The organism is Rhizorhabdus antheiae (assembly GCF_049889055.1).
GTDB lineage: Bacteria > Pseudomonadota > Alphaproteobacteria > Sphingomonadales > Sphingomonadaceae > Rhizorhabdus.
Map to the genome: position 1 here is coordinate 170,889 of NZ_JBLTWO010000001.1, position 55,997 is coordinate 226,885.

A 55,997-nucleotide genomic window follows, 5' to 3' on the forward strand; every position below is an offset into this window, starting at 1 on the left:
CGCCTCGACGCTGGCGATGGAGATGTCGGACGGGCCCTGGCGGCTGATCGTCAATTGCGGTGGCGGGCGCGGCGCCAATAATGCGCTGCATCCCGAACTGGCTCAGGCGCTGCGCAGCACGGCGGCCCATTCGACGCTGGTGCTGGCCGACAGCAACTCCACCGCGGTCCATGCCGATGGCACACTCGGCAAGGGCGTGACGGAGGTCGAGGTCGAGCGCCGCGAGGATATGCAGGGCAGCCGGATCGACATGCGCCATGATGGCTATGTCCGGCGCTTCGGTTTCGCGCATCGCCGGGTGATCCAGATCGCGCAGGGCGGTCGCCAGGTGAAGGGAGAGGATCATCTTCTCCCCGCAGGCCGGCGCGCCAAGGACGACGACACGAGCTACGCCATCCGCTTCCATCTGGCGCCCGAGGTCGACGTATCGGCGACCGCCGATGGCAGCGGCGCGCTGCTGCGGATCGCGGAGGGCGCGCTGTGGCGCTTCCGCGCGAGCGGCGGTGAGGTCGCGATCGAGGACAGCATCTGGATCGATTCGCGCGGCCGGCCGCAGGCGATCCGCCAGCTGGTCATCGCCGGATCGGTTCCCGCCGACGGAATCGAGATAGGCTGGAGCCTGATGCGATCGGAATGACCGGGCGTACCGCGCACGACAGCACGGCCGTACGAACGAAAATGTAGATGGAGAGCGAAGCCATGAACCAGTCCGTCATCCTGACCGTCGTCGGCAGCGATCGCCCCGGCCTCACCAAGGCGCTTGCCGACGCCGTTTATCAGGTCGGCGGCAACTGGCTGGAGAGCCATTTGTCACGGCTGGGCGGCCAATATGTCGGATCGGTGCTGGTCGAGCTTCCAGCCGACCGCCTCGGCGATCTGGAGGCGTCGGCGAACGCGATCGACGCGAACGGTCTGTCGGTCTCGATTTCGCCCTCGCTCGCCGCAGACGACCGCTCGGGCGACCTACTCGCGATCGAGATCGTCGGCCAGGACCGGCCCGGCATCGTCCGCGAAGTGACGACCGTGCTCGCCGGACTCCACGTGAACATCGAAGGTTTTTCGAGCGAGATCGAAGGCAGCGCCTGGTCGGGTTCGCCGCTGTTCCGGGGCCGCGCCAACCTGCTGCTCCCGCCCGATGTCTCGGTCGACCGCCTGCGCGAGGCGCTTGAGGATATTTCGGGCGAGATCATGGTCGACTTCCCCGACGGCTCTGCCGCCGGCTGATCCGACCGCTCAGGCGGTCGCCTTCTCGGCGGCGATCGAGCGCAGCGCCTTCTCGAACGCCTCTGCCGGTTGCCCACCGGAGATCAGGTAGCGGCCGTCGATGATGACCGCCGGGACCGACTGGATTCCCTGACGCTGCCACAGCTGCTCCGCCTCGCGGACGTCATCCGCATGGGCGCCGGAATCGAGCAGCGCTGCCGCCTGCGCGACATCCAGCCCCGCGCGACCGGTGGCATCGAGCAGCGCGGCACGATCGCTCGGATTGCCGCCCTCGGTAAAATAGATCGCGAACAGCGCATGTTTCAGCGCCCGCTGCCGGTCGAGATCCTGCAGGCCCGCCCAATGAAGCAGGCGGTGCGCGTCGAACGTGTTATAGATGCGGCGGCCCGGCTCCATGTTCATCGTGAAGCCCAGATCCGCAGCGCGCATGCGGATCATATCGCGGAGCTCGGTCGATTTCTCCGGGCTGCTGCCATATTTGCGCTGGATATGCTCGCCGGTATCCTCGCCCTCTGGGGCCATGCCCGGACTGAGCTCGAACGGCTGAAAACGGATCTCGGCCGACACCTCGCCATCCAGCGCTTCGAGCGCCTGTTCCAGCCCGCGCAATCCGATGACGCACCAGGGGCAGGAAACGTCCGAGACGAAATCGATGCTCAGCGTCGTGGCCATAGAGGACTCCTTCTTGCCGAGACTTAGGCCCATTCGAGCGCCAGCGCCAATTGCTCGGCCGTCACCACCATTTCCTCCTCGCCCTCGCCAAGATTGGACAGCGTCACGCCGAGCAGTCGTACCCCCTGCTCTACCGGCTCCAGCGGCGCGAGCAGCTGCAGGGCGGTGTCGTAGAGGCTCTCGACGTCCGACACCGGTGCGGGCAGCGTCCGGGCGCGGGTCAGCGTGCGGAAATCGGCGTAGCGCAGTTTGATCGACACGGTCCGGCCGGCTTTGCCGGTGCGCGCGGCGTGTCGCGCCACGGTCTCGCTCGATTCACGCAGCGCCGCCGCAAGATCGTCATGGGTGAACAGATCGTGGAAGAAGGTGTTTTCCGACCCGATCGACTTGCGCACCCGGTCGGGGCGAACCGGGCGATGGTCGATAGCGCGGGCCGCGAGATAGAAATAGTCGCCCGACTTGCCGAACTGCTGCGCCAGAAATTCACGGCTGCACCGGCGTAGGTCCGCACCGGTATGGATGCCGAGCTTTTCCATACGGGCGGCGGTAACGGGCCCAACGCCGTGGAAACGGCCGACCGACAAAGGCGCGATGAAGGAGAGCCCCTGATCGGGCCTGACGACGCACAGGCCATCGGGCTTGTTATGATCGGACGCGAGCTTGGCGATGAACTTGTTGTATGAGACCCCGGCGGACGCCGTCAGGCCCGTCTCCGCCTTGATCCGGGCCCGGATCAGCCGAGCCACCTCGGTCGCGGTGGCAGCGCCCTGATGGTTGCTCGTCACATCCAGATAGGCTTCGTCGAGCGACAGCGGCTCGATCAGGTCGGTGAACCCGGCAAAGATTTCGTGGATCTGGCGCGAGACTTCGCGATAGACCTCGAACCGGGGCCGGACGAACAGCAGGTCGGGACAAAGGCGCCGCGCCAGACCCGACGCCATCGCAGACCGCACGCCGTAGCGCCGCGCCTCGTAGCTGGCGGCCGCCACCACGCCGCGCTCGCGCGTGCCGCCGACGGCGACCGGCTTGCCCCGCAGCGATGGGTCGTCGCGCTGTTCGACCGAGGCGTAAAAGGCATCCATGTCGATATGGATGATCTTTCGGCCACCCTCGGCGGGAGCATCCGGTTCGAAACTGGCTGGCTGAGACCCCTCCATGGAACAAAGCAAATACAGAAAGGCCGCACGTCACGCCAGAGCGGACAGCCGGGGTTCAGCCAGCCCCTGTCAGGAACTCTCCCCGTCTCCGGACGTTTTAAACCGGCGAAATATATGGAGATGAACAATGGCTACCAGGACGACCAGCACGCGCGCGCGTTCGACCGGCACCCGGTCGGCAGCGAAGAATGAAGGCACCAGGACGGCGACGACCGCCCGTAAGCGCGCCGCAGCCAAGACGGCCCAGCCGATGCAGGGCGAGACCCTGACCCGTGAAGCACAGAAGGTCGTGCGCTCGGTTCGCACCCGCGCCAGCCGCGCCGCGAAGAAGGTGCCGACCGACCGGACGAGCCTGTCGATCGCCGCTGGCGTGATCGCCGGACTGGTTGCAGCGGGCGTCGCCCTGTTCATGAACCGCGACCGCGTTCGCGAAGTGATCAACGACGGCACCGACAAGCTGCGCAAGGCAACAGACGATCTGTCGCGCAAGGCACATGACCGCATCGACGAAGCCCGCGACAATATCGGCAAGCTGCGTCAACGCGCCGAAGCGTCGACCGGCAACGGCGCCGACACCACGGCGGCGATGCACTGATCGAGGATCGTCTGTCCTATCGCGGGACAGGACGGACGACTGATGCGGGCGGCACGGCTTCACGGCCTTGCCGCCCGCATTGCATGTGCGACCGGTGAGGTTCGATCCGACCGAAGACCGATGGCGCTATGACGTGCGCCTCTTCCTGCTCGCTTATGTCTTCGGGCTGATCGCGTTCGGCGCGCTCATCCCCTGAAACGCGCTTAGTCGCACGCCTTGTGCAGACGCCAGGCGAGGAAGGAAGCGCCGACGCTCCCGACCGCAACCATCAGCAACGTCTCGGCGACCGAAACGCCGACATGGACCAGCCCCGCCAGCAGCAGCGTGGCCGTGACCATCGCGCCCGAATTGACGATATTGTTGGCGGCTACGGTTCGTGCGGTCTGTGCTTTGGCGACCGTGGTCGTCAGGAAGGCGTAGAGCGGCACCACGAAGATGCCGCCGGCGACCGCCACCCCCAGCAGATCGATCAGGACGCGCTCCGCATTGGGCATCGCCATGAAGTCCGCCAGCCCGCGCAGCGCGCCCTGCGGGTCGGGCCAATGGTGTGACGTCCACCAGAGATCGCAGACGAACGCGCCCATCACGAGGGCCGCCACCGGTGAGCAACGCGCCGACACCGCGCCCTTCAAGATGCGGTTGATCGCGATCGAGCCGATCGCGACGCCCACCGAGAAGATGCCCAGAAACATCGTAGCGACGTCCTGCTTCGCGCCGAGGACATTCTTGACCAGAGGGGGGAATTGCGCGGCCAGGATCGTGCCCTGCGCCCAGAAGAAGCTGATAGCGAGGATCGCCAGGAACAGCCGGCGGACGTGCATCGTATCGGACACCAGCCGGATCGACGAGCGGACGACATGGAAATCGACGCGGGCATCGCTGGTCATCGGCGGCGCGGCGGGCACCTGCCGACCCGCGAACCAGCCGAGAGCTGCGACCACTAGCACACCGACGGCCGCATGTTCGGACGCTATGATGCCGCCGGTGATCGTACCCGCAAGGATGGCGATATAGGTACCCGCTTCGACCAGCCCCGTGCCGGGAAGCACCTGATCATCCTCCAGATGCTGGGGCAGGATCGCATATTTGATCGGACCGAAGAAGGTCGAGTGCGCCCCCATGGAGAGCAGCGCGACCAGCATCATCGGCACGTTCTGAAGAATGAGGCCGCCGGCGCCGACCACCATGATCGCGATCTCGGCGGTCTTGACGATCCGGATGATGCGGGCCTTGTCGTGGCTGTCGGCGAGTTGTCCCGCCATGGCGGAGAACAGGAAGAAGGGCAGGATGAACAGCCCGCCTGCAACGGCGGAGAAGGCGGCTTCGCGCGCCGGATCGTTATAGATCTTGTAGATGACCAGCATGATCATCGCGGTGCGGAAGAGGTTGTCGTTGAACGCGCCGAGAAACTGCGTGACGAACAACGGCAGGAACCGCCGTTTGGCCAGAAGCCGGAAGGTCGGGGTCATGCGGGGATACTGCGCCTTATATTTCGTTTACGGGCATCTCTCGGTCGCCCTCCCTTAGCCGAGCGGAGCAGGAAGGGCCAAGCCGATAACGTCCACCCATGTACGATATATGACGCCCCTTCCTTCCCAGAGAGTTACGCGTTCCATCAGCTTGTAGCGGGGGGCTTATGTCGGCGGCGCTTCCGCGCTAGAGCAATGGGCGCATGCTGACCCTGCCGAACATATTGACGCTCTCGCGCATCCTGGCGGTGCCGATTCTGGTCTTCCTCCTCTGGCCGGACCCCAGCCGCGTCGAATATGGCGTGGCCTTCGGCCTCTATTCGCTGATGGCCATCACCGATTATTTCGACGGCTATCTGGCGCGGGCGCAGGGCACCGTCTCCAAGCTGGGCGTGTTCCTCGACCCGATCGCCGACAAGATCATGGTCGCGGCGGTGATCCTGATGCTGGTGCTCAACCGTGACGTATCGGGCTATGCGACGATCGCAGCGCTGGTCATCCTGCTGCGCGAGATCGCGGTGTCGGGTCTGCGCGAGTTTCTCGCGGGCGTGCAGGTCTCGGTCCCGGTCAGCCAGCTCGCCAAGTGGAAGACCACCTTCCAGCTGATCTCGCTCGGCGCGATCATCCTCGGCAACGCCCTGCCCGCCTGGGCCTGGATCGAGACGACCGGCCTGTTCTGCCTGTGGGCCGCCGCCGTCCTCACCCTGCTGACCGGCTGGGACTATCTGCGCGTCGGCATCAGGCATATGGATTGAGGCGCGACCGGATGGCGATCGACCTCCTTTATTTCGCGAGGGTCCGCGAAGCGATCGGGTGCAGCGCCGAAAGCGTCTCGCCGCCGCCAGAGGTGATCAGCATTGCGGACCTCGTCGCCTGGCTCGCATCGCGCGGCGACGGCTATGCCCAGGCCTTCGCCGAGCCAGCCCGCATCCGCGCCGCCATCGGCGACCGCTTCGCCGAACCGGACCAGCCCATAGCCGGCGCCCGCGAAATCGCGCTCTTTCCACCGGTGACGGGCGGATGAGCGGCAGCCTGCATATCGACGTCCGGGCCGAGGATTTCGACGCAGGCGCCGAACTCGCCCGGCTCGAAGCGCTCGGCGGCGGCGGGGTCGCCAGCTTCACCGGCGTCGTGCGCGGCGGCGATGGGCTGGTCGCGCTCGAACTCGAACATCATCCGGCCATGACGCGGGCGATGATGACGCGCATCGCCGGGGAAGCCTGCGCGCGCTGGCCGCTGCTGGGCGTGACCGCGATCCACCGCCATGGCCGGCTGGCGCCGGGCGAGCGCATCGTCCTGGTCGCCGCCGCCTCGCCGCACCGGGCGGCAGCGCTGGAGGCCACCGCCTTCCTGATCGACTGGCTGAAGACGCGCGCGCCCTTCTGGAAGAAGGAGCATTTCGACGATGGCTCGGCCCGCTGGGTCGAGGCGCGCAAGGAGGATGACGATGCCGCCGCCCGCTGGGAGCGCCGCTGATGGCCGCTGAGGAGCTGCCCGACCTGCTGCTGGCCATCGCCAATGGCGACCGCGCGGCCTTTGCGCGCTTCTACCAGCGCACTTCGGCAAAACTTTTCGGGGTCATCCTGCGTATCTTGCCCGAACGGTCGATAGCGGAAGACGCGATGCAGGATGCCTATGCGAAGATCTGGCGCAACGCCGCAGGGTTCGATGCCCAGCGCGGCAGCCCGATCACCTGGGCGGCGACGATCGCGCGCAACGTCGCGATCGACCTGCGCCGCCGCGAGCGCCCGGCGGGTCGCCAGCGCGACGAGGATTTCGACTTCGATACGCTGACCGACAATGCCGTCTCGGCGGAACAGCTGGCGGCACTCCGGGTCTGTCTCGAACGGCTGGACAGCGAGCAGCGATCGCTGATCCTCGCCGCCTATCTCAATGGAGAGAGCCGCGAGGAACTCGCCGAACGGCTCGGCCATCCGACCGGAACCATCAAGAGCTGGCTGCATCGCGGCCTCGCCCGGCTGAGAGGATGCCTCGATGGCTGAGGATATCGATCCGATCGCTGGCGAATATGTGCTCGGCACGCTCGACGCCGACGAACGGCGCGCCTTCCAGCGCCGTCTGCTGACCGATCCGGCCGCCGTTGCCGCAGTGGCGGCCTGGCAGGACCGGCTTGCCCCGCTATTGCTGACGGTCGAAGCGGTCGATCCGCCTGCGAGCGTCTGGGCGCGCGTTGCGGCCGGACAACCGGCGAACGACAATGGCGCGGTGCGCCGCTGGCAGATGGCGACCGCCGCCGCGCTTCTCGTCGCGATGGGCAGCATCGGCATGGCGCTGCGTCCGCCTGCCCCGCCGCCTGCCCCTGCGACGCAGGTCGCCGAACGGGGCGGAGCAACGATCCAGTCGGTCGCGGCGCTCAGCGAGAAGGGCGGCACCCCGGCCCTGCTCGTGACCTATGATCAGGTATCGGGCCGGCTTCAGGTCACCCCGGTCAATGTCGCCGACAAGCCCGGTCACAGCTTGGAATTGTGGGTGATCGCGGGCAAGGCGGCGCCGAAGTCGCTCGGGCTGATGCCGGAGGATGGCAGCCCGGCGCTCGAACAGCTCCGCCTCGACACCGCGCAGGACATGACCATCGCGGTTTCGGTCGAACCCAAGGGTGGATCGCCGACCGGCCTGCCGACCGGCCCCGTGGTCTATTCCGGCCAGATGGTTCGCCTGCCGACCCGCAGCTGAGCCGCATGGCGGCGGCGGCGTCTTGGCAAGACGGTGATTAGCCGCCATGGCTCGTGCCATGTCCGGGCTTTCCAGAACCGCCAAGCTGACGCCGCGCAAGGCCGCGCGGCATGAACGCATCCTCGACGTCGCCTGCCGGCTGACCGGCCTCCACGGCCATGACGGCGTTTCGATGCGGACGATCGCCGCCGAAAGCGGCACGACCGAAAAGACGCTCTACAATGTCTATGGCAGCAAGAACCGCCTGATCGCGACCGCCGCGCGCGAGCGCAGCGCCAAGCTGTTCGAAGCGGCGGTCGAGGCCGCACCCGAGGGCGGCTGGCCGATGCTGCGCACCTTCGCGCGGATGGCGGCCGAACTGACCCTGGCCGACCCGCCGATGGCCCGGGCGCTGGCGACGGTGCTGCTCGAACATTCGGACCTGGTCGGCCTGGAGACGGTCTATGAAGGGCGGATCGCACTGGCGCTGGAGCAGATGGCCGAGGCGGGCGATCTCGACCCGGCCTATCCGCATGCGCTGCTGATCCGCCTGATCCGGCTCGGGGTCACGGCCGCGGTCCTGTTCTGGTCGAAAGACGAACTCAGCGACGTGGAACTGGAGCCCTATATTTCCACCCGCATCGTCGAGACGCTGCTGCCTTATGTGCCTGCCGGCCGCCAGGCACCGCTGCGCGACTTGCTCGACACCGCCCGCGAAAAGCTGGACGCGGCTCGGCGCAGCGTCGCACCAATGGACCTGTAATTTTTTACAGTCTGCTGTAAAATATATTGACGCTTCTCACGCTGCGTGTTTCCTTCGCTCGTCCGCGAAAGCACATGCTGGCGCCGCGAGAGGATAGTCTGATTTCGACGTCGATCGACGGGATCGACGCGCCTCACCAAGCGTCACGGACAGAAAAACATAGGGTCTTGGGAGAGACGACATGCCTGTGAACACCCGCTTCGGCACGATCATGCGCACCATGCTGCTCGGCAGCGCCATATTGCTACCCCTCGTCGCGACGCCCGCCGCCGCTCAACAGACGCAAGCCCCCGAGGCAAGCGATCAGGGCGGCCTGACCGAGATCGTCGTCACCGCACGGCGCCGCGAGGAAAGCCTGCAGGACGTCCCCGTCTCGGTCACCGCGCTGTCCGCTGCACAGATCCAGAAATATGACATGACGAGCCTGGAGAAAATCTCCACGCAGACGCCGCAGTTCACCATCGGCCGATCGTCGAACGGCTCCGGTGCCCAGCTCACGCTGCGCGGCATCGGCTCTTCCTCGACCTCGATCGGCATCGAGCAGTCGGTCGCTGTCGTGCTCGACGGCGTCTATTATGGCCAGGGCCGCGTGATCAACGAAGGCTTCCTGGACCTCGCCGGGGTCGAAATGCTGAAAGGGCCGCAGGCGCTGTTCTTCGGCAAGAACGCGACCGCCGGCGTGATCGCGATCCGCTCGGCCGATCCGACGTCCAAGCCCGAGTTTATGGGCCGGCTGGGCTATGAATTCCGCGGCAAGAATCTGGTCGGCGAAGCGATGGCCTCGGGCCCGCTGACCGACACGCTCGGCATCCGCGTCGCGCTGCGCGCGTCGAACATGTTCGGCGGCTATTTCAAGAATCGCGGCACCGACAAGACCTACAACACCTTCGACATCGCGACCGGCGTCACCACGCCGCACCTGGCCCGTGCTTCGACCCGCGACAATCCGGGCGAGCAGGAACTGCTCGGCCGCGTGACGCTGAAATGGGAGCCGGTCGACCGGCTGACGATGACATTGAAGGCCAATCTCTCGTCGAACGACACCGACAACAACAGCTGGAACTATGTGCCCTTCGCCTGTGCGGCCGGCACCTACGCGCTCAACCCGAACGTGAAGTGCGAGCGCAAGTTCAACGTCTACCAGAACAACATCCCCGTCGACATCGCCGGCAACCAGCCGTTCAGCCGCAAGGATGGCGCGCTCTACAACCGCTATCGGAGCTGGGCGGTTACCGGCACCGCGGAATATGCGCTGGACGGGCTGACGCTGACCTGGATCAACAATTACAACGAGAACAACAACCGCTGGTCGTGCGACTGCACCTTCGTCTCGTCGAACCTTGCGGCCGCGCCCTCGTCCGAAAAGTCGAAATATCACGCCTTCTCGTCCGAATTCCGCGCGCAGACCAGCTTCGACGGGCCGGTCAATCTGCTGGCCGGCGCCTATTATCAGTCGACCAAGCGCGACCACACCCAGACCGGCGCCTTCGCCAATATCGAAGACAGCTCGCAGCCGGCCAACCTGCGCTACCTCGCCTATCTGAAGCGTTCGGAAACCGAGGGCGAGACGCTGTCCGCTTATGGCCAGCTGTCGTGGAAGATCGTGCCGACACTCGAATTCGCGACCGGCGTCCGCTACACGCACGAGACCAAGGACAGTTTCCTGGTCCAGCCCTATGTGAACGCCGCGATCCAGGGCATCTTCCTGCAGAACAGCCCGATCTTCGGCGACCAGACCTTCAACAACTGGTCCCCCGAAGCGACGCTGACCTGGCAGCCGACCCGCGACATCACCGTCTATGGCGCCTACAAGACCGCCTATAAATCGGGCGGTTTCTCGAACAGCGGCTTCGTCAGCGGCACCACCATCCCCAGCGACGTCGCCTTCAATCCGGAGCGCGCGTGCGGCTTCGAGGGCGGGATCAAGACGACGCTGTTCGATCGCCAGCTGCGCCTGAACCTGGGCCTCTACAGCTATAAATATCTCGACCTGCAGGTCGACTATTTCAACTCGGCGACCTTCGCCTTCATCACCACCAACGCCGGTTCGGCGCGGACCAAAGGCGTCGAGCTCGAATTCCAATATGCGCCGCGTGCCCTTGCCGGTTTCGACCTGCACGGCTCGCTCAACTACAACCGCGCGCGCTACGGCAGCTATATCGCGCCCTGCTATGGCGGTCAGTCGATCGCGGCCGGATGCGACACCAGCTTCCAGGGCGCACTCGGCCAGGACCTGTCGGGCAAGCCGACCGCGGTCGCGCCGAAATGGACCGGATCGCTCGGCGCCAGCTATGACACGCCGCTGTCGGGCAACGCCGTCCTCGGCCTGTCGGTCGATACGCGCTATTCGAGCTCCTACCTCGCCTCCAGCTTCGCCCATCCGCTGTCGCGCCAGCCGCGCTACCTGACGATGGACGGCACGATTCGCGTCAAGTTCGACGACAGCCGCTACGAAATCGCACTGATCGGCAAGAATCTGACCAACCGCTTCATCGTCGGCGGCGTGGTCGATGCGCCGAACACCGGCGTGGGAACCGGCACCAACACCGCCACCCCGGCCGACCAGATCGGCTTCGTCTCGCTTCCCCGCACGGTGCAATTGCAGTTGACCGCGCGCTTCTAGGGCTCCTCCCTGGTACCGGCCGCCACCCACAGCGGCGGCCGGTACCTTTTTCTTTGAAAGGACAAGCCATGGACGCACTGGAAATGCTGGTCGCCAAGGATGCGATCCGGGATCTGCAATCACGCTACATGCGCGGGCAGGATCGGCTCGATGCCCAGATGCAGCGCGACTGTTTCTGGCCGGACGCGACGACCGACTATGGCATCTTCAAGGGATCTGGCCACGATTTCGTCGCCTTCGCGCAGGACCTGCTGACGGCGCACAAGGCGAACCAGCATCTGATCGGCCAGTCGCTGATCGAGATCGAGGGCGATATCGGCTTCGGCGAGGTCTATTATTTCGCCTTCCACCGGGTCGAGATCGACGGGCAGGATCGCGACATGATCATCGCCGGCCGCTATGTCGACCGCTATGAGCGGCGCGACGGCGTGTGGAAGTTCGCGCATCGCACCGAACTGGTCGACTGGGGCCGCATGGACCCGGCGGCCGACGGCTTCCTCGCCGACCTCACCGGCATCATCATGGGCGCACGCGGGGCCGAGGATCGCTCGTCCCAGCGCGAGTGGCTCCGCACCGCCTGACTTCATCTCATCGAGGATCTTCATAGTATGACGTTGCAAGGCAAGACGGCCCTGATCACCGGCGCCGCTTCCGAAATGGGCCTGGGCTTCGCCACCGCGCGGATGATGGCGCGTGCCGGCGCCCGGGTCATGATCACCGACATCGCCGCCGATGCGGTCGCCGCGCGCGCGGAGGAATTGCGCGCCGAGGGCCATGATGTCGCGGCGCTGCCGCAGGACGTCACCGACGCCGCCGGTTGGGACAAGGTGGTCGCGACAACAGTCGAGCGCTTCGGCGGGCTCGACATCCTCGTCAACAATGCCGGCATCGCCGTGCTAAAGTGGATGGACGCGCTGGAGCCCGCCGACTGGCAGCGCCAGATCGACGTGAACCTCAGCAGCGTCTATCTCGGCTGCCGCGCCGCGCTGAAGCAGATGCGCGTGCAGGGGCGCGGCGGATCGATCGTCAATCTGTCCTCGGTCGCCGGTCTCGTCGGCATTCCCGGCGCGGCCGCCTATGCCGCGTCCAAGGGCGGCGTCCGCATCATGACCAAGGCGATCGCGATGGAGTGCGCCAAGGAGAATATCCGCGTCAATTCGGTGCAGCCCGGCGTGATCTGGACCGACATGCAGCAGGTCGCGATCAAGGACAATCCGGAGCAATATGACGCGATCAACGCCGCCATCCCGATGGGCCGCATGGGCGAACCCGACGACATCGCCGCGATGATCGCCTTCCTCGCCTCCGACGCGTCTAAATATGTCACCGGCGGCGAATTCACCGTCGACGGCGGCCTGACCGCGCAGTGATGTCCGCAACCCACTGAAGGAGTGTCGCCATGGGACAGCCCGATCTCCATCCCCTGACCATCGACGGTCGCGATCCTGCCAATCTGCGCGGCGATCCGATTACCGGGGACCGCTACACCAGCCGCGACTTCATGGACCGCGAATGGGAGCATCTGTGGACACGGATCTGGCACGTCGCCGGGCGCACGGCGGAACTGGAGGAGCCGGGCGACTATGTCGTGCACGACTTCCGGCACGAGAGCGTCATCTGCATCCGGCAGGACGACGGCTCGATCCGCGCCTTCTACAATGCGTGCGGGCATCGCGGCATGCGGCTGACCGACGCCAGCTCGAGCACCGAGGCCTTTCACTGCCCCTATCATGGCTGGAAATGGGGCAAGGACGGGCTGCTCGAACATGCCCAGGACGCGCATGACTTTCCACAGGGCAATCCCTGCGGGAAGCTGCGCCTGCGTGAGCTGCGCTGCGACACATGGGGCGGCTTCGTCTGGTACACGATGGACGACAAGGCACCCGCGCTGCTCGACTATCTCGCGCCCATCCCCGAGTTGTACAAGAACTACCCGATGGAGACGGCGGTCCGCGTCTTCTGGATGAAGATCAATCTCAACACCAACTGGAAGTTCGCGACCGACAATTTCTCGGAGAGCTACCACACCCGCACCGCCCACCCGCAGGTGCCGCCGTGGATCGACCAGGACGTCGACACCGCCCGGCACGAAATGTACCCCAATGGCCATGGCCGGACGGTGCAGCCGATGCGCCCCTCGCTCAGCGACCGCCTGCCCGAAGGCGTGCCGCACCCGTTCGACCATATATTGCGGCAGTGGGACATCGATCCGGACGCCTATCCCGATTACGAGACCAAGGCGATGCAGGGCTGGCTCGACCTGAAGGCGGCGAAGAAGCGGCTATGGCGCGAGCGCGGCTATGTTCACTATGAACATATGAACGACGAAGAGATCACCGACAGCCCGCACACGGTGATCTTCCCCAATGTCACGATCAGCTTCCTGCCCGACAACCTGATCTTCTTCCGGACCGAACCCCATCCCGAGGACCCCGGCAAATGCACCTTCGACCTGTGGTGCATGGCCTTCCCCGTGGAGGGGCAGACCGAGGTGGAATCGATCATGGCCGGCCCCCAGCCGCTGCGCGAAGCGGAGATGCAGGTCCGCGACTTCGACAATGGCCGCGGCGTGCCCGAGATCGAAGGGCAGATCGTCTATCAGGACATGATGCTGGCCGAAGGCATGCAACGCGGCATGCACTCACGCGGCTATCGCGACGCCTATCTGACCGGACAGGAAACCCGGGTGCGTTTCTTCCACGAGGTGCTCAACGATTATCTCGAAGGGCGGCGGTAACGGAGAGGAGAGCAGTACAGGATTCACTTCGTTGGAGCGCACTACTCTCACACCAATCGACATCTAGCGACCGCTTGCAGCTCGAAAAATGTCCACTTAGTGCGTCATCCAAGGACTCTTCGGGGAAATTCAATGCAGCAGTCAGCAAAAACATCCTTCGCAGCCTTTTTCATAGCTTTCTCGCTACTGGCTCACTCGCAAGGTCATGCTACAGAATCCGCCGCTCCACCCAGTACGATAACCATACCAACCGAATCAAACATAGTTGTTTTTAGGAGTTACGCGGAACCAACCGCTTGGACCCCCACTGTAAAGATCGATGGTATTAAGATTGCTGATCTGCCTAACCGACATTTTACTGCCACTCGCATAGCGCCAGGCCCCCATAAAATCACGATAGCATGGCCCTTTCTTTCAGGCCAAAGCAAAGTCGAGATGGATTTTGTATTAGAAGAGAGCCAGAGATATTATTTCGAGGTAAGTGGAAAAATTCGGCCGGGCACGTTTCGAACGTATTCGTATAGCTCGGGAATTTCCCAAGTAGAATCGAAATATGCAGAACAGTTAATTATGAAATGCTGTCGCGAAAAATTATCTCGCGCGATTACTACGGCACCAGCCGGCATGTAAACTTCAATTATTACACTATCCCTGCTAAAAAAGTGCGGTCAAATTCAAGTTCAGAACTTTGTGGAAGCCGCTGTTAGGCATTCGCCTCGCCGCTGCATTTCCGGAAGTCCTGAACGATAGCCCCGGCCCGTAGCGCTTCTTCCTCATGAGGAACGTCGCGATACGGTTCTGACAGGGCTGCCGCGTACCACGCCTCCATATGCGGCAATTCGAGCAGGCGCCGGGCATAGCCGTCGCATCTTTCGTCCAGCGTGATGCCATAGGTCTGGAAGCGGAAGGCGACCGGGGCGAAGAATGCATCCACGGCGGAGAAGTCGGCGCCGGCCAGCCAGGGCCCGCCGAAACGGGACAGGCCTTCGCTCCACAGGCTCGCAATGCGGGTAATGTCCCGGTCGAGCGCAGAGGGTTGCTCTTTCAACTGGACGCGGATGCCGCAGTTCATCGTGCAGACCTCGCGCAGGGCCGAAAAGCCGGAGTGCATCTCGGCTGCCGCGCTGCGCGCCCAGGCGCGTGCCTCGCGATCGGCAGGCCAGACGGCAGCGTTTTGCTCGGCCAGATATTCGGCGATGGCCAGCGAGTCCCATATGACCAGCGTGCCGTCCATCAGGCAGGGCACCTTCCCCGTCGGAGAAAAGGCGTCGAAGGCGCCATCTCCGAAGGGGACGAGGATCTCTTCGAACGCTATCCCCAGCTGGCGCATCAGGATCCAAGGGCGCAGCGACCAGGACGAGTAGTTCTTGTTCCCGATGAAGAGCTTGTACATCGCGGCCTCCCCCTCCCTCATTCCACCCCCCGCAGCGCATCGGCTAGCAGCCGGAACTCCTTCTCGCGCGGGCTGCCGCGGCGCCAGGCGAGGGCGATACGGCGGGCGGGGTGGTCGGCCGACAGCGGCTTGGCCTGGACATGGGTGTTCTCGAGGATACCCGCATCAAGCGCCATTTTCGGCAGCAAGGTGACACCCAGGATTTACGGTGACACTCCACTCAATTCCCCTTCGCCTTCGCCTTCGGCCCGCGCTTGCCCGGCTTCGGATCTCGCCCCAGCGTCGCCTCGATATGATCGAGAAACGCGGCGTAGCCAAGGGGACGGCCCGTGCTCTCCGACCGGCGCAAGAGGGTGGAGAGCGCCTCGTCCTCACCGTAATCCGTAATCCGTAATCCGTAATCCGTAATCCGTAATCCGTAATCCGTAATCCGTAATCCGTAATCCGTAATCAAAGTGGAGTGTCATCGCAATCAAATTGTAGTCGGACCCTATCAAATAAAACTGTACATCCTACTAAATATCGTTCTGCACTCCGATACCATATCACACAAAATTCTGACTCGCTGAACAACAATAGTCCGGTCAGATAAGATCATTGCGATCAGATTATCGCCGCGCTCCATGTCCACCGCCCGCTCAGATTGCCAAGCCTTGCCGCCGCCATCAATTCCATCGACAATGATCTTGGCCTCAACGCTTTCGGCGGACCAGCCCTGCCAGACCAGATAGGGTCGACCGAAATGCGACACCTGATCCAGTGAGATATCAAGAGGCCATTCGTTTCCGCTCAGGTCGATTATCGACGTCGCACCGACCATTGTCTGCACCGATGTCGCAAGGTCGTTCGCGTCGGACGGCGAGCAGGGCAAGCCGGTCAAGCGGCCTAGGTCGGTGGTTATGGATAGCTTTGCCGCTTCATTCGCAGCGATGGCATCGTTGAACGATGCAAATCCCTGGCGAACGGCCCTGAACCATTGATCGCTAAAAACCAATTCCGACTGGGCAGACCACGGGGCGTGAACCGAAAAATGGCGCGGGCGCTTGCGCGTTGCTTCCATCGCCGCGCGAATGATCGTCCCCATCGCCGCCAGGCTTTCATCAAGCATCGGGGTTTCAAATCGGTCGAAGTCAGCCAGTTTCTTTCCGGTACCGCCGTCCGACTGCCCCCGGGCGATTTTCGCTGCGAACTCCGCCCGCGACTTGGTAAAATAATGGTTCACGCGAACGTCCATGGGTAGCGGCGCTGGTTGTATCCAGCGCTCATGGGCTGGCCTTCCGAGGCAATCTACCGTCCGCCCGGTAAGCGTTTCACAATGATGGACACCGACCGTCGCCACGCTCTCCGGCCGGACGATGAATTTCGTCTGCCTGTGCGCTTCAACGCTGCGGTGAATGAAATTCTCGACGACAAGTCCTTCAGGCTTTTCCTCATGCCCGGAACTGCCGAAGTGAATCCATGCAAGGAGCAACTGATCGGCGTTATCCCCAATGGTGGACAGCACATCGATGATATTTTGACCGGCGGTCGATTGCACGAACTCATCGACGTCGATGACCATCATCCAGTCCGTGTCTCGACCGAATATATTCATCGCATGGCTGTAAGCTGAAAGCTGCCCGGGAAATTCCGGCCAGCTCAAGAACGTGACCCGGCCCTGTACGATATAGTCGTCAAGGACGTCCAATGGGCGATCGGAACTTCCATTGTCGTAAATATAAACATGCTCGACGCCCTGGAGCATATGATATTCTAGCCACTCGGCGAGATACGGCGCCTCATCTTTAATGATGGCTGCCATCGTGAGAAAGAAGCGCCTTTTATTCATCATCCAGTCTACACCAGAGCAAGGTTTTCAGCCGCTATGGACGGATGCGCCAACTGCGTCCACCCTCGGTGCGAACCGGCATCGAGTGGAGCTTCGTTGCAAGGGCAACCTGGCTCATTCCACCCCCCGCAGCGCGTCCGCCAGCAGGCGAAACTCCTTCTCGCGCGGGCTACCGCGGCGCCAGGCGAGGGCGATGCGGCGGGCGGGGTGGTCGGCCGACAGCGGCTTGGCCTGGACATGGGTGTTCTCGAGAATACCGGCATCGAGCGCCATCTTCGGCAGCAAGGTGACACCCAAGCCATTGTCGACCATCTGCACCAGCGTGTGGAGCGAGGTGCCCAGCATCGCCGCCTCGGCGCGCAGTTCGGGGCGGTTGCAGGCCGCCAGCGCATGGTCCTTGAGGCAATGACCGTCCTCCAGCAGCAGGAGGCGGCTCTCGTCGATGTCCGCAGCGGTCAGGTTGGGCGAGCGCCCGTCCATCTCACCCTCGGGATAGGCGACGAACAGGCGGTCGAGGAACAGGTCGACCGATTCCACGTCACCGCAATGATAGGGCAAAGCGAGCAGCACGCAGTCGAGATGCCCGCGGTGGAGCGAGTCACAGGCGGCGCTGGTCGTCTCCTCGCGTAAGTAGAGCTTGAGGTCGGGCCACGCCGCCCGCAATTTGGGCAGGATGCGCGGCAGCAGGAAGGGGGCGATGGTCGGGATGACGCCCATGCGCAGATCGCCCGACAGGGGCTTGCCGGCGGCGCGCGCCAGATCGCCCAGTTCCTCGGCCTCGCGCAGCACGCGCTGAGCCTTCTCGGCGATGCGCAGGCCCAGCGGAGTGAAGCGCACCACGCGGCGGGTGCGTTCGACAAGAGTGATGCCGATCAGCGATTCCAGCTCACGCAACCCCGCCGACAGCGTCGACTGGGTCACGAAACAGGCCTCGGCCGCGCGTCCGAAATGCCCGTGATCCTTGAGCGCGACGAGATATTGCAGCTGCTTCAGCGTCGGAAGATAGGTTGCCATTCATCGCCTCTCTCGATCAATTCGCGAGAAATAATCAATTTGCACGTTGACGTCCAGCCTGCCATTCAGCCGGCTCCAACCTACCCTGTGCATAGGAGAATCATTGTGGCTCTTACCGTTGGTGACAAGTTCCCCGCCTTCGTCCTTCCGGTCCAGCAGGGGGTTTCGGCTCTGCCCGGTGGCGAGACGATCGATACCGGCGACACGGGCGGCAAGTGGAAGGTCGTGTTCTTCTGGCCGAAGGACTTCACCTTCATCTGCCCGACCGAAATCATCGGCTACAATGAGCTGAAGAAGGATTTCGAGGATCGCGACGCCGTCCTGATCGGCGCGTCGACCGACACCGATTTCGTCCACTTCGCGTGGCGCAAGTCGGACGAGCGTCTGGCCGCCTGCGACTTCCCCTGGATCGCCGACAACCAGAAGAAGCTGTCGAACGCCCTGGGCATCGTCGATGCCGAGGCCGGCGTGACCTATCGTGCGACCTATATCGTCGACCCGCACAACGTCATCCAGCACGTCACCGTCAACGGCCTGAACCAGGGCCGCAACCCGGCGGAGGCGCTGCGCGTTCTCGACGCGCTGCAGACCGACGAGCTGTGCCCGTGCAACTGGAAGGCCGGCGAAGAGGTTCTGAAGCCGGCTGCCTGACCCCCTTTCCGGGCAGCCACTCCGGGTCGCGTCATCGCGACCCGGCGAAGGGGGCGCGGCGGGTCGGTTGCCGATCGCCGCGCCCCTTTTTCTTGTCCCCTCCCCCGAACCCACCCGAACAGTTGAGGAGCCTTCGATGTCACTCAAGGAATTCGCCGACGCACTGCCCGATTATGCCAAGGATATCCGGCTCAACGTCGGGTCGCTGCTCGGTGACCAGACGCTGACCGACCAGCGCAAATATGGCCTGCTGCTCGCCTGCGCGCATGGCACCGGCTACAAGCCGATCGTCGAGGCGGCCGAAGCCGAAGCCGCCGGCAAGCTGAGCCCAGAGGCTGCCAATGCCGCCCGCGCATCGGCTGCGGTCATGGCGATGAACAATGTCTATTACCGCTTCGTCCATCTGGCCTCGAACAAGGACTATGGGCAGATGCCGGCGAAACTGCGCATGAACGTCATCGGTGCACCCGGCATCGAGAAAGATGATTTCGAGCTGTTCAGCCTCGCCGTTTCCGCGATGAACGGCTGCGGCATGTGCATCGACAGCCATGAAAAGGTGCTGCGCCAGCATGGCGTCGGATCCGACGTGATCCAGACCGCCGCGCGCGTCGGCGCCGTGATCAAGGCCGCCGCGACGGTCCACGCCACCGCTGTCTGACAGTTGCGCGGGCGCCGGTCGTGATAGCCGGCCGGTGCCCGTTTCGTGTCGGTCGCAGGCTCTTATCCTGCCCGCTTTACTACGTACCGCTCAGGAACATCTTTGCACGCGGAACCTTCGCGCCTATATTGCGCTCTTCCCGGGAACGGGCCTGAAGGACCTGCGATGTTCGACTCTCTCATTTCCTATCTCGACTCGATCAAGGCCCGCGATCCCGCCCCGCGCTCGCGCTGGGAGATATTGCTCTATCCGGGCGTCTGGGCGCTCGGCCTGCACCGGGTCGCGCACTGGCTGTTCCAGGCAGAACTGTTCTTCCTCGCGCGGTTCGTGAACCATATCGCGCGCATGCTGACCGCGATCGACATCCACCCCGGCGCGCAGATCGGCCGCAACCTCTTCATCGACCATGGTTTCGTCGTGATCGGCGAGACGGCGGTGATCGGCGACGACGTCACCATGTATCAGGGCTCGACCCTGGGCGGAACCAACCCCACCAATGGCGAGGGCGGCAAGCGCCATCCGACGATCGGCGACGGCGCGATCATCAGCCTGGGCGCGGCCATTCTCGGCCCGATCATGATCGGGCCCCGCGCGCGCGTCGGCGCCAATGCCGTCGTCACCAAGGATGTCGCCGAGGGCCAGGTCGTGGTCGGCATCCCCGCACGCCCGATGCTGGTCGATGCCCGCGAATATCAGAAGGGCTTCGTACCTTATGGCACTGCGTGCAGCGAGCGCTTCGATCCGCAGACCCAGCAGCTCGAGATATTGCGCTGCGAGCTCGAAACGCTGCGCGGCCGCATCAGTCAGGTGATCGAGGAGCGCGACGCGGCGCGGGCGAAACTGGATGAGGATCGCGAACGGGCCTGATGGGCACCGTCGCCCCCTTCCCCGGCAAGCCGCTGCAGGTCGGCTTCGATCGGGTCGAATTGATGCGCATCCTCGATCTCTACGGCCGCATGGTCGCAGCCGGCCTGTGGAAGGATTATGCAATCGACCTCGGCAGGGAGGCCGCCTGCTTCGCCGCCTTCCGACGCGCGGCCGAGCGCCCCGAATATCGGATCGAGAAACGCCCTGCCCTGCGCAATCGCCAGGGCATGTGGGCGCTGATCGGCGAAGGCGGGGCCGTCCTCAAGCGCGGTCAGGAACTGGGGCCGGTGCTGGCCCCGGTCGAACGCCGCCTGATGAAGCTCGTCGACGACTGAGGCAATCAGGCAATCGCGCGCCGGTCGATCATCGGCAGGCGGTCGGCCAGCCCTTGCGGCAGCCTTTCCACCACCCAGGCCCGCGCTACCGTCCAGAAGGCCGACAGCAGCAGCAGCGCCGAACCGATCACCAGCGCGGTGATCCCGAAGCTGCCGCCATCGCCGCCGCCCTGATCGATCAGATGGCCGATCGCGTAGAGCACATAGGCCAGCGCCGAGACCATCAGCGCACGCCGGTCGATCGCCAGCGCCACGAAGCCGAGCAGGATGTAGAGCGCGATCACGACCGGCGCTCCCAATTCCGTGCGCGGGCCGAAGGCCGAAAAGATAGGATGGACCAGCATCGGTGCGGCGAGCAGGTGCAGCCAGAAGGCCACATCCGAGCGACGCGTCGTCCGCGTCCGGTCGCTCATGTCCCAGCGCATTGCGAGCGCGAAGACTGCGATGCCGGCCAGGAAGATCAGCGGGGAGAGATAATCGACCACCGGCGGGACCGCAGCCATTATGAGGCCTATCGACAAGGCCGCCAGAGTGGAGTGGCGGCACCGGCCGCGATCGTGATCGGCACCTGGAAGCGTCGCCAGTGGAACCACACGCCCCCTGCCGTTACCGCTGCAGCGGCCGATGTCAGCAGTGCCATGGCCCGGTCGTTACCGTCGGGCACTACGCCCAGCAAAGCGGAGAGCAGCATCATCGTCCCGACGCCGAGGCCGCCGGTGAAGGCGAGCAGCAGCAAGATGCTGGGCAGCGCCATGCGCCGCTGGCGGGTGAAATATTCGGCCAGGCCCCAGGCGCCGGCGGCCACCGCCAGACCCGCGAGCGGCGACGGCGCATCGGGCTGCGCGAGCAGGCGCACCGAATTGCCCAGCCAGCCGAGCGCCACGAGCATCAGGACGGCGGCGATCGACACGAAGATGTCGTTGAAGCCGGTCAGAAAGCGGAAGCTCTCCTGATCCACTGCCGGCGCCGCGCGCATCTCCGCGACATGGGTCCGGAAAGCTTCGGCGGCCTCTGGCGTCAGCGCCCCCGCAGCCACTGCGGCATCGATATCGCTCTCACTATACACGCGGCCATCTCCTGCGGCGAAGGGCCGCAGGATAGACCAGCCGTATTATCTATGCAATACAGCAGGGATCAGGAGAGGCCCTCGCTGTCGAGCGCATAGCCTGCCGACCGCACCGTACGGATCAGGTCGGGTGCGTCGGCGACGTTGATCGCCTTGCGCAACCGCCGGATGTGCACGTCCACCGTGCGCGGCTCGATGTCGCTGTCGCGGCCCCAGACCGAGTCCAGCAGCCGCTCGCGCGAAAAGACGCGGCCCGGATGCTCGAGGAAATGCTTGAGCAGCCGGAACTCGGTCGGCCCCAGGCTGATCGCCGCGCCGCCGCGCCGGACGCGGTGGCTGGCCGTGTCCATCTCGATATCGGCATAGGACAGCCGCTCGCCCGCCAGGGCAGGCCGCACGCGGCGAAGCACCGCGCCGACGCGGGCGACGAGTTCGCGCGGGCTGAACGGCTTGGTGACATAATCGTCGGCGCCGGTTTCCAGACCGCGCACGCGATCCTCTTCCTCGCCGCGCGCGGTCAGCATGATGATCGGCACATTGGCGGTGTCGCCCATCCGGCGCAGCTGGCGGCACACCTCGATGCCCGAGACACCCTCGATCATCCAGTCGAGCAGGACGAGATCCGGCGGATTCTCGCGGGCAAGGAGGATCGCCTCCTCGCCGTCTGCGGTGCGTTCGACTTCGAAATCCTCGCGCTCGAGATGCCAGCTTACCAGTTCGGCCAGCGCCGCATCGTCTTCAACCAGCAATACCCGAGCGCGTGTCATCAACCGTCTCCAAGAAGGGGATCTTCGCCCTTCGTCCGCTCCGCCATCTGCCGCCCGGTGGCGGCAAAATAGACCATCTCCGCGACGTTGGTCGCGTGGTCGCCGATCCGCTCGATATTCTTGGCGATGAACAGCAGATGCGTCGACGCCGTGATATTGTGCGGGTTTTCCATCATGTAGGTCAGCAGCGTGCGGAACAGGCTGTTGTAGAAATCGTCGACCGCGCGATCGCGCTCGGACACGGCGACCGCCGCCTCGGCGTCACGCAGCACGAAGGCGTCGAGCACGTTGCGGACCATCTCAGCCGCGACCCGACCCATCGCCGGCAACACCGACATGGCATCCATGCCGCGCGCATCCTGAAGGACCGCGACGCGCTTGGCGATATTCTTGGCATAGTCGCCCATGCGCTCGACGACGCCGGCGATCTTGAGCGCGGCCAGAACCTCGCGCAGATCGTCGGCCATCGGAGCGCGGAGAGCGATCAGGCGAACGACCCGGCGCTCAACCTCGGCTTCGAGTTCGTCGATGCGCTGGTCGCCCTCGACGATGCGCGCGGCGCTGTCGAGGTCGCGATTGACCAGCGCTTCGAGCGCGCCGGTGATCGCTGCTTCGGCACGACCGCCCATTTCCGAAATCAGCGCGCGCAGCTGGCCGAGATCCTCGTCGAACGCCTTGACCGTATGTCCGGTAACCATCGTTTCACATCCCTCCGGACCCGTTCGCCGGCGCCGCAATGGCGCGGCCTATGGGGGTATCGTGTTGCACTATGATGACAATGAACCGGGGACAATAGCGGGAAATATGACAGTCACGGTCGTTCCGACGCCGGGCTGCGAAGCAATGTCCAGCGCGGCCCGATGGCGCTCGACGATATGCTTGACGATCGCGAGGCCAAGGCCGGTTCCGCCGATCGAACGGCTGCGGCCGGAGTCGACCCGGTAGAAGCGTTCGGTCAGGCGCGGCAAATGCTCGGGCGCGATCCCCTCGCCTTCGTCGGCGACGCGCAAGCGCACCTTGCCCTGCACCATGTCGAGCGACACGCGGATCGCGCCGCCAGCTTTTCCATATTTCAGCGCATTGCCGATGAGATTGTGGAGCACCTGCCCGATCTGGACGCGGTCGGCACGCACCTCGGCGCAGGGCGCCGTCTCTATCTTGATCCGGTCGGGATCGTCGCGAAGGCCCGATCGGATGACGCCGACCACCTCGTCGATGACCGCGCCGAGACGCAACGGCGTCTGCGGGATCGAGAATCGGTCGGCCTCGATCCGCGACAGCGAGATGAGGTCGTCGACCAGCTGCTGCATCCGCTTGGCCTCGCCCATCATGATGCCCAGGAAGCGTTGGCGGATGGCCGGATCGTCGCCGGCACCGCCCTCCATCAGCGTTTCGACGAAGCCGAGAACGGTGGCGAGCGGGGTGCGCAGTTCGTGACTGGCATTGGCGACGAAGTCGACCCGCATGCGCTCGGCGATCCAGCTGTCGGTGCGGTCGCGCAGCGTGACCAGCTTGGCGCCCTCGCTGATCCGCCGCACGCTCATCGCCCAGCGCCGGTCGGCCTCGACGAGACCCGCAATCTCCACCGGCGCTTCGGTCTCGCGATCGGCGAGGATCAGCTCTGCGGCGGTCGGGTGGCGGATCGCCAGCCGGAAATCGCCCTGAACCCGCTCGCTGCCGAACAGGCGGCGGGCGGCCTCGTTCGCATGGGTAATCCGCTGACGCTCGACGATCAGAAGGGCATCGTCGACGGCGTCGATCACCTCCTGCGTCCGGTCGATGATCTGGACCGGCGGAGGTGGCAGCAAGGTCGGCGCTTCGGATGCGGGCGATGATGACACCCATGTGAGGAAGGCCGCGATCAGGCCCATGACAAGCGCGGACACCAACGGCGCCGACAACAACCATCCACCAGACGCGACGGTGACGAGCGCGAGCGCCACCCGCACGCCTCTCCGACCCGTCATATGCGCTTCCTGGCCAGCGTCCGGCAGGGCTTCATGCTTCATCCGATTCCGTCTACCTGCGGAATGTGAAATCTATCGGACATAAAAGCCAGAGGCCGACGTAACCGAAATTGACATAAACCTCCTCGCAAGCGCCCAATAATGCCGGTAAGACGAACCGACCTGCGTTGGGGGAATGTGATGCGTAGCGAAAACGAACAGCCAGAGGCCCCGTCAAACCCTGCCGCCGAGCAAGGCAGCGAGGAGAATGCGACCACCCGCCGCTCGATGCTCCGTCTCGGCGCGCTCGGCGCCGCCGCCGTCTTCACCATCCGTCCTGGTGCCGGGCTTGCACAGGCTGCGGTTTCGGGCATCACCTGTTCGATCCCGGTCCCGCAGACCAGTCAGTCGGGAAAGTGGATTCGTAGCAATGGCGACGTCGTCAACGCGAACACTTCCAACAGCTTCAGGCCGCCGTCGACGCCCCTGCGCGGCGAGGACGTCAAGAACTCGCTGGCCTATGGCACGCGCTACAGCGGCTACAACCAGAACGCGACCAACGCCTTCAACAATTATATCAAGAAGCTGACCATGGGTAAGCAAGGCTATACCTGTTACTCGTCGATCCAGAGCCGCCGCTGATCGCGAACAGGACCGCCGGGCCTTTGGCGCGCTACCGCCTCTATCGCACCGACTATCCGGACAGCTGCCGCATCGAACCGGTGGATGGCCTGACGCTGGTCTTCCACCGGCCGTCGGGCACCACCCATTTTCTCGATGCACCCGTGCCGGACATGCTGACGCTGCTTGCCGAGCAGTCCGCGACTGCGGAGGATCTGGCGGAACGGCTGTGCATCAGACTGGGGCTGGAGCTGGACGATGAAGCCCGGGAGGTCGTTTCCCGCCGCCTCATCGAGCTGACGGCAGCCGGCCTCGTGTGGACCGAACGATGTACAGCTTGATCGTCCGCGTGGGGCCGCTGGCCTTCCGGTTGGGCTCCCCATGGCCTGCTCCGATCGCTGCGGCAGCACGCCTCTATGCGGGCTATCCTTCGCCGGAAGAGCGCATCGCCACTGTCACCGCGCGGATCGATGCCCCCTCGCCGCTCCGCCGCTGGATCCGCCCGCAGGTCGTGGTCGAGGGCGACCACCGGCTGGACGGAACCGTGCCGATGGCGCTGCGCCACGGCCTGCTCGCGCTCGAAATGGCGATGAACATGCAGGTGGCTCTCGGCGAGCGACGCTATCTGCTGCTCCACGCGGCGGCCGTCGAACGCGGCGGCCGGGCGGTGATCCTTCCCGGCGAATCGGGCTCTGGCAAGTCGACGCTCGCCGCTCTGCTCGGCGAGACCGGCTGGCGCCTGCTGGCAGACGAATTCGTCATGATCGACCTCGCCAGCGGCCTGATACGCCCCTTCCCGCGCGCGATCAGCCTGAAGAATCAATCCATCACCGCGATGGAGGCGGTGGTCACCGACGCCAGCCGCTTCGGGCCGCATCTTTCGGGAACGCCCAAGGGCGAACTGCGCCACCTGCGCCCCGCCCCGGATGCCATCGCCCGCATGGACGAGCCCGCCGATCCGGCGCTGATCCTGTTTCCCACCTTCGGGCAGGCGGCGGCGGTCGAAGGGGTCAGCCGGTCCGAACTGTTCGCGCGGATGACCGAAGGGTCGACCAACTATAGCGACCTGGGCGAAGCGGGCTTCGTCCGGCTGTCGCACATTGCCCAGACCGTTCCGGCGGTCCGCTTCGCCTACCCAGACGGACCGACCGGCGTGGCGATCGTCGAGCAGTTCTGCGCCGAGGCAGGGCTGTGAAGTCGGCATTGCCCCTGGCAAGGATATTGGCCGACCCGGTCGCGGCGCTGTCGCTCGATGCCGCCGACTGGCCTGCGCTGCTGTCGATCGCCCGGCTGGAGCGGCTCGAAGGCAGCCTCGCCTACCGCCTCGCCGGCCTACCGCTGCCGGCACCGATCAGCCGCGAACTTGAAACGATCCGGTCGGCGGCCGCCGTTGCGCAGCAACAGGCGCTGTGGGAGGTCGAGATGGCCCGCCGTGCGCTGGCGCTGGTCGGCCTGTCCCCGATTCTGCTGAAGGGCAGCGCCTTCGCCTTTGCGGGCCTGCCTCCGGCGCCGGGCCGCCATGTCGGCGACCTCGACATCCTGCTGCCCAGGGACCGGCTCGACTGCGCCGAGCGGGCGTTGCTCGACGCCGGCTATGCCTGGGTCAAGGACGATCCCTATACCCAGGCCTATTATCGCAACTGGATGCACGAGCTGCCGCCGCTGGCGCATGGCGAGCGGGGATCGATGATCGACGTGCACCACAGCATCTTGCCGCTGACGGCGCGCCGGACGCCCGATGCGGCGGCGCTGGTCCGCGATAGTATGGAGATTGCAGACGGCCTGCGCATTCTGGCGCCGGCCGACATGATCGTCCACGCGGCCGCGCATCTGTTCGCCGATGGCGACCTCAGCGGTGGGCTGCGCAATCTGTGGGACATCGATCGCCTGCTGCGGCTGTTCGGCGCCGACCGGGACTTCTGGCCACTGCTGGGCGAGCGCGCCACCCTGCACCAGATGCGCGAGCCGGTGGCGCTGGCGCTGCGCCTCGCGAACCGGCTGTTCGCAACCCCGGTAGAGCCCCGACTGGCGGGGCATGACCGGATGCGGGACACAGCGTTCATGCGATGCCTTCTGGCACGGGATGGTTGGGGCCGCCCTACCCGGCCCTTCACGCGCCTCGGCTTCTATGTCAGGTCTCACTGGATGCGGATGCCACCGCTGCTGTTGGCGCGGCATTTATGGACAAAGGTTAGAATGAGGCGGGAAGCAATATAGAAAGCGGGCCGGGACTTCACTGATTTCAACAGTTTGACGATAGTTCCGGGGGAATGTGGATGGCGGGCGGCGGCAAGAGCGGAACCAGGGCACCAGATTTCGATGTTCTTGCCGGTGGCGGTGAACTGGGCGCGTTGATGCGTGCGTTCGACTGGACCACGAGCCCGCTGGGTCCGCCCGAGAATTGGCCGCAGAGTCTCAAGACCACGGTCCGTATCATGCTGACTTCGCGACAGCCCATCTGGGTCGGCTGGGGCCCCGAACTCACCTATCTCTATAACGACGCCTACCGCTCGATCATCGGCGCCCGCCATCCCTGGGCGCTCGGCAAGCCCACCGCCGATGTCTGGGACGAGATCCGTGCCGATATCGAGCCGATGCTGGCTCAGGCGATGCAGGGCGACGAAGGCATCTATGTCGAGGAACAACTCCTGATCATGGAGCGCAACGGCTATCCGGAGGAGACCTACTACACCTTCTCCTACAGCCCCATTCCGGACGATCAGGGGCGGCCCGGCGGGATCATCTGCGCGAACAGCGACGACACGGCAAAGGTCATCGGCAAGCGCCAGCTCGCGCTGCTGACCGACCTCGCGAACAGAGCGATGGCGGCGGAAAATGGACGCGAGGCTTGCGAAGCCAGTGTCGCCGCACTGGCGGCCGAACCGCGCGACATCCCCTTCGCGCTGCTCTTTCTGGAAGGAAAGGAGCCCGGGACGTTCGACCAGATGGCGTCGCACGGCGTCGCGCCAGGCTCGCCCCTTGCTCCGACGATCTTGCGCGACGGCGACTTCTATGCCGGCCAGCCTCTGCCCGCTTCGCAGCTGTCGGAGCCGGTCGAGATCGAAGGCGTCGCCGGGCTCGCAGGCGACGAGGCGATCGCCGTGTGGGGACGCCTCCCTGACCGTGCGCTGATCATCCCTCTGCCGACGTCGGAACGCCGGGGGTTTCTCGTCGCCGGGATAAGCCCCGTGCGTCAGCTCGACGCCGGTTATCGCGATTTTCTTGGACTGGTCGCCGGCCAGATCGGCACCGCCATCGCCCAAGCCGACGCCTATCAGGCGGAGCGGCAGCGAGCGGAAGCGCTGGCCGAGATCGATCGCGCCAAGACGATCTTCTTCTCCAATGTCAGCCATGAATTCCGCACGCCGCTCACCCTGATGCTGGGGCCGGTCGAGGAACTGCTGAAATCGACCGATGGGGCCGCGCGCGACTTGGCCGCGATGGCGCATCGCAACGGTCTGCGCCTGCTCCGGCTGGTCAATATGCTGCTCGACTTTGCCCGGATCGAAGCGGGGCGCGCCGAAGGTCGTTTCGAGCCGACCGACCTCGCCGGCGTTACCGCCGAACTGGCCAGCAATTTCCGCTCGGCCTCCGAACAGGCGGGTCTGACGCTCGACCTGCGCACCGCTCCGCTGCCGCAGAGCGTCTATGTCGACCTGTCGATGTGGGAGAAGATCATCTTCAACCTGCTGTCCAACGCGTTCAAATATACGCTGGCCGGCGGCATATCGGTCGAGGTCCGCAGTGAAGGCGACGCGGCGGTGGTCGTCGTCGAGGACAGCGGCGTCGGAATAGCAGCCGACGAGATTCCGCGTCTGTTCGACCGCTTTCACCGCATCGAAGGCCAGCCGGGGCGGACGCAGGAAGGGACCGGGATCGGGTTGGCCCTGGTCAAGGAACTGGTCGCCCTGCACGAGGGCACGATTGCCGTCGAAAGCGAACTCGGCCGCGGAACGCGCTTCACCGTGCGACTGCCCACCGGCTCGGCCCATCTGCCGCGCGAGCAGGTGGCGGACGCGCCGACCGCCCGGCCGGCTTCGACCATGGCAGAAGCCTTTGCCGCAGAAGGCCTGCGCTGGTCATCGGCGCCGGCTTCGTTCGCCGATCCGGCATCGCCCTCCGCAGTGGGGATCGACGCGCTGGCCCATATCCTGGTCGCCGACGACAATGCCGACATGCGCGACCATATCGCCAATCTGCTGCGACCGATCGGCTATGAGGTCGAGACCGTCACCGATGGGGAGGCAGCACTTGCGGCGATGCGCGCGCGCAAGCCCGACCTCGTCATAAGCGACGTGATGATGCCGCGCCTCGACGGTTTCGGCCTGCTGCGCGAGATACGGGCGGACTCCGAGCTTCGGGCCACGCCCCTATTGTTGCTGTCGGCGCGGGCGGGCGAGGAAGCCACGGCCGACGGGATCGAGGCCGGCGCGGACGATTATCTGACCAAGCCCTTTGCCGCGCGAGAGCTGATCGCGCGCGTCAACGCCAATCTGTCGATCGCCCGCGCGCGGCTGGCGGTGGCGGAGCAGGTCCGCGCGAGCGAGTTGCGGCTACGTCGGCTGTTCGAGAATGCGCCGGGGTTCATCGCCATCCTGAATGGCCCGGACCTGACCTTCGAGTTCGTCAACAAGACCTATGTCCGGATGTTCGGCGATCGCAACTATCTCGGCCGCCCCTTCGAGGAGGTGTTCACCGAACTCGGCGCCAGCACGATCATTCGCAACGTATTCCTGAGCGGTGAGCGCTATCGCGCCATCGCGGTTCCGGCGCGGCTCGAGGGCGACATCAGCTATGCGCTCGACTTCGTCGTCGAGCCGATCCGGGATGCGGACGGGATCGTGACGGGGGTCTTCCTTGAGGGTCATGATGTCAGCGAACGCAACCGGGCAGAGGCGGCACTGCTCGAGGAGAGCCGGACGCTCGACACGCTCAACCGCAGCGGCATCGCGATCGCGGCAGAACTCGATCTTCCGCGGCTCGTGCAGATGGTGACCGACGCCGGCGTGGACGTATCCGGAGCGCAGTTCGGCGCCTTCTTCCACATTGTGAAGGACGGCGGGTCCGACAGCTACATGCTCTACAGCCTCTCGGGGGTCGACCGCTCGGCGTTCGATCATTTTCCGATGCCGCGCGAGACCGGGGTGTTCGGGCCGACCTTCCGCGGCGAACGGGTGATCCGGTCGGGCGACATCACCCAGGACCCCCGCTACGGCAAAAATGCGCCGCATCGCGGCATGCCCGAGGGACATCTGCCGGTACGATCCTATCTTGCGGCGCCGGTGCGCTCGCGCTCCGGGGAGATATTGGGAGCACTCTTCTTCGGTCACAGCGAGCCGGACCGATTCAACGAGCGGCATGAACGGCTGATCGTGGGAATCGCGGCGCAGGCCGCGATCGCGATGGACAATGCGCGCCTGTTCGACGCCGGCCAGCGCGAGATCGCCGAGCGCAAGCGGGCCGAGGAAGAGCTGCGCGAGCTCAACGAGACGCTCGAGCGGCGCATCGCCGAGGCGCTGGCCGAGCGCGAGGTGGCCGAGGAAGCGTTGCGCCAGTCGCAGAAGATGGAGGCGGTCGGCCAGTTGACCGGCGGGGTCGCGCACGACTTCAACAATCTTCTGACGATCATCACCGGCAATCTCGACATCATGCTGCGCGCCATGGATCGCGGCGACGAGGCACGCATCCGGCGGGCGATAGAGAGCGCGCAGAAGGGCGCTGACCGCGCTGCATCGCTGACGCAACGCCTGCTCGCCTTCTCACGCCGCCAGCCGCTGGCGCCCAAGCCGATCGACGTCGACCGGCTGGTGTCCGGCATGTCGGAATTGCTGACCCGCGCGCTGGGCGAGACCATCTCGCTGGACGTGGTGACGACGCCCGGCCTGTGGCGGGTCGAGGCCGACCCCAATCAGCTGGAAAACTGCCTCATCAATCTGGCAGTCAATGCGCGTGACGCCATGCCGGGCGGCGGCGCCTTGACCATCGAGACCGCCAACACCCGCCTCGATGAAGATTATAGCGCCGCCCATGCGGAGGTCGCGCCGGGCCAATATGTGGTGATTGCCGTCTCCGACACCGGCGTGGGCATGTCGCGGGAGGTTATAAGCCGCGTGTTCGAGCCCTTCTTCACGACGAAGGAAGTGGGACGCGGCACCGGCCTGGGCCTGTCGATGGTCTATGGCTTCGTCAAACAGTCCGGCGGCCATGTGAAGATCTACTCGGAGGAGGGATCGGGCACGACGATCAAGATCTATCTGCCCCGGCTCGTCCACGACATCGATCCGGCCGAAAGCGAGGGCGAAACGCTGCATGGCGGCCGAGGCCGGGACGAGGTCATCCTGGTGGCGGAGGATGACGACGATGTCCGCGCCTATACGGCCGAGATCCTGCGCGAGCTCGGCTATCGCGTGATCGAGGCGCCCGACGGCGCGGCCGCTCTGCGCCTGATCGAACAGCCCGACCAGCCGATCGACATGCTGTTTACCGACGTGGTCATGCCGAACATGTCAGGGCAGGAACTGGCGCGCCGCGCGCAGGCGATAAGGCCGAGCCTCAAGGTCCTCTACACGAGCGGCTATACCCGCAACGCGATCGTCCATAATGGCCGCCTCGATGCGGGGGTGGAGATGATCGCCAAGCCCTTCACCTATCAGGCGCTGTCCGCGCGCGTCCGGGAGATATTGGACGCGGCCGATTGAGGGTGGACGGGCCGAAAACAGCGATATTGAAACGGAGGTACCGAGCTGTTACATGACAGACTGACGACATGATCGGCCACGAACGAGACGGGATTGCCTGTGCCTGTGCCCAAGAAAGCCGTCTGCTGCGATGCTGACGGATCGCCGACCAAGAAGACCGCTGCCGCCCGCGTATTCGAGGCGGCGCGCGACCTGTTCTATCATCGCGGCATCCGCGCGGTTGGGGTCGACGAGATCGTATGCAAGGCGGGGGTGACCAAGCCCAGCCTCTATCGCGCCTTCGCGTCCAAGGACGACCTGATCGCCGCCTGTCTTGAGGAGAGCGGTCGCGAGGGTCGCGTAGCGCTGTGCGAGGTGATCGAGACAGCGGGCAGCGATGCCGGCGACCAGCTTCGCGCGGTCGTGCGCTATTTCGCGGCCAAGGTCGCCTCCCCCGATTTTCGCGGTTGCCCGATGAGCAACACCGCCGTCGAAATTCCCGAGCCCGGTCATCCGGGACGCGCGGTGCTCGAGAGCTGCAAGGCCGATATGCGCGCGACGATCGTCGAGATCACCCGCCGCTTCGACACCGACCGGCCGGACGAGCTGGCCGACGGGCTGCTGCTGATCATCGAAGGCGGTATGGCCGCGCACCATATCTTCGGCAGCCAGGGCCCCTGCGCCGCTATGGTCTCGGCGAGCGACGCCCTGATCGACTCCTACGGGCAGCGCGCGCGGGTCTGATCCGGCTCAGCTGCCGCCGAGCTCAAGCGCCCGAGCCTCGATCGCGCGCAGCATCCGCATGAAATCCTCCAGCTCGCGCGCGTCGAAGCTGGAAAATATCTGCTCCTCGAACTGCAGCGCCTTCGGCGCCACCTGCGCGTAGAGCGACCGGCCGGCATCGGTCAGCGCCAGCAGCCGCGACCGCCGGTCCGCCCGGTTCGGTGCCCGCGTCACAAGCCCGCGATTGACCAGCGCGATCGTCGCGCGGCTGACGGTCACCTTGTCCATGCGCGTCGCGATGCAGATGCCCTGCTGGGTAACCCCGTCACGCTCCGCGACCACCGCAATCACCCGCCATTCCGGAATCGAGAGATCGAACAGCGCCTCATAGGCCTTCGCGATCACGTCGCTGACGACGTTGGTCGTCACCGAAAGGCGATAGGGAAAAAACTGATCGAGCAGGAGGCGGTTGCTGGCCATGCGCGTTAGTAACATTTGACACGACTCGGTTCAAATCCCTATTAGTTTCTTTTGTTACCATCTTCCGAGGAAGCGCCATGACCGATCCGTCCCTGGAACCGCACGCCAACCCGCTCGGCCTCGACGGCTTCGAGTTCGTCGAGTTCACCGGTCCCGATCCGCTGGCGCTGGCCGGGCTGTTCGAGGCGATGGGCTTCACCCATCTCGGCAACCACCGTTCGAAAAATGTCCGCCGCTACCAGCAGGGCGACGTGAACTTCATCCTGAACATGGACGCGAGCGGCCAGGCCGCCGAGTTCCGCGAGGCGCACGGCCCGTCCGCCAATGCGATGGCCTTTCGCGTCCATGACGCGACCAAAGCGTTCGACAAGGCGGTCAAGCGCGGCGCGACGCCGGTGCAGGGCCCGGTCGGGCCGATGGAACTGAACATCCCGGCGATCGAGGGGATCGGCGGGTCCAACCTCTATCTGGTCGACCGCTATGGCGCGCAGGAAATCTACGACGTCGACTTCCGCCCTGTCGAAGGCATGGCGCGCGACCAGCGCTCGGTCGGGCTGCACACGCTCGACCACCTGACCCACAATGTGATGCGCGGGCGGATGAACCACTGGGCGGGCTTCTATGAGACCGTCTTCAACTTCCGCGAGATCCGCTATTTCGACATCGAGGGCAAGGCGACCGCGCTGCTGAGCCGCGCGATGACCGCGCCCGACAACAAGATCCGCATTCCCCTGAACGAAAGCCAGGACGACAAGAGCCAGATCGAGGAATTTCTGCGCGAATATAATGGCGAGGGCATCCAGCATCTGGCGCTCGCAACCGACGACATCTTCGCGACGGTCGACCGGCTGCGCGCCAACGGCATCCGTTTCCAGTCGACCCCCGACACCTATTATGAAGGGATCGACCAGCGGCTCCCCGGGCATGGCCACGACATCGACGAGATGCGCAAGCGCGGCATCCTGATCGACGGCGCGCCCGAGACCGGCGGCGGCATCCTGCTCCAGATCTTCACCGAAAACATGGTCGGCCCGATCTTCTTCGAGATCATCCAGCGCAAGGGCAATGAAGGCTTTGGCGAGGGCAATTTCAAGGCGCTGTTCGAGTCGATCGAGCGCGACCAGATCCGCCGGGGCGTGCTCAAGGTCGACTGAGCCCTGTCCACGCCTTTCCATCGTCCGATCGATCGGGGACTGCGATGAACGATCACTATATGACCGGCTTCGGCAACCATTTCGCGACCGAAGCCGTCGCGGGGGCCCTGCCGGTCGGCCGCAACGCGCCGCAGCGCCCCGCCTTCGGCCTCTATGCCGAGCAATTGTCGGGCAGCGCCTTCACCGCGCCCCGGTCGGAGAACCGGCGCAGCTGGCTCTACCGGATGCGGCCTGCGGCCAATCATCCGCCCTTCCGCACTTATGAGGGCGGGACCCGCCTGTGCGCCGCGCCTTATGCCGAGGCACCGGCCAATCCCAACCGGCTGCGCTGGGACCCGCTGCCCCCGCCAACCGAGGCGACCGACTTCGTCGACGGCCTCGTCACCCTGGCGGGCAATGCGGGGATCGGCATCCACCTCTACGCCGCCAACCGTTCGATGGTCGACCGCGCCTTCTTCGATGCCGATGGCGAATTGCTGATCGTGCCGCAGCGGGGCACGCTGCACATCGTCACCGAGATGGGCTCCCTCGACGTCGAGCCCCAACAGATCGCCCTGATCCCGCGCGGGGTGCGCTTTCGCGTCGAACTGCCGGATGGCGAGGCGCGCGGCTATATCTGCGAGAATCACGGCGCGCCCTTCCGCCTGCCCGACCTGGGGCCGATCGGCGCCAACGGCCTCGCCAATGTGCGCGACTTCGAAACGCCCGTCGCCTGGTTCGAGGATATCGACGCGCCCTGCGAGCTTATCCAGAAATATGAGGGCCGGCTGTGGTCTTCCACGCTCGACCACAGTCCGTTCGACGTCGTCGCCTGGCACGGCAATCTGGCGCCCTGTCGCTATGATCTGCGCCGCTTCAACACGATCGGCACGGTCAGCTTCGACCATCCCGATCCGTCGATCTTCACCGTGCTGACCTCGCCCAGCGACACGCCCGGCACCGCCAATTGCGACTTCGTCATCTTCCCGCCACGCTGGATGGTGGCGGAAGACACATTCCGCCCCCCCTGGTTCCACCGCAATGTGATGAGCGAATATATGGGGCTGATCGCAGGTGCCTATGACGCCAAGGCGGAGGGATTTTCGCCCGGCGGCGGATCGCTCCATAACCGCATGTCGGGCCACGGCCCCGACCGGGCGAGCCATGAGGCAGCGACGAATGCCCGCCTCGCCCCCCACAAGATCGAGGACACGATGGCCTTCATGTTCGAAAGCCGCTCGGTGATCCGCCCCACCCGCTTTGCCCTGGAGACCCCGTTGATGCAGCTGGACTATGACGATTGCTGGTCGGGCTTCGCCAAGGCGGAGCTGCCGCGATGAGCATCGACGCGACCCATGATCCCGCGCTGACCAGCTGGGTACCCGGCGCCAACGGGCATCCCGACTTCCCGGTCCAGAACCTGCCCTATGGCATTTTCTCGATCGGCGACGGCGAACGCCGCCCGGCCGTGGCGATCGGCGACAGCCTGCTCGACCTCCAGGCGATTTCCCCTTTGCTGCCGGTCGAGCTGCACGGACCGACGCTGAACGCACTGTTCGCGATGGCGCCCGAACGCCGCCAGGCGCTGCGGGCGAAGATCTCCGAACTGCTGTCTGTCGAAAACCACCGGGCCGCGCTCGCGCCGCACATCCACGCACAGGCCGACGTCACGCTGCACCTGCCCGCGACCATCGGCGATTACACCGATTTCTATGTCGGCATCCACCACGCGATGAACATCGGCAAGCAGTTCCGGCCCGACAACCCGCTGCTGCCCAACTACAAGCATGTGCCGATCGGCTATCATGGCCGCGCCTCGTCGGTGCGCCCCTCGGGCGTGCCCGTGGTCAGGCCGAAGGGGCAGCGCAAGCCGCCCGAAGCCGAGGCACCGGTCTTCGGCCCGTCCGCGCGGCTCGACTATGAACTCGAGTTGGGCGTGTGGATCGGCAGGGGCAACGACCTCGGCGATGCCATCCGGATCGCCGAAGCGCCCGGCCATATCGCCGGCTTCTGCCTGCTCAACGACTGGTCGGCACGCGACTTCCAGGCATGGGAATATCAGCCGCTCGGGCCCTTCCTCGCCAAGAATTTCCACACCAGCATCTCGCCCTGGGTGGTGACGCCCGAGGCGCTCGCCCCCTTCCGCACCGCACAGCCGCCCCGGCCCGAGGGCGACCCCCGCCCCCTGCCTTATCTATGGGACGAGGCCGATCAGGCGAGCGGTGCGCTGGGGGTCGAACTCCATGCCTTTCTGACGACGGCACAAATGCGCGAGCAGGGTCTCGCTCCGCATCGGCTGAGCCGGGGCCCGGCGTCGAATATGTATTGGACGGTCGCGCAGATCGTAACGCACCACGCCTCCAATGGCTGCGACCTTCGCCCTGGCGATCTGCTGGGCACCGGCACCATCTCCGCTCCGAGCGAAGACGGTTTCGGCAGCCTGATGGAGATTTCGCGCGGCGGGACACAGCCGATCCAGCTGGAGAGCGGCGAGGATCGCAGCTTCCTGCAGGACGGCGACGAGATCATTCTGCGCGCAACGGCTTCTGCGCCGGGCTTCGCGTCGATCGGCTTCGGGGAATGCCGCGCGACGATCCTGCCCGCCCGCTAAGGTAGGGCGGGTGACGCCGCCCGCCCAGCCTTACTCCATGTAGAAGATGCGATATTCGCGACGGGTGAACAGCCAGCGTCCGTCGATCTTAGCCAGCACATCGTCATAGCGACCGCGCACGCGCTTCAGATCGCCCGTCCCCGGCTCCTCGAAGATCTCCGAGGTGTAGCAGACCGCCTTTGCGCTATCGCCGTCCACCTCGATGCTGCCGGGCGTCGCGATATAGACCATCGGCTTGGTGCAGCCGTCGAGCCCATAAGCCTTCATCGATTCGACCCAGGCCGAGACGATCGTCTCCTTGCCCGAGAAGCCGCCGAGATCGGGGAATTCGGGCAGAGCCCAATAGGCGTCGTCGGCCCAGGCCGTCGCCCACAGCTCGGCATCCTTGGTCATCACCGCATGGGCATAGCTTTCCATCAGCTCGCGGATCAGGATCCGGTCTTCGAGCGGGCCGCTATAGGGCATGATCTGTCTCTCCTGCGTCAGGGTCAGCGCCGGCCTTCGAGCCAGTCGTTCAGGGTTTCGTGGAAGAAGCGGACGCGCGTTTCCTGCGCCGGCAGATAGGCGTCCTGATAGCCGAGCGAATGCATGCCGGCCTGCATGTCTTCGGCCAGTTCCATGTCCTGATAGACGATCTGCCCGGCCAGTTCGGGGATGCCCCGGCCGCCGTCGAAGTCGCGATGCTCGCACTGCTCGACCTCGCGCAGCGGGCGCACGCCGGCCATGATCGATTCCACCTCGGTCTGTCCCTCGACCGGGAAGGCCATGCACCACAGGTCGAACCAGCATTTCTCCGGATCGTCGGGATGCGGCTCGCTGCGGAAGAAGATCAGGTTGTCCGGCAGGAAGCTGATGGTGACGTTGGGGAAGATCACCGTGTGCGGGCTGTCGGTGATCTCCTCGTCGTCCATATGCTCGTAATGGACATAGCCGCGCTCGCGCCACAGCCGCTTCTTGGCAGCCTTCAGGTCGAGCCAGCCCTGCATCGCCATCTCCTCATAGGAGGCATAGCGCGACGGGTCGATGTCCCACTGGCGCAGGATCATCTCGAACGGATGCTGCACGCCTTCAGGCAGGCGATCGCTGAGCGAGGGGCGCATCGGCTGCACGGTCCGGCCATGGCCGCGCGGCCACATCTCGTGCCGGGCGGTGTCGACATCCTGGTCGATCCACGGCGGCACCTGCGGGTGGGCAGTGCGGGTGTGGTAGCTTTCCGAGAAATTGTCGGTGACGAACTTCCAGTTGGCGTTGAGCGCGATCCGGTACCAGGCGACGCGGACCGCCGTGTCCATCGGATAATTCTTGTACAGCTCGGGCATCGGATCGAGATAATCGAGCAGGTCGGGCGCTTCCGGGTCCATCGTGTACCAGACGAAGCCACCCCATGTGTCGCAGCGCAGTTCGCGCAGGCTCAGCTTGCCGCACGGGTCGCCCTGGGGGAAATCATGCGCGTCCTGCGCCTGCTGGAGGACGCCGTCGATGCCCCAGCGCCAGCCATGATAGGGGCAGGTGATCGCCTCGACCGAGGAGCTCTGCCGCACCATCCGCATGCCACGATGCCGGCAGCTGTTGTAGAAGGCCCGGATCGATCCGTCGTCCTGGCGGATGCAGATCACCGATTCCTTCAGGAAATTGTGGACGACGAAGTCGCCCGGCTCGGGAAGTTCGGCGGTGCGGCCGGCGACATGCCAGATCCGCTTCCACAGCCGGTCCCACTCCTTGGCCGCGAATTCCGGGGAATAATAGCGCTCCCCGCTGATCGGGTCACCGCGCAAAGCCGACGGGTCGCGCCCATCCAGCCTCTCGTCCAGGCTCATCTCTCTCTCCTGCTCCGCCGTCGCGGATATTCGGAGGAAGGTGCGGGATGCAGCCGGGGCTTGGTACTGGCAATAAGGTCAGATCACGGCCGCTACGGCATGGTCCACCTTGCCAGGCCAGAGACGCACCCATCGCAGAGTCGCGTCCGGAGAGAGTGCCAGGAGAGTGATATGTCGATTTCGGTGACCCCGGGCGTGCCCGGACCCCACCTCATGCAGGCGGCCTTCATCGTCGAGGATCTCGACGCGGCGATCGATGCCTGGATCAAGACCACGGGCATCGGCCCCTTCTTCGTCGTGCCCCATATCACCCTGGCCGAGCTCGACTATCGCGGACAACCAAGCCGCGACCTCGACTTCTCGGTGGCCCTCGCCCAGTCGGGCGGGGTTCAGGTCGAACTGATCCAGCAGCATTCGGACGGCCCGTCCGCCTATCGCGACCTGATCGCCAAGGGACAGCAGGGCTTCCATCATTTCTGCATCTACACCAGCGACTATGACGCGACCCGCGACCGCTATCTCGCGACGGGCGCCCAGAGCGCGCTCGACGGCCTCTTCGGCGAGGTCCGCTTCTGCTATATCGACACCAGCCCGACGATCGGCTGCATGATCGAACTGGTCGAGGAACATCCGCTGGAAAGCGCCTTCTTCGCCCGCGTAGCCGAGGCCGCACGCGACTGGGATGGCGTCACCGATCCCGTCCGCCTCGCTTTTCCCGCCTGACCCGAAGGAGCAGACCATCATGCCGAACTGCCCGATCGAAGACCGCCTGGCGATGCAGGACCAGATGATCGCCTATGCCCATGCGGTGGATTCGATGCACGACATCGACGGCATCTGCGCGGTGTTCACCGAGGATGCCGTGTTCGACCTGACCCGCATCGGCCTCACCGAACATCACGGCCATGCCGGCATCCGCGCGCTGTTCGAAAGCGTCTTCGCCTCAATGTCGCACCACGGCCATTATCTGTCGAACTTCGCTGTCACCGCCTATGCCGCCGACCGCGCCTCGATGCGCGCCTATGTCGACGCCAAGGGCCTGGGCAAGGACGGCAGCTCGCTGAACGTGCTCGGCCGCTACTATTTCGACTTCCGCCGGACCGCCGATGGATGGAAGGCGGAACGCTACACGCTGGACCTGCTGCTTCCGCCGGCGGGGTCGCTCGACAAGATCAGGGCGTGAGGGGGAATTAACGGACGCCGTCCTGAGTTACGGAATTACGCCGAATGACGTTGACACTGTAAGCCCTGCTCGCCCTCCTCGATACCGCAGCCGACTTCGAGACGCATAATCTCGAACGATCAGGCCGCGCGCAGTGCCTCGCGGGCTTCTCCCGGCAGCTGGGCGATGACCGAGAGGTAGGCGCTCGCGGTGGCATCCGGCTGACGGCGACCCTGTTCCCAGCCCTTGAGGGTAGCGAGCGGAATCCGGTAGGCGCTGGCGAAGGCCTGCTGCGACAGGCCCAGCCCTTCGCGGATCGCCCGCACGTCGGGAACCTCGATGGTGTGGACGCGCGCCACCTTTCCCTTGCCCTGAGCGTGCGCGGCAGCCTCTTCCATCGCCGCGATCAGGTCCTTGCCAAAGTCCGACATCGCCATGCTCCTTACACTCAATCCGCCCCAGTGGGTCTCGGGGCCTTGATCGTCGCCGCGAAGGCGGCCACCGCCTTCTTCTCGTCCGCGCTCAGGTCCGTCGCCTGCGCCTTGGCGTAAGCCAGCAGCATGTAGAGCGGACAATCGGGGCGGTAGTAGAAATAGACCACCCGCGCTCCGCCGCGCTTGCCGCTTCCGGAGCGCGCCCATCGTAGCTTCCTGACTCCGCCGGTGCCGGGGATCACATCGCCCGCCTCCGGGTTATGAGCGACAAAATCGACCAGCTCGGCCCGTTCCTCCTCGCTCCAGATCCTTTCGGCCGAGCGTACGAAAGTCTGCGTCTCGACAACGGTGATCGGCCGGATCTTCACCGTGACCATATACGTCAATGACGCCCAACGCGCAAGCCGATGCTGACCAGGGTCCCACAGCCCGCCGCAGCTCGGTATTGGGTCTGTCTTCTACTCCATTTGAACCATGCGCTTCTCCACCGCCGCGCCTATCATCCACGCGACTGCCGAGGAGAGGATGCGCAGCATGGGTTTCGAGCTTCGGCCGCTGGGCGGTCCGATCGGGCGGGAGCTTGTCGGGCTGGACCTTGAACGCGACGTGCCTGCCGCGACGGCGGCGGCGGTGCGGCGGGCGTGGCTCGACCATGGCATGCTACTCGTGCGCGGGCCGGGGACCTCGCCTGAGGCGCAGCTAAGGCTCAGCCGCTGCGTCGGCTCGCTCGAGCCGCATGTCATTCCGAAGTTCCGCCATCCGGACAATCCGGACTTGATCCTGCTGACCAACAAGGACGGGCCGTCCGGCCCAGTCTATGATCATGACGGGGTGGCGATCCACGGGCGGATTCCGTGGCACAGTGACGGCGCCTTCGTCACCACGCCCAATGCCGGGGCGGTGCTGCGCATGGTGCAGCGGACGCGCGATGGCGGGCAGACCGGCTGGCTCGACCTCGCCGCCGCCTATGACGCGCTCGACGACGCGACCAAGGCCGAGATCGAGGGGCTGGAGGCGGTCTATCGGTTCCGCGCGGGGCTGGAGGAGATGCGCTTCAACAATCCGGGCGGCCGCCGGATCAGCCCGCGCAACGACAGCTATCCGCATTTCCCCCCGGTCGCCGTGCCGCTGGCCTGGGCGCATCCCGAGACCGGCCGCAGGCTGCTCTCGCTCAGCACGCTCAACATCGACCGGATATTGGGGATGTACCGCCCACGCAGCGATGCGCTGATCCAGCGGCTGATCGACCATATGGTTCAGCCGGCCTTCCATTACATCCATGACTGGCAGGACGGCGACATGGTGCTGTGGGACAATCGCTCCATGCTGCACGCCGCGCTCGGCCATCCGGTCGACCAGATCCGGATCGTCCACCGGACCACGATCAAGGGCACGCAGGCGACCGGACGGCTGCTCGACACGGAGGACGCGGCATGAGCGATTTCGACCTGACGATCCGCGGCGGCCTGATCGTCGACGGCAGCGGGGCCGAGCCTTTCCGGGGCGATATCGGCATAAGGGACGGCCTGATCGCGGCGATCGGCGACGCGCTGCCTCCGGCCGCGCAGGACATCGATGCAGCGGGGCTGATCGTCACGCCCGGCTTCGTCGATCTCCACACCCATTATGACGGGCAGGTGACCTGGGAGGAACGGCTGACCCCGTCCTGCTACCACGGCGTCACCACGGCGGTGATCGGCAATTGCGGGGTCGGCTTCGCGCCCTGCCTGCCCGAGCGGCGCGACTTGCTGATCCGGCTGATGGAGGGGGTCGAGGACATTCCCTATCCGGTACTCGCCGAGGGGCTTCCATGGACCTGGACCAGCTTCACCGACTATCTCGATGTGATCGCGGCGCGGCGCTACGACATGGACGTCGCCGCCTATGTCCCGCATGCCGCACTGCGCGTCCATGTGATGGGCGAGCGCGGCGCCGTGCGCGAGGCGGCGACGGCCGAGGATCTGGCGGAGATGGCGCGCCTGCTGGGCGAGGCGCTCGACGCAGGGGCGCTCGGCATCGCCACGTCGCGCACCTTCTTCCACCGGTCGAGCGACGGGCGGGCGATCCCGACCTATGGCGCGGCGGATGCGGAGATGCTGGCGCTGGCGCGGGTTCTGCGCGCCAAGGGCAAGGGCGTGTTCCAGATCGTCGAGGACGTCCACCTGCCCGACCGGTCGATCGCCGCCCTCGCCGACATCGCGCGCGAGGCGCAGCGTCCGCTGACCTTCTCGATGGGCTGCAGCAACAGCGGGCCTTATGCCTGGCCCGGTCTGCTCGAGCAGCTGAGCGCGGCCAATGCGGACGGCGTCACGGTCAAGGCGCAGCTGATGCCGCGCGCGATCGGGATGCTGCTGGGCTTCGAGCTGACCCTCAACCCCTTCTACACGACCGCGACCTATAAGCAGCTGTCGGCGCTGCCGCTGGCCGAGCGGCTGGCGCGGCTGCGCGACCCGGCGGTCCGCAGCGCGATCCTGGCCGAGCCGGTCGATCCCGATCCCGCGCTGGTGCTGGGTCGGATGGTGCGCCAGTTCGAGACGATGTTCGTCCTCGGCGAACGGCCCGATTATGAGCAGACACCCGAGCGCAGCATCGCCGGCATGGCGGCGAGCCGGGGAATCAGCCCAGAGGCGCTCGCCTATGACCTGATGACCGAGGGCGAGAGCGGCGGGAAGCTCTACCTCGCCATGGCCAATTTCGCCGACGGCAGGCTCGACGCGGTCGGCGCGATGCTCGATCATCCCGACGTGGTGCTGGGCCTGGGCGATGGCGGCGCGCATGTCGGCACGATCTGCGACGCCAGCTATTCGACCTTCGCGTTGACGCATTGGGTGCGCGACCGGCCGCAGGGGCGCAAGCCGCTGGCCGATATCGTGCGGCGAATGACCTCGGCCACGGCGTCGATCGCCGGCTTCGCGGATCGCGGGCTGCTGCAGCCCGGCCTGCGCGCCGATATCAACCTGATCGACATGGACGCGCTGGCCCTGCGCGAGCCCGAGCTGCGCTACGATCTTCCGGGCGGGGGACGGCGGCTGATCCAGCGCGCCGACGGCTACCGCGCGACCATCGTCCATGGCGAGGTGGTCAGCCGCGACGGGGAGCCCACCGGCGCCCGGCCCGGACGGCTGATCCGGGCCTGACGCTCAGAAGAAGGCCTTGCGGAACTCGATGCGGATCGCGCGGCCGACAGGGTCGAGGAAGCTGCCCTGATAGCGCGAGGGCGTGGCGCCGGTCGCGTCGCGCACGCGGGGCAGCGCATCGAACAGATTGTCGACGCGCAGCGAGATACGCGCGCCTTGCGCCCAGTCGGCATTGGCGAGCGCCGGTATCTGGGCAAGGTTGACGAACAGCCGCGCATTTACCTTGGCGAGCGCAGCGAAACGGAGATCGCCCGAAGCCGATCCGGCCGCCGCGTTCACCGTCGTGCCCTGCTGCCAATTGCCCGTCATCCGCAGGCCCAGGCCATTATTGGAATAGGTGAACTGCGCCTCCAGCTCGTGCCGCGGCGTGCCGCCGGTGGCGCCGATCGCGTCGCCGTCGAGCAGGTCGAGCAGCGGCAGACCCCGGCGGATCAGTATCTCCTCCTTGAAGTGCCAGGTGTGGAAGAGCGAGAATTGCAGCCGCCCGCCCTGTCCGCCACCGGGACCGCGGAAGCCGGGGCCTCCGCCGGGTGCGCCCGTTGCCTGCGGACCGCCCGCCTGCTGCTGCCCGTCGGGGCGCGGGGCGCCGGGCGCATCGCCGCCCTCACGCGGCCGGTTGCCTTCGCCTTCGCCGCGTTGCGCAGCCGCCGCCCGCCGTTCGGCGAAACGCCGCGCCATCGCGCCCGATCGCATCGCGTCGATCACCGACTGGGCGGTCTTCAACCGCTTGGTGAAGGTCAAGCCCCAGCGCAGCTGGCTCTGCTCCTGCCGGTCGAAATTGACCGCGCGCGCGTCGATCCGGATCAGATCGCCATCCTCGTCGCGGATGAAGCGATCGGCGAAGGCGGCGGCGATGGCCGGCGTCGGCTCGGGGAAGCCGGCGATCGCGTTGCGGATGCGGCTGTGGACATAATCGGCCGAGAGGGTGACGTCCTCCTTGAACGGCTTGAGCGTGAAGCCGAGCTTCATCACGCGGCGGCGATCGGCGAGCAGATCGGGATTGCCCCCGCCCAGCTGCGCGATGTCGACCGTCACGCCGCGCAGATAATCATAGGTCCTTACGTCGGGCGTGAGCACTTGCGGGTTACCCAGCTGCTGCACCGATGGCGCGCTGCGATCATGGGTCATCGAGAAGATCAGGCTGATCCCGTCGCGCGGCTTCCACGTCGTGCCATAGCCATAGGCGCCGAGCGCGCCGAAGTCGGAATAGCGATCTACCGCCGCGTTGACGTTGATCGACAGATCGCCGATCGCCGGAAGGACGTCGTTGCGCCGGCTGGTCAGGGGCAGATCGAGGCTGACGCGGCCGTTGACGTCGGTGCGCGACAGGTCCGCCGCACTGAGGATGCCCGAGCGCGTCGACCGGCTGCCGAGGCCGAGCGCGCTGAACCCGCCTTTGAAGCTGGCGTTGAGCGGCCCCGCCGGCAGGTCGAGCAGCGGACCGTTCGCGACCAGCTGGATGTCGCCGCTGTCGGAGGTCGATCGCGCCCGGTCGACGATGCGGCTGTCGAGATAGCCGCTCGCGATCGAACCGAAGGGATTGACCGACGCATCGCCCGCGAGAATTGCGCCCTGCAGGTCGGTCAGATCATAGCCGCGCCAGGTCCGCGTGCGGCTGACGACATGGTCGTAATTGCCGGTCAGCGACAGCTTCCACTTCGCCACATCCTTGTCGAGCGAGAAGCCGAGATGCCCGGTCCAGCCCGAACTGGCCTGCGTCAGCGGATCATCGCCGAGATAGCGCAGCAGCGAGACGTCGCTCCCGAAGGGCGAGAAGGGGTTGGATGCCGGCAGTTGAAGCGCCGATCCGGGCAGGCCGCGCAGGCTGTCGCTGTCCGAGATGTTGAGATTGGCGTTGAGCGTCGCCGCGACAGTGTCGAGGATCGTGCGCGAATAGACGCTGTTGACGTCGAGCGTCCGGGTGCGCGGGCGGATCGTTCGGAAGCGGCCGACATCGCTGCTGTTCGGGCGGTTGGCGCCAGCGACGAAATCGGACAGCGCCGGAGCGCCGGACGCCGCATTGGCGGGGACGCCCGCCACGGTGACGGGCTGACCCGCGAGGATGCTGAGCGCCGGATCGATCTCGGCCCCGCGCGTCGCCGCCTCGACATTGCCGACCGCATCGAAGCTGCGTCCGCTGCGCGAGATCAGGTTGCGCTCCGCCTCGGTGATGGCGGCGCTCTCCTCATATTCGAGATTGACGTTGAGCCGCTGGTCGCGGCGGATGTGGAGCAGGTTGATCTCGGCTTCGCCGGTTCCAGCACCGCCCCGCGTCGAGAGCCCGCCCTCGGCTTCCACCGTGACAGCGCGGAAGCGGCGGCGGAGCACGATGTTCACCACGCGCTGGTTGGCGCTGTAGCCATATTTGAGCGCGACCTCCTCGGGCAGGATGTCGACCCGCTCGATCGCCTCGGTCGGAATGTCGCGTATCTCGCGGAAGCCCGAAATCCGGCGGCCGTTGAGCAGGGTCACCGGCTGCTCGCCGCCCCGCCCCTGCCCGCTGCGGGTCTGGGGCGCCAGTTCGTCGAGCAGTTCGGCGATCGAGTTGACGCCCAGCGCGCGGACGTCGCCGCCGTTCAGCTGCTGGATCGGGGGGATGTCCCCCGTCACGGCGCCGCGCTGGCGCTGGCCGGTCACCAGGATCGGGTTGCTGTCCTCATAATCGGCTTCGTCGCCGGCCTCGGCGGAGCGATTTGCGACGCTGGATGGAGCAGACTGCTGGGCCGGGGCGACATCCGCCACCGCCAGCGCAAGCCCCAAAGCCGCCATGCTCCCAGACCCCAACCGAACCATGCTCAAAATCTGCTCCCATGCCGAATGCTGTTCGTCCTCTTAGCGACGGTTTCTGACGGGAAATGTCAGTCCTGCAACATAGGTAAGGGTTCAGGCCATTGTTTCGCTTTCGATGCCGTGATCCATAGTTTACTTTACGGCAAGGCGTGCTGCAGGGGTGCCACCGCGATGTTCGAGATGCTTCGGGAATTGGCCAGCGGCCGTTACGCGCCGCATGGCTATTGCCTCCTATGGGACCCCTGGCTGGTCTGGACGATGGCGGTTTCCGATGTGCTGATCGCGCTCGCCTATTTCTCGATCCCGGTGGCACTGGTCTTCTTCGTTCGTCGGCGCCGCGACGTCGCCTTTGGCGGGATCTTCTGGCTCTTCGCCCTGTTCATCACCGCCTGCGGCCTGACCCATCTGGTGGCACTGTGGAATCTCTGGAATGGCGCCTATGAATTGGAGGCGCTGGTCAAGGCGGTCACCGCGATCGCCTCGGTACTGACGGCGATCATCTTGTGGCCGCTGCTCCCCAAGGCTATCGCGCTTCCCTCGCCCGCCAAGCTCCGCGCCGCCAATGCAGCGCTGCGCGAGGAGATCGTCCAGCGCGAGAAGGCCGAAGCCGCGCTCGTCCAGTCGCGCAAAATGGAAGCGATGGGCCAGCTGACCGGCGGCATCGCCCATGATTTCAACAATTTGCTGCAGGTCGTCGGCGGCAGCCTCGACCTGATCAGTGCGCGCTCGCGTAGCGACGAGCGTCTGCAGCGGCTGAGCGGTTTGGCCCTGGCCGCGCTCGAACGCGGCCGGCGCCTGACGAGCCAGCTCCTGTCCTTTTCGCGCATCCAGCGGATCGAACTGCGAACCGTGCGCCTCGACGAGATGCTCGTCGGCCTCAAGGAACTGCTCGCACGGACGATCGAACCCGCCATCACCCTCGAATTCCGAACCGAAGAAGCGCCGGAAGCGGTGCTGACCGATGCGGTCCAGCTCGAACTTGCCTTGCTCAACCTGGCCCTGAACGCGCGCGACGCGATGCCAGAGGGCGGGCGCCTGACGATCACCGTCGAGGGCGTCTCGATTGTCGGCCGCGACGACATCGCCGACGGCGATTATGCGGCGATCAGCGTGGCCGACACCGGCACCGGCATGGACGAAGTCACGCTGTCGCGCGCCTTCGAGCCCTTCTTCACGACCAAGGCGATCGGCAAGGGCTCGGGCCTGGGGCTGAGCATGGTGTTCGGCATGGCCCGACAGAGCGGCGGGACGGTGACCATCGCGTCCGAACTGGGCGAGGGGACCAAGGTCACCATTTGGCTGCGCCAGGTCCCCCCCGCGGCCACTGCCGGCATGGAGCAACGCAGGGCGACGGACGTTCAGGCCGAGGGCTTGCAAGGTCTCCGCGTCCTCGTCGTCGATGACGAACCCATCGTTCGCGAAGTGGTGGCCGACATGCTGGCCGATCTCGGCTGCAAGGTGACCGTCGCCGACAATGGCCGCGCGGCGCTGGAGCTGATCGAGCGCGATACGCCGACGGCGCTCGTCCTCGATTTCGCGATGCCCGACATGAATGGCGCTGAGGTCGCGGAGGCCGCCCTGCGGCTGCATCCGATGATCCGGATCGTCTTCGCAACCGGCTTCGCCAAGTCCGACGCGATCGAGGCGGTGCTGGGCGACCGCGCGATCGTCCTGCGCAAGCCCTTCTCCCCCAACTCGCTGGCCCAAGCGCTGCGGGCCGCACTCGGCCAGTGACGCTTGCAGCCAAGACATTGGCTCCGTGACATTGCCCCCATGACATTCGCAATGTCCCGGCCTTGATCCCGGCCGCCGGGCGGGACAATGCTGCCGGGGTGAAGGACTATACCCTCTCTCGCCCGGACTCGCGCCTGTCGCCCCCCTCGCTGTCGGCAGCGTCGGTGCGTCCGCTGCTGGCGATGATGGAGGCGAGTGGCCTAGCGCCCGCCGCCATATTGCGGCGCGCGGCGCTGCCCGCCGGGCTGTTCGATGCGGAACCCGCGACCGCGCTGCGCCTGTCGGACTATTTCCGGATCTGCGAGCAGATGGCGCTGCAAGGCGGCGACGAGAGCTGCCATGTGTCGCTCCGGCCGCTGATGGTGGGCACGTCGGATCTGGTGCAATCGCGCCTGCGCGGCTGCGCCACGATCGGCGAGGTGATGGAGGTGCTGGCGAGCAGCTACAACATCATCCACGGCCACCGCTATAATCAGGTCCAGCGGCGCGGCGGCGGCATCAGCTACATCATCGACGATGCCGATTTTCCCTATGCGCTCGATCCGGACGACGCCTTCGTCATCCTCTCGCTCGAATGCCTGCTGGTCTATGTCCACGTCCTGATCGCCTCGCTGGCGCCGCCGGGCGCGTCGGTCAGGCTGCGGTCGGTTCGCACAAGAGGACCTTCGGGCGAGCGCGGGCATCTCGGCTTCCTCGGAGTGACGATCCGGCCAGTCGCCGGCGTGTTCGGCCTCGACTATGACAGCGCGACGGGTGCGCTGCCGGCGGCCACGGCCGGCAGCCCGGTCCTGTCCGCGCGGACCATCTATGGCGGCGTCGCGGACATGCTCGACCGGCTCGACATGATGGCGCCCGACAGCCTCGACATCGTCGCCCGTGTCGAACGCGAACTCGCCGCCGGACGCTTCGAACAGGGCGAAGTCGCAGCCGCAATGGGGGTCAGCGTCGCGACCCTCCGCCGCAGGCTCGGCGAAAGTGGCACCGCCTTCCGCGACGTGCGCTCAACCTTCCTCAACCGTCAGGCCCGTGCCGCGCTTGCGGAAGGGCTCAGCATCGCCGACGTGGCGGAAAGCCTCGGTTTCTCGGACGGAAGAAGCTTCGCCCGCGCCTTTCGCCAGTGGAATGGCATGGCCCCCGGAGACTATCGCGACACAGCCAGCTGAGCGAAATTGTCCTATAGAAGTTGATCCGAAGCGTCATCGACAGCGCCCGCCCCCGGCTTATCCTTTGGGCATGAAAGCGGATCATATCCGCGTACAGGGAGCAGGATCGTCTTGATGGCACGCCATCATCTTGTCGTTGCAGCATTGGCGGCCGCCTGTCTGGCGGGCGCGGGCTTCGCGCATCCGGGCCATGCCGCCGACAGCACAGTGCCCGCTCCGGCGAGCGCCGATAGCTTCCTGACGGTCGACGGCGTCCGCTTCCGCCTGCGCGACGAAGGGCCGCGCGACGCACCGGCGATCGTCCTGATCCACGGCTTCACTTTCAGCCTCGACAGCTGGGATGCCTGGGCGGCGGACCTCTCGCGCGACCATCGCGTGATCCGGTTCGATCTGGCCGGCCATGGGCAGAGCGGCGCCGATCCGCGCCAGCGCTACGATACCGCCACCCGCGTCCGCCAGCTCGGCCTGCTGCTCGACGCGCTGCGCATCCGGCACGCGATCGTCGCGGGCAACAGCTTCGGCGGCCTCGTCGCGTGGAATTTCGCCGCAGCCGATCCGAAGCGGGTCGATCGCCTCATCCTCGTCGACAGCGCCGCCTTCTCGATCAACGGCGTGACCCAAAAGCCGGTCCCCGTACCGCCTGCGATGCGTGCCTATCTGCTCGACCCGAGCCCGGCTGCCGTCGCCTTTTCCGCTGCCGCGATCTTCGCCCATACCGAGCGGCTGGCCCCGGCGCGGCTCGCCCAGATGCGCGCGCTGATCGCCCGCAACGGCCCGGCACTGGTCGCCCATCTCGAGCAGTTCACCCTGCCCGACCCCAAGCCCGCGCTGGCGACCATCAAGGCACCCACGCTGATCCTGTGGGGACGCGCCGACAAGGTGGTTCCGGTCGCGCAGGCCGGCCAGATCGCAGCGGCGATCCCGGGCTCGAAACTCATCATCTACGACGATGTCGGCCACGCCCCCCAGGAGGAGGCCGCCGCCGCCAGCATCGCCGACATCCGCACATTCTTGAACGACAACAAATGACCAGGGAGACTCTCATGAACACCAGGACCAGGATGCTCGCACTCCTCTCCGCCGCCACGATGCTCGGCGGAATCGCGCTGCCGTCGGCCGCGCTCGCGCAGGCCGATGCGGCCCCGGCGGAAGCGGCGAACGAGGGCAATGGCGAGATCGTCGTCACCGCCCGCCGCCGCGAGGAAAGCCTGATCGACGTGCCGATCTCGGTCACCGCGATCAGCGGCGACGCGCTCACCCGCACCGGTGCGGTCGACATCACCGCGCTGCAGGACAAGGCGCCGAACATGACGCTGCAGGTCGCGCGCGGCTCGAACAGCACGCTGATCGCCTTCATCCGCGGGATCGGCCAGCAGGACCCGGTGTGGGGCTTCGAACCGGGCGTCGGCCTCTATGTCGACGACGTGTACATCGCCCGTCCGCAGGGCGCGGTGCTCGACATCTTCGACATCGACCGGGTCGAGGTTCTGCGCGGGCCACAGGGCACGCTGTACGGCCGCAACACGATCGGCGGCGCGATCAAATATGTCACCCGCCGCCTGGGCGATCAGTTCGAAGCGAAGATCCGCGGCTCCTATGGCAGCTATGACCAGCGCGATATCGTGGCGTCGGTCACCCTGCCGATCACCGAGGGTTTCGCGGTCGGCGGAGCCTTCGCCTATTACAAGCGCGACGGCTTCGGCAAGAACCTCTTCACCGGCGCCGACCAGTATAACAAGGACGTGATCGCGGGCCGCGTCTCGGCCGAATGGACCGGCACCGACCGCCTGTCGATCCGCGTCGCCGCCGACTATACGCGCGACGATTCCAACCCGCGCCACGGCTATCGCCTGCTGCCCAACGGCGCGCTGCCGGCCTTCCAGCCGATCGGCGACGTCTATGACACGCGAGCCGGGGTCGGCGACGACAACCGCGTCGTCACCAAGGGCATTTCGGGCACGATCGAATATGAGCTGAGCGATGCGGTCACGCTCAAGTCGATCAGCGCCTATCGCAAGGGCCACACCGACACCGTCATCGACTTCGACGGCACGCCCGGTCCGGTGCTCGACATCCCCTCCTTCTACAAGGACAACCAGTTCACCCAGGAGGTCCAGGCACTGATCCAGACCGATCGGGTGCAGGGCGTCGTCGGCCTCTTCTATCTCGACAATTCGGCGTCGGGCGCGTTCGACACAGTGATCGGCAACGCCAATCTGACGACGCTGACCTCGGGCAAGGTCTCGACCAAATCCTATGCGGCCTTCGCCGACTTCTCGGTCGACGTGACCGACCGCTTCTCGGTCTCGGTCGGCGGCCGCTACACCAGCGACAAGCGCGAAGGCACCGTGTTCCGGGCCGATTATCTGGGCATCCGTTCGCCGCTGTTCGGCCGGCCGACGGCGGTCCCCTTCCGCATCCGCACCAACTACACCAATGACCGGACAGACAAGAAGTTCACCCCGCGCCTGTCGCTCAGCTACAAGCCGGTCGAGGATGTGAACCTCTATGCGTCCTGGTCACGCGGCTACAAGTCGGGCGGGTTCGATCCGCGCGGCGACGCCATCTTCACGCCGGGCACGGTCAACGGCTACAAGCCCGAAACCGTTACCGCCTATGAGGCCGGCATGAAGGGCGCCTTCCTCGATCGCACGCTGTTCGTGAACGCAGCCGGCTTCTATTCGCGCTATCGCGACCAGCAGGTGACGACGCAGTTCCTGTCGGGCACCACTGTCGTCTCCTCGGTCGACAATGTCGGAAAGTCGCGCATCTATGGCTGGGAACTGGAAGTTCGCGCCGTTCCTGACCGCGATTTCCAGGTCAATGCCTCGATCGGCTACACAAACGCCAAGTTCCAGCAGTTCCTGACGCTCGATCCCGTGACGCTGACGGTCAAGGATTTCGCCGACCAGCGCGTCTTCCAGAACACGCCGAAATATACGGCGAACGTCTCGGCGACACTGGGCAAGGACGTCGACGGGGTGGGCCGCTTCACGATCACCCCGGCCCTGTCCTTCCGCAGCGCCTATTCGCTGTTCGAGGTACCCAATCCGGTGCTCGATCAGAAGGCCTATGAGCTGGTCGACGTCTCGATCGTGTGGACCTCGCCCGACAAGCAGTTCTCGATCTCGGGCCATGGCCGCAACCTGTTCGATCGCAGATATCGGATCGGCGGCTACAACTTCCCGGGCGCGCTGCTGGGCAATTCGGTGATCGGCTTCTATGGCCCGCCGCGGACCTTCACCATCACCGGCGAGGTACGGTTCTGATCGGGACCTCTTTCCCCGGGGGTGGCGGGGCGGTGAAAGCCGCCTCGCCCGCTCTCGTCATGGCGATGCTGCTGCTCGCCTACACGCTCAACTTCATCGACCGGCAGATCATCGGCATTCTCGCGGTGCCGATCAAGGCGGACCTGGGGCTCAGCGATGCGCAACTCGGCCTGATGGGCGGGCTCGCCTTCGCGCTGTTCTACACCGGCCTGGGCATCCCTATCGCGATGATGGCAGACCGCTACGACCGGTCGCGGATCATGACCGCGGCCCTCGCGCTGTGGAGCCTGATGACCGCGCTCTGCGGCCTTACCCAGAATTTCTGGCAGCTGTTCGTCGCCCGCCTGGGCGTCGGTGTCGGCGAGGCGGGTGGCGTCGCCCCGGCCTATACGCTGATCGGCGACCTGTTCCCGCCCGAGAAGCGTGCGCGCGCACTCGCGCTCTATTCTTTCGGCATTCCGATCGGCAGCGCGTCGGGCATCGTTTTCGGCGGGGTCATCGCCACGCTGATCGACTGGCGCTCTGCCTTCTTCATCGTCGGCTTCGCCGGCCTGTTGCTTGCCCCGCTGTTTCGCCGGATCGTCCGCGACCCGCGCGGCGACCGCCCGGCGGGCACCGCGCACGTCACGCTCGGCGCGGTCCTCCGCCTCCTGTTTCGCAAGCCGTCCTTCTGGCTGCTCAGCATCGGCGCGGCCTGTTCGTCGATGATGGGCTACGGCCTGTTCTTCTGGCTGCCGAGCTTCCTCGTGCGCAGCTTCGGGCTCAGCCTGCTCGACGCCTCGCTCGGCTACGGCGCGATCCTGCTGACTGCCGGTCTCGCCGGCATCTGGATGGGCGGCGCGCTGTCGGACGGGCTCGCGGACCGGTCCAAGGCCTATTATGCGCTGGTCCCGGCCTTCGCCTTCATCGCCACCATCCCCTTCTACGCGATGGGCATTTCCGCGACGTCGCTGACCGTCGCGCTGGCCTTCCTGTTCGTGCCGACCGCGCTGGGATTGGTGTGGCTCGGGCCGGTCGTGGCGGCGGTGCAGGCGGTGGTGCCGCGCGACATGCGCTCGACCACCTCCGCGATCTTCCTGTTCGTCAACAATCTGATCGGGATCGGCGTCGGCACCCCGGCGATCGGATGGATCTCAGATCTGCTCAAGGCGCGCTACGGCGACGAGGCGCTGCGCTACGCGATCCTGTCGGGCACCGCCTTCTATGTCGCGGCGACCATGTTCCTCCTGCTCGCGGCGCTGCGCCTTCCGCGCGACTGGCACGGGGAGGAGGACTGAAGCCGGCTCCGGCCTAGGCGCCCTGCTCGATCGGCCCCGATCGGCTCGACCGGTCAATCGACAGGCGCAGCACGTCGGGACGCGAATAATGGCCGATGCTGTCGACCCACAATTTGGTGTCGGAAATCGCGTTCAGATCGATCTCGGCGATCAGCAACTGGTCACCCTCCCCCGATACCGGCCCTGCCAGCGTCGCCGCGAAGGGGTGGATCACCGCGCTCCAGCCGCCGCCGGCCCCCAGCAATTGCTGCGGCCCCATCTCCTTTTCGAGGAAATCGAGCACCTGGCCATCGACCGGACTCGATGCGCAGACGACGAAGGTCTGGCCGGTGATCGCATGGTTGCGCATCATCGCCTCGATCTGGATGTTCGCGACCGCGTCGAAACCGGCCATCGTCGACAACGAGGGCCACAGGGCCGCGTGGATCTGCTCGCCATCCTCGACCAGGGCCTGTCGGGCGAGGTTCATCGTATGCTCCCAGCAGGCGAGCCCGCCGAGCCGACCGACCGAGCTGTCGAACACCGACAAGGTCGAACCGTCGCCCTCACCCCAGATATAGCGTTCGGCATAAGTGGGCTTGAGCTTGCGGTGGACGCCGAGCAGCCGGCCGTCGGATTCGATGAAGATCGCGCTGTTGTAACAGGTCCGCCCACCGGTCGCCCGTTCGCTGGCTCCCATCACGACGGCGACCCCCGCCGCTGCCGCCGCCTCGCGGACGATCGCGATCTCCGGCCCGCCGACCTCGACCGAGGCGTCCTGATAGCGCCGGTTCATCGGCGCCTGTATCAGTGGCGGATAGAGGTTGATCCAATAGGGAAAGCCCGGAAGGAAGACTTCCGGAAAGACGAGCAGGCGCACGCCTTCGGCGCCGGCCTTTGCGATCCACTCCGCTGCCTTGCGGGCGGAGGCCATGGGATCCATGAAACAGGGCGCGAGATGCGCCGCTGCAATCTTGAAACCGTCCGCCATATCGCCCTCCGATCGATGAGGGCCGCAGACTATCGGACGATCGGCGATGTACAAGCCCGTCGTCGACCGGCTATCGCGCCGGAGCGAAAGACAGCGAGGGTGCGCGCATGAGCCAGATGATCTTCAAGATTTTGCGCCCTGAAGAATGGGCCGCGTTCCAGGCATCGGGCCGGTTCGAGGGCAGCCCCGTCGATATTCAGGACGGCTATATCCACTTCTCGACCGCGTCGCAGACCAAGGAAACTCTCGCCAAGCATTTCGCCGACGCACCGCGTGTCGCAATCCTCGCCATCCGCGAAGAGGATGTCAGCGCGGACCTGCGCTGGGAGCCGTCGCGCGGCGGCGCCCTCTTCCCCCATCTCTATCGCCCGCTCGGTCTCGACGAGGTGGCCGCGTCGCAGGAAGCCGATCGCGAGGCGATCCTGGCGAGCGGCGACGGCCCCTATTCGATCGACGGCTGACCCGCGTCAGAAGGCATAGACGAGCGAGGCGCGCGACACCGTGTCGGTGCGCTTCTGGCCCTCGGGCGCGTCGCGCTCATATTGGACATTGTAGGACAGCCGTCCCTTGAGCGGGCCGAACAGCAGCGTCTCGATCGAGCTGGTCGAGGTCGCCATGCTGTTGTCCTTCTCGACATAGAGCGCCACTTCCTGCGCCAGCGTCAGGCGCGGAATCGGAGTCCAGCGCAGGTTGAGCCGGGATTGGTCTTTTTGGCGACAGACACGACCGCCGCGATCGTCGCCGGATCGTCGGAGGCGATCGCCGTCTCGATCATTGCGCGTACGGGGTCCGGCAAGGGCCCCGCAACGGCCGGTCCGCACGACGCAATAAGAGCCGTAGCACAAGCCGGCGCTGCAACTATCCTCATGGTCGTGGCCGATGCCCGATCAGTTTGGCAGCGGCCAAGGCCCCTTTCCGCCTTCGGCGATGAAGCGATCGGTGCGCGCGGTGATCACCGGCAAGGGGACCGACCCCAGCGAGAGCAGCATGTCGTGGAAAGCGCGGATATCGAACTTCGCGCCGAGCGCTGTCTCGGCCCGGGCGCGCTCCTTCTCGATCTGGAGCATCCCCAGATAATAGGACAGCGCCTGTCCTGGCCAGCCGATATAGCGGTCGACCTCGGTCGTGATCTCATGCTCGCTCAGCGCGCTGTTGTCGCGCAGGAAGGCGATCGACTGTTCGCGGGTCCACCCCTTGGAATGAATCCCGGTGTCGATCACCAGCCGCGCGGCGCGCCACATCTGGTAACTGAGCATGCCGAAGCGATCATAGGGCGTCTCGTACATCCCCATCTCGATCCCTAGCCGCTCGCAATAAAGCGCCCAGCCCTCGCCATAGGCCGAGATATAGGTGTAGCGCCGCCATTCGGGGCGCTCCTCATTCTCGGCTGCCATCGACGTCTGCCAGCTGTGGCCCGGCGCGGACTCGTGCAGGGTCAGTGCCGTCAGCTGGAACAGCGGCCGCGACGGCAGGTCATAGGTGTTGAGCAGGTAGCGATCCTGCCCGCCCCGCCCGGCGGTGTAGAAGGGCGCGATGTCGTCGGGCACGGGCACGATGCCGA

At 65.7% G+C, this 55,997-nt stretch carries 54 protein-coding genes and 2 pseudogenes (2 of these 56 cut by a window edge); 36 read left to right on the forward strand and 20 right to left on the reverse strand.

Going from position 1 to position 55,997, the window contains the following annotated elements; translation table 11 throughout:
• Positions 1-637: the end of a heparinase II/III family protein gene (locus ACNI3R_RS00725; RefSeq protein WP_426179074.1), read on the forward strand. It extends 1,085 nt beyond the left edge of the window; 637 of the gene's 1,722 nt are visible here — the last part of the coding sequence; its start codon lies beyond the left edge, outside the window; its stop codon occupies positions 635-637.
• Between the two features lie 62 nt (positions 638-699).
• A complete protein-coding gene (locus ACNI3R_RS00730) occupies positions 700-1,224 on the forward strand; it encodes a glycine cleavage system transcriptional repressor (protein WP_426179075.1) in 525 nt (174 codons plus the stop codon).
• Between the two features lie 9 nt (positions 1,225-1,233).
• Here ACNI3R_RS00730 and ACNI3R_RS00735 read toward each other — a convergent pair whose 3' ends face one another.
• Complete coding sequence (locus ACNI3R_RS00735) at positions 1,234-1,896, reverse strand: DsbA family oxidoreductase (protein ID WP_426179077.1); 663 nt, start codon at positions 1,894-1,896, stop codon at positions 1,234-1,236.
• A gap of 23 nt (positions 1,897-1,919) precedes the next feature.
• Positions 1,920-3,053, reverse strand: coding sequence for a DNA polymerase IV (gene dinB, locus ACNI3R_RS00740; RefSeq protein WP_426179078.1), 1,134 nt, complete (start codon positions 3,051-3,053; stop codon positions 1,920-1,922).
• 127 nt (positions 3,054-3,180) lie between these two features.
• On the opposite strand from dinB, the gene ACNI3R_RS00745 reads away from it, so the two are divergent.
• A complete protein-coding gene (locus ACNI3R_RS00745; RefSeq protein ID WP_426179080.1) occupies positions 3,181-3,648 on the forward strand; it encodes a hypothetical protein in 468 nt (155 codons plus the stop codon).
• A 203-nt stretch (positions 3,649-3,851) separates the two neighbouring features.
• Here ACNI3R_RS00745 and ACNI3R_RS00750 read toward each other — a convergent pair whose 3' ends face one another.
• On the reverse strand, positions 3,852-5,117 hold the full coding sequence (locus ACNI3R_RS00750; RefSeq protein ID WP_426179082.1) for an MFS transporter: 1,266 nt from the start codon (positions 5,115-5,117) through the stop codon (positions 3,852-3,854).
• 203 nt (positions 5,118-5,320) lie between these two features.
• On the opposite strand from ACNI3R_RS00750, the gene pgsA reads away from it, so the two are divergent.
• From pgsA to ACNI3R_RS00800, 10 genes are all read left to right on the forward strand, one after another.
• Positions 5,321-5,872, forward strand: coding sequence for a CDP-diacylglycerol--glycerol-3-phosphate 3-phosphatidyltransferase (pgsA, locus tag ACNI3R_RS00755; protein ID WP_426179084.1), 552 nt, complete (start codon positions 5,321-5,323; stop codon positions 5,870-5,872).
• An 11-nt stretch (positions 5,873-5,883) separates the two neighbouring features.
• A complete protein-coding gene (locus tag ACNI3R_RS00760) occupies positions 5,884-6,141 on the forward strand; it encodes a MoaD/ThiS family protein (RefSeq protein WP_426179086.1) in 258 nt (85 codons plus the stop codon).
• Positions 6,138-6,593: a molybdenum cofactor biosynthesis protein MoaE gene (locus tag ACNI3R_RS00765; RefSeq protein WP_426179088.1), complete on the forward strand. Its 456-nt coding sequence runs from the start codon at positions 6,138-6,140 to the stop codon at positions 6,591-6,593. The genes ACNI3R_RS00760 and ACNI3R_RS00765 overlap by 4 nt, the downstream gene beginning before the upstream one ends.
• On the forward strand, positions 6,593-7,120 hold the full coding sequence (locus ACNI3R_RS00770) for a sigma-70 family RNA polymerase sigma factor (protein ID WP_426179089.1): 528 nt from the start codon (positions 6,593-6,595) through the stop codon (positions 7,118-7,120). The genes ACNI3R_RS00765 and ACNI3R_RS00770 overlap by 1 nt, the downstream gene beginning before the upstream one ends.
• Entirely contained in the window at positions 7,113-7,811 is a 699-nt protein-coding gene (locus ACNI3R_RS00775; protein WP_426179091.1) for an anti-sigma factor, read from the forward strand. The genes ACNI3R_RS00770 and ACNI3R_RS00775 overlap by 8 nt, the downstream gene beginning before the upstream one ends.
• 58 nt (positions 7,812-7,869) lie before the next feature.
• Complete coding sequence (locus tag ACNI3R_RS00780) at positions 7,870-8,553, forward strand: TetR/AcrR family transcriptional regulator (RefSeq protein WP_426179092.1); 684 nt, start codon at positions 7,870-7,872, stop codon at positions 8,551-8,553.
• Positions 8,554-8,734: 181 nt separating this feature from the next.
• The gene (locus ACNI3R_RS00785; RefSeq protein WP_426179093.1) at positions 8,735-11,176 is read left to right on the forward strand and encodes a TonB-dependent receptor; all 2,442 of its coding nucleotides are present in this window, start codon (positions 8,735-8,737) and stop codon (positions 11,174-11,176) included.
• A 68-nt stretch (positions 11,177-11,244) separates the two neighbouring features.
• Positions 11,245-11,757, forward strand: a complete 513-nt coding sequence (locus ACNI3R_RS00790) for a nuclear transport factor 2 family protein (RefSeq protein ID WP_426179094.1) — start codon at positions 11,245-11,247, stop codon at positions 11,755-11,757.
• A 27-nt stretch (positions 11,758-11,784) separates the two neighbouring features.
• A complete protein-coding gene (locus ACNI3R_RS00795; RefSeq protein ID WP_426179095.1) occupies positions 11,785-12,546 on the forward strand; it encodes an SDR family NAD(P)-dependent oxidoreductase in 762 nt (253 codons plus the stop codon).
• A 29-nt stretch (positions 12,547-12,575) separates the two neighbouring features.
• Positions 12,576-13,913 (forward strand): aromatic ring-hydroxylating oxygenase subunit alpha, encoded by a 1,338-nt coding sequence (locus ACNI3R_RS00800; RefSeq protein WP_426179097.1) that lies wholly within the window; start codon positions 12,576-12,578, stop codon positions 13,911-13,913.
• A gap of 703 nt (positions 13,914-14,616) precedes the next feature.
• On the opposite strand, the gene ACNI3R_RS00805 is transcribed toward ACNI3R_RS00800, so the two are convergent.
• The 4 genes and pseudogenes from ACNI3R_RS00805 to ACNI3R_RS00820 all read right to left on the reverse strand — a co-directional run bounded on the left by ACNI3R_RS00805 (position 14,617) and on the right by ACNI3R_RS00820 (position 18,148).
• On the reverse strand, positions 14,617-15,306 hold the full coding sequence (locus ACNI3R_RS00805; protein ID WP_426179099.1) for a glutathione S-transferase family protein: 690 nt from the start codon (positions 15,304-15,306) through the stop codon (positions 14,617-14,619).
• A 17-nt stretch (positions 15,307-15,323) separates the two neighbouring features.
• A pseudogene (locus ACNI3R_RS00810) lies at positions 15,324-15,506 on the reverse strand (LysR substrate-binding domain-containing protein); the annotation flags it as partial.
• 293 nt (positions 15,507-15,799) lie between these two features.
• A complete protein-coding gene (locus ACNI3R_RS00815) occupies positions 15,800-17,107 on the reverse strand; it encodes a glycosyltransferase family 92 protein (RefSeq protein ID WP_426179101.1) in 1,308 nt (435 codons plus the stop codon).
• Positions 17,108-17,248: 141 nt separating this feature from the next.
• Positions 17,249-18,148, reverse strand: coding sequence for a hydrogen peroxide-inducible genes activator (locus tag ACNI3R_RS00820; protein ID WP_426179103.1), 900 nt, complete (start codon positions 18,146-18,148; stop codon positions 17,249-17,251).
• 105 nt (positions 18,149-18,253) lie between these two features.
• Here ACNI3R_RS00820 and ACNI3R_RS00825 point away from each other — a divergent pair, with 105 nt between their 5' ends.
• The 4 genes from ACNI3R_RS00825 (at position 18,254) to ACNI3R_RS00840 (ending at position 20,659) form a co-directional block, all read left to right on the forward strand.
• A complete protein-coding gene (locus tag ACNI3R_RS00825) occupies positions 18,254-18,799 on the forward strand; it encodes a peroxiredoxin (protein ID WP_426179105.1) in 546 nt (181 codons plus the stop codon).
• 136 nt (positions 18,800-18,935) lie between these two features.
• A complete protein-coding gene (locus ACNI3R_RS00830; protein ID WP_426179106.1) occupies positions 18,936-19,457 on the forward strand; it encodes a carboxymuconolactone decarboxylase family protein in 522 nt (173 codons plus the stop codon).
• 165 nt (positions 19,458-19,622) lie between these two features.
• A complete protein-coding gene (gene epsC / locus ACNI3R_RS00835) occupies positions 19,623-20,324 on the forward strand; it encodes a serine O-acetyltransferase EpsC (protein WP_426179108.1) in 702 nt (233 codons plus the stop codon).
• Positions 20,324-20,659 carry a DUF2794 domain-containing protein gene (locus ACNI3R_RS00840; protein WP_426179109.1) on the forward strand — a complete coding sequence of 112 codons (336 nt, stop codon included), beginning with the start codon at positions 20,324-20,326 and terminating at the stop codon, positions 20,657-20,659. Before epsC ends, ACNI3R_RS00840 begins: the two co-directional genes overlap by 1 nt.
• Before the next feature lie 5 nt (positions 20,660-20,664).
• Here ACNI3R_RS00840 and ACNI3R_RS00845 read toward each other — a convergent pair.
• The 4 genes and pseudogenes from ACNI3R_RS00845 to ACNI3R_RS00860 form a co-directional block, all read right to left on the reverse strand.
• Positions 20,665-21,725 (reverse strand): annotated as a pseudogene (locus ACNI3R_RS00845) (hypothetical protein).
• Positions 21,726-21,793: 68 nt separating this feature from the next.
• Positions 21,794-22,492, reverse strand: coding sequence for a phosphate regulon transcriptional regulator PhoB (gene phoB, locus ACNI3R_RS00850; RefSeq protein WP_165324218.1), 699 nt, complete (start codon positions 22,490-22,492; stop codon positions 21,794-21,796).
• On the reverse strand, positions 22,492-23,190 hold the full coding sequence (gene phoU / locus ACNI3R_RS00855; protein WP_296625264.1) for a phosphate signaling complex protein PhoU: 699 nt from the start codon (positions 23,188-23,190) through the stop codon (positions 22,492-22,494). Before phoU ends, phoB begins: the two co-directional genes overlap by 1 nt.
• A 69-nt stretch (positions 23,191-23,259) precedes the next feature.
• The gene (locus tag ACNI3R_RS00860) at positions 23,260-24,459 is read right to left on the reverse strand and encodes an ATP-binding protein (protein ID WP_426179111.1); all 1,200 of its coding nucleotides are present in this window, start codon (positions 24,457-24,459) and stop codon (positions 23,260-23,262) included.
• A 180-nt stretch (positions 24,460-24,639) separates the two neighbouring features.
• On the opposite strand from ACNI3R_RS00860, the gene ACNI3R_RS00865 reads away from it, so the two are divergent.
• From ACNI3R_RS00865 to ACNI3R_RS00890, 6 genes are all read left to right on the forward strand, one after another.
• Entirely contained in the window at positions 24,640-25,080 is a 441-nt protein-coding gene (locus tag ACNI3R_RS00865; protein ID WP_426179112.1) for a hypothetical protein, read from the forward strand.
• A 23-nt stretch (positions 25,081-25,103) separates the two neighbouring features.
• Positions 25,104-25,400 carry an HPr-rel-A system PqqD family peptide chaperone gene (locus ACNI3R_RS00870; RefSeq protein WP_426179113.1) on the forward strand — a complete coding sequence of 99 codons (297 nt, stop codon included), beginning with the start codon at positions 25,104-25,106 and terminating at the stop codon, positions 25,398-25,400.
• Positions 25,388-26,254: an HprK-related kinase A gene (locus ACNI3R_RS00875; RefSeq protein ID WP_426179115.1), complete on the forward strand. Its 867-nt coding sequence runs from the start codon at positions 25,388-25,390 to the stop codon at positions 26,252-26,254. Before ACNI3R_RS00870 ends, ACNI3R_RS00875 begins: the two co-directional genes overlap by 13 nt.
• Positions 26,251-27,276 carry a nucleotidyltransferase domain-containing protein gene (locus ACNI3R_RS00880; protein WP_426179117.1) on the forward strand — a complete coding sequence of 342 codons (1,026 nt, stop codon included), beginning with the start codon at positions 26,251-26,253 and terminating at the stop codon, positions 27,274-27,276. Before ACNI3R_RS00875 ends, ACNI3R_RS00880 begins: the two co-directional genes overlap by 4 nt.
• Before the next feature lie 59 nt (positions 27,277-27,335).
• Entirely contained in the window at positions 27,336-31,757 is a 4,422-nt protein-coding gene (locus ACNI3R_RS00885) for an ATP-binding protein (protein WP_426179118.1), read from the forward strand.
• A gap of 99 nt (positions 31,758-31,856) precedes the next feature.
• Positions 31,857-32,480 (forward strand): TetR/AcrR family transcriptional regulator, encoded by a 624-nt coding sequence (locus ACNI3R_RS00890; RefSeq protein ID WP_426179120.1) that lies wholly within the window; start codon positions 31,857-31,859, stop codon positions 32,478-32,480.
• Positions 32,481-32,486: 6 nt separating this feature from the next.
• On the opposite strand, the gene ACNI3R_RS00895 is transcribed toward ACNI3R_RS00890, so the two are convergent.
• Positions 32,487-32,939, reverse strand: coding sequence for a MarR family winged helix-turn-helix transcriptional regulator (locus tag ACNI3R_RS00895; protein WP_426179122.1), 453 nt, complete (start codon positions 32,937-32,939; stop codon positions 32,487-32,489).
• A gap of 77 nt (positions 32,940-33,016) precedes the next feature.
• Between ACNI3R_RS00895 and hppD the strand changes: the two genes are divergently transcribed.
• Genes hppD through fahA form a run of 3 tightly spaced genes read left to right on the forward strand, consistent with a single transcriptional unit; the run spans position 33,017 to position 36,683 of the window.
• Positions 33,017-34,093, forward strand: a complete 1,077-nt coding sequence (gene hppD, locus ACNI3R_RS00900; protein WP_426179123.1) for a 4-hydroxyphenylpyruvate dioxygenase — start codon at positions 33,017-33,019, stop codon at positions 34,091-34,093.
• A gap of 59 nt (positions 34,094-34,152) precedes the next feature.
• The gene (gene hmgA / locus ACNI3R_RS00905; protein ID WP_426180231.1) at positions 34,153-35,412 is read left to right on the forward strand and encodes a homogentisate 1,2-dioxygenase; all 1,260 of its coding nucleotides are present in this window, start codon (positions 34,153-34,155) and stop codon (positions 35,410-35,412) included.
• Positions 35,409-36,683, forward strand: a complete 1,275-nt coding sequence (gene fahA, locus ACNI3R_RS00910; RefSeq protein WP_426179125.1) for a fumarylacetoacetase — start codon at positions 35,409-35,411, stop codon at positions 36,681-36,683. Before hmgA ends, fahA begins: the two co-directional genes overlap by 4 nt.
• A 30-nt stretch (positions 36,684-36,713) precedes the next feature.
• Here the strand turns inward: fahA and ACNI3R_RS00915 are convergent, their stop codons facing one another.
• Both ACNI3R_RS00915 and ACNI3R_RS00920 read right to left on the reverse strand, forming a co-directional pair.
• Positions 36,714-37,148 (reverse strand): nuclear transport factor 2 family protein, encoded by a 435-nt coding sequence (locus ACNI3R_RS00915; RefSeq protein ID WP_426179127.1) that lies wholly within the window; start codon positions 37,146-37,148, stop codon positions 36,714-36,716.
• Between the two features lie 23 nt (positions 37,149-37,171).
• The gene (locus ACNI3R_RS00920; protein ID WP_426179128.1) at positions 37,172-38,500 is read right to left on the reverse strand and encodes an aromatic ring-hydroxylating oxygenase subunit alpha; all 1,329 of its coding nucleotides are present in this window, start codon (positions 38,498-38,500) and stop codon (positions 37,172-37,174) included.
• A 171-nt stretch (positions 38,501-38,671) separates the two neighbouring features.
• On the opposite strand from ACNI3R_RS00920, the gene ACNI3R_RS00925 reads away from it, so the two are divergent.
• Both ACNI3R_RS00925 and ACNI3R_RS00930 read left to right on the forward strand, forming a co-directional pair.
• Entirely contained in the window at positions 38,672-39,223 is a 552-nt protein-coding gene (locus ACNI3R_RS00925) for a VOC family protein (protein ID WP_426179131.1), read from the forward strand.
• A gap of 19 nt (positions 39,224-39,242) precedes the next feature.
• Positions 39,243-39,683, forward strand: a complete 441-nt coding sequence (locus tag ACNI3R_RS00930; protein ID WP_426179132.1) for a nuclear transport factor 2 family protein — start codon at positions 39,243-39,245, stop codon at positions 39,681-39,683.
• 119 nt (positions 39,684-39,802) lie between these two features.
• Here the strand turns inward: ACNI3R_RS00930 and ACNI3R_RS00935 are convergent, their stop codons facing one another.
• Both ACNI3R_RS00935 and ACNI3R_RS00940 read right to left on the reverse strand, forming a co-directional pair.
• Entirely contained in the window at positions 39,803-40,093 is a 291-nt protein-coding gene (locus ACNI3R_RS00935; protein WP_426179133.1) for a helix-turn-helix domain-containing protein, read from the reverse strand.
• A 17-nt stretch (positions 40,094-40,110) separates the two neighbouring features.
• Positions 40,111-40,473: a type II toxin-antitoxin system RelE/ParE family toxin gene (locus ACNI3R_RS00940; RefSeq protein WP_426179135.1), complete on the reverse strand. Its 363-nt coding sequence runs from the start codon at positions 40,471-40,473 to the stop codon at positions 40,111-40,113.
• Between the two features lie 157 nt (positions 40,474-40,630).
• Between ACNI3R_RS00940 and ACNI3R_RS00945 the strand changes: the two genes are divergently transcribed.
• A complete protein-coding gene (locus ACNI3R_RS00945) occupies positions 40,631-41,533 on the forward strand; it encodes a TauD/TfdA dioxygenase family protein (protein WP_426179137.1) in 903 nt (300 codons plus the stop codon).
• Entirely contained in the window at positions 41,530-43,233 is a 1,704-nt protein-coding gene (locus tag ACNI3R_RS00950; RefSeq protein ID WP_426179139.1) for an N-acyl-D-amino-acid deacylase family protein, read from the forward strand. The genes ACNI3R_RS00945 and ACNI3R_RS00950 overlap by 4 nt, the downstream gene beginning before the upstream one ends.
• A 3-nt stretch (positions 43,234-43,236) precedes the next feature.
• On the opposite strand, the gene ACNI3R_RS00955 is transcribed toward ACNI3R_RS00950, so the two are convergent.
• Positions 43,237-46,002 (reverse strand): TonB-dependent receptor, encoded by a 2,766-nt coding sequence (locus ACNI3R_RS00955; protein ID WP_426179140.1) that lies wholly within the window; start codon positions 46,000-46,002, stop codon positions 43,237-43,239.
• Between the two features lie 192 nt (positions 46,003-46,194).
• Between ACNI3R_RS00955 and ACNI3R_RS00960 the strand changes: the two genes are divergently transcribed.
• The 5 genes from ACNI3R_RS00960 to ACNI3R_RS00980 all read left to right on the forward strand — a co-directional run bounded on the left by ACNI3R_RS00960 (position 46,195) and on the right by ACNI3R_RS00980 (position 53,466).
• Entirely contained in the window at positions 46,195-47,757 is a 1,563-nt protein-coding gene (locus tag ACNI3R_RS00960) for an ATP-binding protein (RefSeq protein ID WP_426179142.1), read from the forward strand.
• 98 nt (positions 47,758-47,855) lie between these two features.
• A complete protein-coding gene (locus ACNI3R_RS00965; protein WP_426179144.1) occupies positions 47,856-48,920 on the forward strand; it encodes a helix-turn-helix domain-containing protein in 1,065 nt (354 codons plus the stop codon).
• A 114-nt stretch (positions 48,921-49,034) separates the two neighbouring features.
• On the forward strand, positions 49,035-49,949 hold the full coding sequence (locus tag ACNI3R_RS00970; RefSeq protein ID WP_426179146.1) for an alpha/beta fold hydrolase: 915 nt from the start codon (positions 49,035-49,037) through the stop codon (positions 49,947-49,949).
• Between the two features lie 14 nt (positions 49,950-49,963).
• The gene (locus tag ACNI3R_RS00975) at positions 49,964-52,189 is read left to right on the forward strand and encodes a TonB-dependent receptor (protein ID WP_426179147.1); all 2,226 of its coding nucleotides are present in this window, start codon (positions 49,964-49,966) and stop codon (positions 52,187-52,189) included.
• A 59-nt stretch (positions 52,190-52,248) separates the two neighbouring features.
• The gene (locus ACNI3R_RS00980; protein WP_426180233.1) at positions 52,249-53,466 is read left to right on the forward strand and encodes a spinster family MFS transporter; all 1,218 of its coding nucleotides are present in this window, start codon (positions 52,249-52,251) and stop codon (positions 53,464-53,466) included.
• Between the two features lie 13 nt (positions 53,467-53,479).
• Here ACNI3R_RS00980 and ACNI3R_RS00985 read toward each other — a convergent pair whose 3' ends face one another.
• A complete protein-coding gene (locus ACNI3R_RS00985; RefSeq protein ID WP_426179148.1) occupies positions 53,480-54,436 on the reverse strand; it encodes a carbon-nitrogen hydrolase family protein in 957 nt (318 codons plus the stop codon).
• 107 nt (positions 54,437-54,543) lie between these two features.
• Between ACNI3R_RS00985 and ACNI3R_RS00990 the strand changes: the two genes are divergently transcribed.
• Positions 54,544-54,897, forward strand: a complete 354-nt coding sequence (locus tag ACNI3R_RS00990) for a DUF952 domain-containing protein (protein ID WP_426179150.1) — start codon at positions 54,544-54,546, stop codon at positions 54,895-54,897.
• Between the two features lie 6 nt (positions 54,898-54,903).
• On the opposite strand, the gene ACNI3R_RS00995 is transcribed toward ACNI3R_RS00990, so the two are convergent.
• Together ACNI3R_RS00995 and ACNI3R_RS01000 are read right to left on the reverse strand one after the other, a co-directional pair.
• On the reverse strand, positions 54,904-55,257 hold the full coding sequence (locus tag ACNI3R_RS00995) for a DUF481 domain-containing protein (RefSeq protein WP_426180234.1): 354 nt from the start codon (positions 55,255-55,257) through the stop codon (positions 54,904-54,906).
• 66 nt (positions 55,258-55,323) lie between these two features.
• Positions 55,324-55,997: the end of a DUF885 domain-containing protein gene (locus ACNI3R_RS01000; protein ID WP_426179151.1), read on the reverse strand. The gene runs 1,060 nt beyond the window's last position; the window shows 674 of its 1,734 coding nt (coding positions 1,061-1,734); its start codon lies off the right edge, out of view — the gene reads right to left on this strand; the stop codon is at positions 55,324-55,326.

Bases quoted from the DNA above. Each gene is read 5' to 3' on its own strand.
- ACNI3R_RS00730 (WP_426179075.1), top strand. From the start codon at position 700: ATGAACCAGTCCGTCATCCTGACCGTCGTCGGCAGCGATCGCCCCGGC.
- ACNI3R_RS00735 (WP_426179077.1), bottom strand. From the start codon at position 1,896: ATGGCCACGACGCTGAGCATCGATTTCGTCTCGGACGTTTCCTGCCCC.
- dinB (WP_426179078.1), bottom strand. From the start codon at position 3,053: ATGGAGGGGTCTCAGCCAGCCAGTTTCGAACCGGATGCTCCCGCCGAG.
- ACNI3R_RS00745 (WP_426179080.1), top strand. From the start codon at position 3,181: ATGGCTACCAGGACGACCAGCACGCGCGCGCGTTCGACCGGCACCCGG.
- ACNI3R_RS00750 (WP_426179082.1), bottom strand. From the start codon at position 5,117: ATGACCCCGACCTTCCGGCTTCTGGCCAAACGGCGGTTCCTGCCGTTG.
- pgsA (WP_426179084.1), top strand. From the start codon at position 5,321: ATGCTGACCCTGCCGAACATATTGACGCTCTCGCGCATCCTGGCGGTG.
- ACNI3R_RS00760 (WP_426179086.1), top strand. From the start codon at position 5,884: ATGGCGATCGACCTCCTTTATTTCGCGAGGGTCCGCGAAGCGATCGGG.
- ACNI3R_RS00765 (WP_426179088.1), top strand. From the start codon at position 6,138: ATGAGCGGCAGCCTGCATATCGACGTCCGGGCCGAGGATTTCGACGCA.
- ACNI3R_RS00770 (WP_426179089.1), top strand. From the start codon at position 6,593: ATGGCCGCTGAGGAGCTGCCCGACCTGCTGCTGGCCATCGCCAATGGC.
- ACNI3R_RS00775 (WP_426179091.1), top strand. From the start codon at position 7,113: ATGGCTGAGGATATCGATCCGATCGCTGGCGAATATGTGCTCGGCACG.
- ACNI3R_RS00780 (WP_426179092.1), top strand. From the start codon at position 7,870: ATGTCCGGGCTTTCCAGAACCGCCAAGCTGACGCCGCGCAAGGCCGCG.
- ACNI3R_RS00785 (WP_426179093.1), top strand. From the start codon at position 8,735: ATGCCTGTGAACACCCGCTTCGGCACGATCATGCGCACCATGCTGCTC.
- ACNI3R_RS00790 (WP_426179094.1), top strand. From the start codon at position 11,245: ATGGACGCACTGGAAATGCTGGTCGCCAAGGATGCGATCCGGGATCTG.
- ACNI3R_RS00795 (WP_426179095.1), top strand. From the start codon at position 11,785: ATGACGTTGCAAGGCAAGACGGCCCTGATCACCGGCGCCGCTTCCGAA.
- ACNI3R_RS00800 (WP_426179097.1), top strand. From the start codon at position 12,576: ATGGGACAGCCCGATCTCCATCCCCTGACCATCGACGGTCGCGATCCT.
- ACNI3R_RS00805 (WP_426179099.1), bottom strand. From the start codon at position 15,306: ATGTACAAGCTCTTCATCGGGAACAAGAACTACTCGTCCTGGTCGCTG.
- ACNI3R_RS00815 (WP_426179101.1), bottom strand. From the start codon at position 17,107: ATGGCAGCCATCATTAAAGATGAGGCGCCGTATCTCGCCGAGTGGCTA.
- ACNI3R_RS00820 (WP_426179103.1), bottom strand. From the start codon at position 18,148: ATGGCAACCTATCTTCCGACGCTGAAGCAGCTGCAATATCTCGTCGCG.
- ACNI3R_RS00830 (WP_426179106.1), top strand. From the start codon at position 18,936: ATGTCACTCAAGGAATTCGCCGACGCACTGCCCGATTATGCCAAGGAT.
- epsC (WP_426179108.1), top strand. From the start codon at position 19,623: ATGTTCGACTCTCTCATTTCCTATCTCGACTCGATCAAGGCCCGCGAT.
- ACNI3R_RS00840 (WP_426179109.1), top strand. From the start codon at position 20,324: ATGGGCACCGTCGCCCCCTTCCCCGGCAAGCCGCTGCAGGTCGGCTTC.
- phoB (WP_165324218.1), bottom strand. From the start codon at position 22,492: ATGACACGCGCTCGGGTATTGCTGGTTGAAGACGATGCGGCGCTGGCC.
- phoU (WP_296625264.1), bottom strand. From the start codon at position 23,190: ATGGTTACCGGACATACGGTCAAGGCGTTCGACGAGGATCTCGGCCAG.
- ACNI3R_RS00860 (WP_426179111.1), bottom strand. From the start codon at position 24,459: ATGACGGGTCGGAGAGGCGTGCGGGTGGCGCTCGCGCTCGTCACCGTC.
- ACNI3R_RS00865 (WP_426179112.1), top strand. From the start codon at position 24,640: ATGCGTAGCGAAAACGAACAGCCAGAGGCCCCGTCAAACCCTGCCGCC.
- ACNI3R_RS00875 (WP_426179115.1), top strand. From the start codon at position 25,388: ATGTACAGCTTGATCGTCCGCGTGGGGCCGCTGGCCTTCCGGTTGGGC.
- ACNI3R_RS00885 (WP_426179118.1), top strand. From the start codon at position 27,336: ATGGCGGGCGGCGGCAAGAGCGGAACCAGGGCACCAGATTTCGATGTT.
- ACNI3R_RS00895 (WP_426179122.1), bottom strand. From the start codon at position 32,939: ATGGCCAGCAACCGCCTCCTGCTCGATCAGTTTTTTCCCTATCGCCTT.
- hppD (WP_426179123.1), top strand. From the start codon at position 33,017: ATGACCGATCCGTCCCTGGAACCGCACGCCAACCCGCTCGGCCTCGAC.
- hmgA (WP_426180231.1), top strand. From the start codon at position 34,153: ATGACCGGCTTCGGCAACCATTTCGCGACCGAAGCCGTCGCGGGGGCC.
- fahA (WP_426179125.1), top strand. From the start codon at position 35,409: ATGAGCATCGACGCGACCCATGATCCCGCGCTGACCAGCTGGGTACCC.
- ACNI3R_RS00915 (WP_426179127.1), bottom strand. From the start codon at position 37,148: ATGCCCTATAGCGGCCCGCTCGAAGACCGGATCCTGATCCGCGAGCTG.
- ACNI3R_RS00920 (WP_426179128.1), bottom strand. From the start codon at position 38,500: ATGAGCCTGGACGAGAGGCTGGATGGGCGCGACCCGTCGGCTTTGCGC.
- ACNI3R_RS00925 (WP_426179131.1), top strand. From the start codon at position 38,672: ATGTCGATTTCGGTGACCCCGGGCGTGCCCGGACCCCACCTCATGCAG.
- ACNI3R_RS00930 (WP_426179132.1), top strand. From the start codon at position 39,243: ATGCCGAACTGCCCGATCGAAGACCGCCTGGCGATGCAGGACCAGATG.
- ACNI3R_RS00935 (WP_426179133.1), bottom strand. From the start codon at position 40,093: ATGTCGGACTTTGGCAAGGACCTGATCGCGGCGATGGAAGAGGCTGCC.
- ACNI3R_RS00940 (WP_426179135.1), bottom strand. From the start codon at position 40,473: ATGGTCACGGTGAAGATCCGGCCGATCACCGTTGTCGAGACGCAGACT.
- ACNI3R_RS00945 (WP_426179137.1), top strand. From the start codon at position 40,631: ATGGGTTTCGAGCTTCGGCCGCTGGGCGGTCCGATCGGGCGGGAGCTT.
- ACNI3R_RS00950 (WP_426179139.1), top strand. From the start codon at position 41,530: ATGAGCGATTTCGACCTGACGATCCGCGGCGGCCTGATCGTCGACGGC.
- ACNI3R_RS00955 (WP_426179140.1), bottom strand. From the start codon at position 46,002: ATGGCGGCTTTGGGGCTTGCGCTGGCGGTGGCGGATGTCGCCCCGGCC.
- ACNI3R_RS00960 (WP_426179142.1), top strand. From the start codon at position 46,195: ATGTTCGAGATGCTTCGGGAATTGGCCAGCGGCCGTTACGCGCCGCAT.
- ACNI3R_RS00970 (WP_426179146.1), top strand. From the start codon at position 49,035: ATGGCACGCCATCATCTTGTCGTTGCAGCATTGGCGGCCGCCTGTCTG.
- ACNI3R_RS00975 (WP_426179147.1), top strand. From the start codon at position 49,964: ATGAACACCAGGACCAGGATGCTCGCACTCCTCTCCGCCGCCACGATG.
- ACNI3R_RS00980 (WP_426180233.1), top strand. From the start codon at position 52,249: ATGGCGATGCTGCTGCTCGCCTACACGCTCAACTTCATCGACCGGCAG.
- ACNI3R_RS00985 (WP_426179148.1), bottom strand. From the start codon at position 54,436: ATGGCGGACGGTTTCAAGATTGCAGCGGCGCATCTCGCGCCCTGTTTC.
- ACNI3R_RS00990 (WP_426179150.1), top strand. From the start codon at position 54,544: ATGAGCCAGATGATCTTCAAGATTTTGCGCCCTGAAGAATGGGCCGCG.